Origin of the sequence: Pedobacter cryoconitis, assembly GCF_014200605.1 — a bacterium.
GTDB classification, from domain to species: Bacteria; Bacteroidota; Bacteroidia; order Sphingobacteriales; family Sphingobacteriaceae; genus Pedobacter; species Pedobacter cryoconitis_B.
In genome coordinates, this window is the sequence record NZ_JACHCE010000013.1 from 57672 (window position 1) to 115342 (window position 57671).

At 37.8% G+C, this 57671-nt stretch carries 53 protein-coding genes (2 of these 53 cut by a window edge); 27 read left to right on the forward strand and 26 right to left on the reverse strand.

Annotated elements, in window-relative coordinates:
* Together hscA and HDE68_RS25515 are read left to right on the forward strand one after the other, a co-directional pair.
* Positions 1-560, forward strand: partial view of a Fe-S protein assembly chaperone HscA gene (gene hscA, locus HDE68_RS25510; protein WP_183885408.1) — the end only. 1291 nt of this gene lie to the left of the window's left edge; the window shows 560 of its 1851 coding nt (coding positions 1292-1851); the start codon falls outside the window, past its left edge; the stop codon is at positions 558-560.
* A 53-nt stretch (positions 561-613) separates the two neighbouring features.
* Positions 614-1570, forward strand: coding sequence for a zinc dependent phospholipase C family protein (locus HDE68_RS25515; protein WP_183885410.1), 957 nt, complete (start codon positions 614-616; stop codon positions 1568-1570).
* Here HDE68_RS25515 and HDE68_RS25520 read toward each other — a convergent pair.
* The 4 genes from HDE68_RS25520 to gldF all read right to left on the reverse strand — a co-directional run bounded on the left by HDE68_RS25520 (position 1567) and on the right by gldF (position 5857).
* Entirely contained in the window at positions 1567-2226 is a 660-nt protein-coding gene (locus HDE68_RS25520; protein WP_183885412.1) for a VTT domain-containing protein, read from the reverse strand. The genes HDE68_RS25515 and HDE68_RS25520 overlap by 4 nt on opposite strands.
* 76 nt (positions 2227-2302) lie before the next feature.
* Positions 2303-3427: a DNA polymerase III subunit beta gene (gene dnaN, locus HDE68_RS25525; protein WP_183885414.1), complete on the reverse strand. Its 1125-nt coding sequence runs from the start codon at positions 3425-3427 to the stop codon at positions 2303-2305.
* A gap of 34 nt (positions 3428-3461) precedes the next feature.
* Positions 3462-5120, reverse strand: a complete 1659-nt coding sequence (gene gldG, locus HDE68_RS25530) for a gliding motility-associated ABC transporter substrate-binding protein GldG (RefSeq protein ID WP_260171868.1) — start codon at positions 5118-5120, stop codon at positions 3462-3464.
* 8 nt (positions 5121-5128) lie between these two features.
* Entirely contained in the window at positions 5129-5857 is a 729-nt protein-coding gene (gldF, locus tag HDE68_RS25535) for a gliding motility-associated ABC transporter permease subunit GldF (protein WP_183885418.1), read from the reverse strand.
* 121 nt (positions 5858-5978) lie between these two features.
* Here gldF and HDE68_RS25540 point away from each other — a divergent pair, with 121 nt between their 5' ends.
* Positions 5979-6587: a YdeI/OmpD-associated family protein gene (locus HDE68_RS25540; protein WP_183885420.1), complete on the forward strand. Its 609-nt coding sequence runs from the start codon at positions 5979-5981 to the stop codon at positions 6585-6587.
* A gap of 86 nt (positions 6588-6673) precedes the next feature.
* Here the strand turns inward: HDE68_RS25540 and HDE68_RS25545 are convergent, their stop codons facing one another.
* The 3 genes from HDE68_RS25545 to HDE68_RS25555 form a co-directional block, all read right to left on the reverse strand.
* A complete protein-coding gene (locus tag HDE68_RS25545; protein ID WP_183885422.1) occupies positions 6674-7228 on the reverse strand; it encodes an outer membrane beta-barrel protein in 555 nt (184 codons plus the stop codon).
* 236 nt (positions 7229-7464) lie between these two features.
* A complete protein-coding gene (locus HDE68_RS25550) occupies positions 7465-8019 on the reverse strand; it encodes an outer membrane beta-barrel protein (RefSeq protein WP_183885424.1) in 555 nt (184 codons plus the stop codon).
* An 89-nt stretch (positions 8020-8108) separates the two neighbouring features.
* Positions 8109-8816 carry an ATP-binding cassette domain-containing protein gene (locus tag HDE68_RS25555; RefSeq protein ID WP_183885426.1) on the reverse strand — a complete coding sequence of 236 codons (708 nt, stop codon included), beginning with the start codon at positions 8814-8816 and terminating at the stop codon, positions 8109-8111.
* Between the two features lie 108 nt (positions 8817-8924).
* Here HDE68_RS25555 and HDE68_RS25560 point away from each other — a divergent pair, with 108 nt between their 5' ends.
* The 6 genes from HDE68_RS25560 to HDE68_RS25585 all read left to right on the forward strand — a co-directional run bounded on the left by HDE68_RS25560 (position 8925) and on the right by HDE68_RS25585 (position 15002).
* Positions 8925-10412: a glycine--tRNA ligase gene (locus HDE68_RS25560; RefSeq protein WP_183885428.1), complete on the forward strand. Its 1488-nt coding sequence runs from the start codon at positions 8925-8927 to the stop codon at positions 10410-10412.
* Positions 10413-10550: 138 nt separating this feature from the next.
* Complete coding sequence (locus HDE68_RS25565) at positions 10551-11240, forward strand: CAP domain-containing protein (RefSeq protein WP_183885430.1); 690 nt, start codon at positions 10551-10553, stop codon at positions 11238-11240.
* A gap of 69 nt (positions 11241-11309) precedes the next feature.
* Positions 11310-11789 carry a GtrA family protein gene (locus HDE68_RS25570; RefSeq protein ID WP_183885432.1) on the forward strand — a complete coding sequence of 160 codons (480 nt, stop codon included), beginning with the start codon at positions 11310-11312 and terminating at the stop codon, positions 11787-11789.
* Between the two features lie 85 nt (positions 11790-11874).
* Positions 11875-13659, forward strand: coding sequence for an aromatic amino acid hydroxylase (locus HDE68_RS25575; RefSeq protein WP_183885435.1), 1785 nt, complete (start codon positions 11875-11877; stop codon positions 13657-13659).
* Position 13660: 1 nt separating this feature from the next.
* Positions 13661-14362 carry an SDR family oxidoreductase gene (locus tag HDE68_RS25580; protein WP_183885437.1) on the forward strand — a complete coding sequence of 234 codons (702 nt, stop codon included), beginning with the start codon at positions 13661-13663 and terminating at the stop codon, positions 14360-14362.
* A gap of 136 nt (positions 14363-14498) precedes the next feature.
* Complete coding sequence (locus HDE68_RS25585; RefSeq protein WP_183885439.1) at positions 14499-15002, forward strand: C40 family peptidase; 504 nt, start codon at positions 14499-14501, stop codon at positions 15000-15002.
* 17 nt (positions 15003-15019) lie between these two features.
* Here HDE68_RS25585 and HDE68_RS25590 read toward each other — a convergent pair whose 3' ends face one another.
* Positions 15020-15913, reverse strand: a complete 894-nt coding sequence (locus tag HDE68_RS25590; protein ID WP_183885441.1) for a flavin reductase family protein — start codon at positions 15911-15913, stop codon at positions 15020-15022.
* Complete coding sequence (locus tag HDE68_RS25595; protein WP_183885443.1) at positions 15913-16908, reverse strand: fumarylacetoacetate hydrolase family protein; 996 nt, start codon at positions 16906-16908, stop codon at positions 15913-15915. The genes HDE68_RS25590 and HDE68_RS25595 overlap by 1 nt, the downstream gene beginning before the upstream one ends.
* Before the next feature lie 346 nt (positions 16909-17254).
* Here HDE68_RS25595 and HDE68_RS25600 point away from each other — a divergent pair, with 346 nt between their 5' ends.
* From HDE68_RS25600 to HDE68_RS25610, 3 genes are all read left to right on the forward strand, one after another.
* A complete protein-coding gene (locus HDE68_RS25600; RefSeq protein WP_183885445.1) occupies positions 17255-18421 on the forward strand; it encodes a homogentisate 1,2-dioxygenase in 1167 nt (388 codons plus the stop codon).
* A gap of 46 nt (positions 18422-18467) precedes the next feature.
* Positions 18468-19595 (forward strand): 4-hydroxyphenylpyruvate dioxygenase, encoded by a 1128-nt coding sequence (hppD, locus tag HDE68_RS25605; protein ID WP_183885447.1) that lies wholly within the window; start codon positions 18468-18470, stop codon positions 19593-19595.
* 354 nt (positions 19596-19949) lie between these two features.
* The gene (locus HDE68_RS25610) at positions 19950-20870 is read left to right on the forward strand and encodes a YihY/virulence factor BrkB family protein (RefSeq protein ID WP_183885450.1); all 921 of its coding nucleotides are present in this window, start codon (positions 19950-19952) and stop codon (positions 20868-20870) included.
* On the opposite strand, the gene HDE68_RS25615 is transcribed toward HDE68_RS25610, so the two are convergent.
* Positions 20867-21145, reverse strand: a complete 279-nt coding sequence (locus HDE68_RS25615; RefSeq protein ID WP_183885452.1) for a hypothetical protein — start codon at positions 21143-21145, stop codon at positions 20867-20869. The two genes, HDE68_RS25610 and HDE68_RS25615, sit on opposite strands and share 4 nt — an antisense overlap.
* A 108-nt stretch (positions 21146-21253) precedes the next feature.
* Complete coding sequence (locus HDE68_RS25620) at positions 21254-21853, reverse strand: porin family protein (RefSeq protein WP_183885454.1); 600 nt, start codon at positions 21851-21853, stop codon at positions 21254-21256.
* 168 nt (positions 21854-22021) lie between these two features.
* Here HDE68_RS25620 and HDE68_RS25625 point away from each other — a divergent pair, with 168 nt between their 5' ends.
* Positions 22022-23788, forward strand: coding sequence for a histidine kinase N-terminal 7TM domain-containing protein (locus tag HDE68_RS25625; protein WP_183885456.1), 1767 nt, complete (start codon positions 22022-22024; stop codon positions 23786-23788).
* Positions 23789-23864: 76 nt separating this feature from the next.
* Here the strand turns inward: HDE68_RS25625 and HDE68_RS25630 are convergent, their stop codons facing one another.
* Entirely contained in the window at positions 23865-24161 is a 297-nt protein-coding gene (locus tag HDE68_RS25630) for a hypothetical protein (protein ID WP_183885458.1), read from the reverse strand.
* A gap of 260 nt (positions 24162-24421) precedes the next feature.
* Between HDE68_RS25630 and HDE68_RS25635 the strand changes: the two genes are divergently transcribed.
* Positions 24422-25480, forward strand: a complete 1059-nt coding sequence (locus HDE68_RS25635; RefSeq protein ID WP_183885460.1) for a tetratricopeptide repeat protein — start codon at positions 24422-24424, stop codon at positions 25478-25480.
* Here the strand turns inward: HDE68_RS25635 and HDE68_RS25640 are convergent, their stop codons facing one another.
* Entirely contained in the window at positions 25481-26065 is a 585-nt protein-coding gene (locus tag HDE68_RS25640) for a riboflavin synthase (protein ID WP_183885462.1), read from the reverse strand.
* Between the two features lie 114 nt (positions 26066-26179).
* Positions 26180-27220: a threonine aldolase family protein gene (locus HDE68_RS25645; RefSeq protein ID WP_183885464.1), complete on the reverse strand. Its 1041-nt coding sequence runs from the start codon at positions 27218-27220 to the stop codon at positions 26180-26182.
* Between the two features lie 516 nt (positions 27221-27736).
* Between HDE68_RS25645 and HDE68_RS25650 the strand changes: the two genes are divergently transcribed.
* Positions 27737-28600 carry an N-acetylglucosamine kinase gene (locus HDE68_RS25650; protein WP_183885466.1) on the forward strand — a complete coding sequence of 288 codons (864 nt, stop codon included), beginning with the start codon at positions 27737-27739 and terminating at the stop codon, positions 28598-28600.
* Between the two features lie 81 nt (positions 28601-28681).
* Here HDE68_RS25650 and HDE68_RS25655 read toward each other — a convergent pair whose 3' ends face one another.
* A complete protein-coding gene (locus tag HDE68_RS25655; RefSeq protein ID WP_183885468.1) occupies positions 28682-29371 on the reverse strand; it encodes an NUDIX hydrolase in 690 nt (229 codons plus the stop codon).
* 118 nt (positions 29372-29489) lie between these two features.
* On the opposite strand from HDE68_RS25655, the gene pfkA reads away from it, so the two are divergent.
* Genes pfkA through gap form a run of 3 tightly spaced genes read left to right on the forward strand, consistent with a single transcriptional unit; the run spans position 29490 to position 32327 of the window.
* Positions 29490-30476, forward strand: coding sequence for a 6-phosphofructokinase (gene pfkA, locus HDE68_RS25660; RefSeq protein ID WP_183885470.1), 987 nt, complete (start codon positions 29490-29492; stop codon positions 30474-30476).
* A gap of 1 nt (position 30477) precedes the next feature.
* Positions 30478-31320, forward strand: coding sequence for a hypothetical protein (locus HDE68_RS25665; RefSeq protein ID WP_183885472.1), 843 nt, complete (start codon positions 30478-30480; stop codon positions 31318-31320).
* A gap of 5 nt (positions 31321-31325) precedes the next feature.
* Entirely contained in the window at positions 31326-32327 is a 1002-nt protein-coding gene (gene gap, locus HDE68_RS25670; protein ID WP_183885474.1) for a type I glyceraldehyde-3-phosphate dehydrogenase, read from the forward strand.
* Between the two features lie 95 nt (positions 32328-32422).
* Here gap and HDE68_RS25675 read toward each other — a convergent pair whose 3' ends face one another.
* From HDE68_RS25675 to HDE68_RS25690, 4 genes are all read right to left on the reverse strand, one after another.
* Positions 32423-32662 carry a hypothetical protein gene (locus HDE68_RS25675; protein WP_183885476.1) on the reverse strand — a complete coding sequence of 80 codons (240 nt, stop codon included), beginning with the start codon at positions 32660-32662 and terminating at the stop codon, positions 32423-32425.
* 184 nt (positions 32663-32846) lie between these two features.
* Complete coding sequence (locus HDE68_RS25680; protein WP_183885478.1) at positions 32847-33608, reverse strand: LytR/AlgR family response regulator transcription factor; 762 nt, start codon at positions 33606-33608, stop codon at positions 32847-32849.
* Entirely contained in the window at positions 33583-34680 is a 1098-nt protein-coding gene (locus HDE68_RS25685; protein ID WP_183885480.1) for a sensor histidine kinase, read from the reverse strand. Before HDE68_RS25685 ends, HDE68_RS25680 begins: the two co-directional genes overlap by 26 nt.
* A complete protein-coding gene (locus HDE68_RS25690) occupies positions 34681-35673 on the reverse strand; it encodes a hypothetical protein (RefSeq protein WP_183885482.1) in 993 nt (330 codons plus the stop codon). It abuts the gene before it with no gap.
* Between the two features lie 268 nt (positions 35674-35941).
* Between HDE68_RS25690 and HDE68_RS25695 the strand changes: the two genes are divergently transcribed.
* The 3 genes from HDE68_RS25695 to HDE68_RS25705 all read left to right on the forward strand — a co-directional run bounded on the left by HDE68_RS25695 (position 35942) and on the right by HDE68_RS25705 (position 39994).
* Positions 35942-36241: a hypothetical protein gene (locus HDE68_RS25695; RefSeq protein ID WP_183885484.1), complete on the forward strand. Its 300-nt coding sequence runs from the start codon at positions 35942-35944 to the stop codon at positions 36239-36241.
* A 298-nt stretch (positions 36242-36539) separates the two neighbouring features.
* Positions 36540-38906, forward strand: coding sequence for a TonB-dependent receptor (locus HDE68_RS25700; protein ID WP_183885486.1), 2367 nt, complete (start codon positions 36540-36542; stop codon positions 38904-38906).
* On the forward strand, positions 38903-39994 hold the full coding sequence (locus HDE68_RS25705; protein ID WP_183885488.1) for a PepSY-associated TM helix domain-containing protein: 1092 nt from the start codon (positions 38903-38905) through the stop codon (positions 39992-39994). Before HDE68_RS25700 ends, HDE68_RS25705 begins: the two co-directional genes overlap by 4 nt.
* A gap of 69 nt (positions 39995-40063) precedes the next feature.
* Here the strand turns inward: HDE68_RS25705 and HDE68_RS25710 are convergent, their stop codons facing one another.
* The 3 genes from HDE68_RS25710 to HDE68_RS25720 are packed head-to-tail and all read right to left on the reverse strand — an operon-like array spanning position 40064 to position 45060.
* Positions 40064-40591: a GNAT family N-acetyltransferase gene (locus HDE68_RS25710; protein ID WP_183885490.1), complete on the reverse strand. Its 528-nt coding sequence runs from the start codon at positions 40589-40591 to the stop codon at positions 40064-40066.
* A gap of 2 nt (positions 40592-40593) precedes the next feature.
* Positions 40594-42558: a 1,4-alpha-glucan branching protein GlgB gene (glgB, locus tag HDE68_RS25715; RefSeq protein ID WP_183885492.1), complete on the reverse strand. Its 1965-nt coding sequence runs from the start codon at positions 42556-42558 to the stop codon at positions 40594-40596.
* A 30-nt stretch (positions 42559-42588) separates the two neighbouring features.
* Entirely contained in the window at positions 42589-45060 is a 2472-nt protein-coding gene (locus HDE68_RS25720; RefSeq protein ID WP_183885494.1) for a glycoside hydrolase family 31 protein, read from the reverse strand.
* Between the two features lie 292 nt (positions 45061-45352).
* On the opposite strand from HDE68_RS25720, the gene HDE68_RS25725 reads away from it, so the two are divergent.
* The 3 genes from HDE68_RS25725 to HDE68_RS25735 are packed head-to-tail and all read left to right on the forward strand — an operon-like array spanning position 45353 to position 49183.
* Positions 45353-47791, forward strand: a complete 2439-nt coding sequence (locus HDE68_RS25725; RefSeq protein WP_183885496.1) for a penicillin acylase family protein — start codon at positions 45353-45355, stop codon at positions 47789-47791.
* A gap of 3 nt (positions 47792-47794) precedes the next feature.
* Positions 47795-48145 carry a hypothetical protein gene (locus HDE68_RS25730; protein WP_183885498.1) on the forward strand — a complete coding sequence of 117 codons (351 nt, stop codon included), beginning with the start codon at positions 47795-47797 and terminating at the stop codon, positions 48143-48145.
* Positions 48146-48199: 54 nt separating this feature from the next.
* Entirely contained in the window at positions 48200-49183 is a 984-nt protein-coding gene (locus HDE68_RS25735) for an acyl transferase (RefSeq protein WP_183885500.1), read from the forward strand.
* 1 nt (position 49184) lies between these two features.
* Here the strand turns inward: HDE68_RS25735 and tyrS are convergent, their stop codons facing one another.
* Positions 49185-50471, reverse strand: a complete 1287-nt coding sequence (tyrS, locus tag HDE68_RS25740) for a tyrosine--tRNA ligase (RefSeq protein ID WP_183885502.1) — start codon at positions 50469-50471, stop codon at positions 49185-49187.
* Positions 50472-50627: 156 nt separating this feature from the next.
* Here tyrS and HDE68_RS25745 point away from each other — a divergent pair, with 156 nt between their 5' ends.
* Genes HDE68_RS25745 through dapA form a run of 3 tightly spaced genes read left to right on the forward strand, consistent with a single transcriptional unit; the run spans position 50628 to position 54282 of the window.
* Positions 50628-51317 carry a hypothetical protein gene (locus tag HDE68_RS25745; RefSeq protein WP_183885504.1) on the forward strand — a complete coding sequence of 230 codons (690 nt, stop codon included), beginning with the start codon at positions 50628-50630 and terminating at the stop codon, positions 51315-51317.
* A 57-nt stretch (positions 51318-51374) separates the two neighbouring features.
* On the forward strand, positions 51375-53393 hold the full coding sequence (gene ligA, locus HDE68_RS25750) for an NAD-dependent DNA ligase LigA (RefSeq protein ID WP_183885506.1): 2019 nt from the start codon (positions 51375-51377) through the stop codon (positions 53391-53393).
* Positions 53394-53397: 4 nt separating this feature from the next.
* On the forward strand, positions 53398-54282 hold the full coding sequence (gene dapA / locus HDE68_RS25755) for a 4-hydroxy-tetrahydrodipicolinate synthase (protein WP_183885508.1): 885 nt from the start codon (positions 53398-53400) through the stop codon (positions 54280-54282).
* A 73-nt stretch (positions 54283-54355) separates the two neighbouring features.
* Here the strand turns inward: dapA and HDE68_RS25760 are convergent, their stop codons facing one another.
* The 3 genes from HDE68_RS25760 to ftsZ form a co-directional block, all read right to left on the reverse strand.
* The gene (locus HDE68_RS25760; protein WP_183885510.1) at positions 54356-54535 is read right to left on the reverse strand and encodes a histone H1; all 180 of its coding nucleotides are present in this window, start codon (positions 54533-54535) and stop codon (positions 54356-54358) included.
* Positions 54536-54795: 260 nt separating this feature from the next.
* Positions 54796-56037: an aminotransferase class I/II-fold pyridoxal phosphate-dependent enzyme gene (locus HDE68_RS25765; RefSeq protein ID WP_183885512.1), complete on the reverse strand. Its 1242-nt coding sequence runs from the start codon at positions 56035-56037 to the stop codon at positions 54796-54798.
* 172 nt (positions 56038-56209) lie between these two features.
* Positions 56210-57671, reverse strand: partial view of a cell division protein FtsZ gene (gene ftsZ, locus HDE68_RS25770; RefSeq protein WP_183885514.1) — the 3' portion only. The gene runs 170 nt beyond the window's last position; 1462 of the gene's 1632 nt are visible here — the last part of the coding sequence; its start codon lies beyond the right edge, outside the window; its stop codon occupies positions 56210-56212.

Consider the following 57671-nt stretch of genomic DNA (forward strand, 5'->3'; position numbering starts at 1 on the left):
GTCAGGTGAATATGAAGATTTCTGTTTACCAGGGAGAACGCGATCTGGTTCAGGAGAACAGGAAACTGGCAGAGTTTGATTTAAAAGGTATTCCATCTATGCCAGCAGGTATGCCAAAAGTGGATATCAATTTCATCCTGAATGCAGATGGTATATTAACCGTTCAGGCCATTGAATTACGTTCGGGTGTGAAACAGGAAATAGATATTACACCTAGCTATGGTCTTACAGACGATACGGTAGAAAAAATGCTGATTGACAGCATTACGCATGCAGAAAGTGATGTAGCACAAAGAATGCTGATTGAAGCACGTGGCGAAGGAGAACAACTGGTATATACTGCAGAGCGGTTTATAGAGAAAAACAGCTTTATATTAACCTCAGAAGAGTTAGAAAACACGAAAATACATATCACTGCTTTGAGAGCTGCTTTATCAGAAGGAAATAAAGATATTATTCTTAAAAAAGCAGATGAACTGAATGAATTTACCCGTCCTTTCGCAGAACGGTTAATGGACATGGCGGTTTCTAAAGCCATGAAGGGGAAAGCAATAGACTAAACCAGAACAGATAAATTACCAGGGTATCGGGGATTAGAATTAATTTTACGAAAATGAAAAGACCTTTCATTTTCGTATTTTTTTTGTCGGTTACCTTACTAATCAGTTCCTGGGGATTTTTTGCCCATATCCGCATTAACCGGCTCGCTGTATTTATCCTTCCCTCAGGGATGAGCAGGTTTTATAAGTCCAATATATTATATCTGGCAGATCATGCTACAGATGCAGATAAAAGGCGTTATGCAGATACTTCAGAGGCGCCAAGACATTATCTGGATGTAGAAGTTTATGAAGTAGAAATTGACAGTATCCCCAGAAAATGGAATGATGCTGTAAAAAAATACGGGTCTCAGAAACTGGCCAAAAACGGCATATTACCCTGGCAGATTCAACGCACTTATTACCAATTGGTCAATGCTTTTAAAACAAAGGATTCTTTGAAAATCCTTATTCATTCTGCTTCCCTGGGCCATTATCTTGCAGACGCGCATGTTCCTTTGCATACCACTGAAAACCATAACGGTCAACTCAGTAATCAACATGGTATCCATGCCTTCTGGGAAAGCCGGTTGCCAGAATTATTTTCAGAAAAATATAGTTTTCTGGTAGGGAAGGCTGTTTATGTGGATGATCCGTTAAAAGCGGCCTGGAAGATTATCAGTTATACCCATCAGCTTGTTGATAGTGTTTTAATTATAGAATCCAATTTAAACCGAAACTTTCCGGCCTATCGAAAATACAGTTATTCAAAAAGAAATAAGCAGGTCATCAGACAGTACGCTTTAGCATACGCGCTTGCTTATCACAACAGGATGAATAAAATGGTAGAACAACAAATGTGTGCCTCTGTCCTGGCTACCGGGTCTTTCTGGTATTCAGCCTGGATTGATGCAGGACAACCAGAACTCGAAAAGATGATTAAAGTATTGCCGGATATGGCAGAAAAGAAAGAAATAACAGAGCTGAACAAGAAGTTCAGCTCCGGAAAGATTATTGGCAGAGAAAACTAGTTCTCTATGATTTCTTTAGATTTGAATCTCGATTTTACCGCTGCAAAAATAACCGGAGCAAAGGTTACTACCGCAATAAATATAATTACAATAGAGAAGTTATCTCTTACTACCGGGATCTGCCCAAGCAGGAATCCAGCAAATAGTAAACTTGCAATCCATCCTAATCCTCCTATGATATTGTAATAAGTAAATCTGCCAAATGGCATCTTAGCGACACCAGCAACAAAAGGAGCAATAGTTCTGAAAATTGGCAGGAAACGACTGAAAATAATCGCCTTACCACCATGTTTTTCAAAAAACATATGGGATTTATTATAATATTCAAGTTTTAAGATTTTGTTACCTTCTTTAAAAACCTTTACACCAAAGAAGCTTCCTAAACGATAATTTAAGCTATTACCTAATATAGCTGCAATTGATAAAAGCAAAAACATAATCCAGATATCCAGACCAGTATTTCCTTTAGCAATCAGTGCCCCTACTGCGAATAGCATAGAATCTCCTGGTAAAAAAGGAGTGACCACGAATCCGGTTTCAGCAAAAATAATGATGAATAAAATAAGATAGGTCCAGGTCTGGTAATTACTTACCAGCTTAACCAATTCTACATCTGTGTGCAGAATAAACTGTATCAGCTGATTGATGATGTCCATATTGTTACATAGCAAACGTCATTATAGCGTGTTTATTTTCGCGTATAATGACGTTCAGGTATATTTATATATAAAATTAATTATAGTTGTTCAGCATAACCGGCATAACCAGCATCAGGACATCTTCGTTTTCGTCATTGGTCTGAGGGATCAGTAAACCAGCACGGTTAGGTGTAGAAAGTTCTAAAGTCACTTCTTCACCAGAAAGGTTACTTAACATTTCAATCAGGAAACGTGCATTAAAACCAATCTCCAGGTCTTCACCTTCATATTGACAGCTTAAACGCTCATGCGCCTCATTTGCAAAGTCAAGATCTTCAGAAGAGATATTTAATTCACTTCCGTTGATTTTTAATCTTACCTGGTGCGTTGTTTTATTAGCAAAAATAACCACACGGCGCAAAGTGTTCAGGAATAAAGCCCTGTCAATAATTAATTTATTAGGATTATTAGCAGGAATTACTGCTTCATAATCAGGATAGCGCTCATCGATTAAACGGCATACCAGGTTAATGTTCTCAAATTTGAAGAATGCACTGGTTGCATTATAATCAACTGATACATTAATATCTGTTGAAGGTAACGCTGCTTTTAATAAAGTCAATGCTTTTTTTGGCAGGATGAATGAAGCTGTTTTATCTGCTTTGCTATCCATACGTCTGTATCTTACCAATTTGTGAGCATCAGTAGCTACAAATGTGATAAACTGATCAGATAACTGGCAAAAAACACCTGTCATTGCCGGACGAAGTTCGTCGCTGCTTACAGCAAAAATAGTTTTAGTAATTGCCTCTGTTAAAACTGAAGCCGGAAGGTTTACCGACGAAGCATTTTCTACTACCGGGATTTTAGGGAAGTCATCTCCGTTTTCGCCACTCAGTTTATACTTTCCATCACCAGCGCTAATTTCGATTGAAAATGTAGCATCATCAATATTGAAAGAAATAGGCTGATCAGGAAGTGTTTTCAAAGTATCTAATAGGATTCTTGAAGGTACAGCAACTTTTCCACCTTCTTTTGATTCAACAGGTAAAGAAGTAGTCATGCTTGTCTGCAAATCTGTAGCGGAAATCGTTAAACTTCCGTCTTTAATCTCGAAAAGGAAATTTTCCAGTATCGGCAAAACAGTACTGCTGCTTGAAGCACCATTAACCGTTTGTAAATGTTTTAATAGCGTTGATGTGGATACAATAAATCTCATAATATGATTATGTCAGTTCTCAAAAATATAAAAATTACCTTGCATACTTATACTTGCGGTAATAATGTTGAAAAATTGCGAACGATATTAACAGTAATAATGGCAATATAAGGTTAATAAACTGCCATTTAGTTTTTGATTGTCTTAAAAGCTGTTTATCCAGAAGCCTGACCTTAACCTCTTTATTCCTTAATTCAATCAAATTATCGTCGCTTGATAAATAATCTGCAACATTTAGCAGAAAAGCTTTATTTCCAAAATTTCTCTGGGTATATCTGTCAAAACCAAGCGGAAAAACAGAGCCATCACGACTGCTTACCTGGTTAAGAAAAATGTCGCCATCACCAATAACGATCATTTTAGTCTTTTTACTTTGTCCTGTAACACTATAGTTTTCAGTAATACCTGCCGGAACTGCACGGTTTGCAAATACTGAAGGGAATACCCCTTCAAGTAATACAGCAGCATTTTGCGGGGTATTTGAGTATAATTTCTGATCTGGCGCTTCGGCAACAATTCCTAAAGATAAAAGCTTTGGCGTATTGTAAACGAGATGATATGGAGAAGTACGAAGAATGGTAGTTTTGCGTACGCCTTTTACCCCAATAGTGTCTACAGTACTTAAGAACTCCGTTTTCACGCCATCAATATTCCTCACCATATTGTTTGAGGCATCCGGAATCAGCACAGGATAGTAAATCCATGGGGCCATTTGAATATCCCGCTGTGAACCACCATTCATCGCCACTGGAATTTCTGCACAATTTAAATCTGCCACCAGGTTATAATTTACCCTTGCACCATACATAAACAGCATATCGTCCAGATTCAGCTTGTTATTAAAAGCCAGCTGCTCCCCTTTACCCTGTAAACTATCAAGACTGGCACTCACCTGGTCAATACTCCAGACCACTCTGCCACCATTCATCACAAAATAGTTAATCTTATACTTTACAGCTTCCGAAAACTCATGCTGAGGTTTAGCAATGAAAAGAATTTTGAGCTTATCCAATCCTTGTTTGCTGATCTGGTTTAAATCTACACGCCCAACTTCATAACTATCGGACAATGATTTCATCGCGTCACTCAAAAACAAGTCCGAAGGTTCTCCATTACCCTCTGTAAAGCCTATACGTGGATTCTCTCCTGTACTTACCTTTTTAATTGCAGAAGTAAAGACGTATTCAAGATTCTGAATAGAATTATTAATGTTGTCTTCATAATTTCCCCCTGCATCCAGATTTTGAAGCAGCTTAACTGCAATCTGTCTCTCTCCGGCTTGTACAATAGCCATTGGGAAGATCGTTTTTTGCGTAAATCCTGCGTCGTTTTTAATATTCAGATTAGTTGGCTCGATACCTATTCTGTACAAATTATTTAAAACTGTATCCTGCTCCTGCTGTGCCAGTCCACTGATAGGATCAGTAAAGACAACTTTTATTTTCACCGAAGAGTTAGCTTTGTAGTCATTTAGTAAATCTGTCGCAGCCCTCTGTAAACGCTTGAAAGCCGCCGGAAGTTCACCTTCTAAAAACACTGTAATTGTAATCTGCTGATGGGCTTTAGCTAAAACTGCTTTAGATTTTGGATGGAGCGTGAATCTTTTATCTTTCGTAAAATCAAAACGGGTATAAAAATAACTGGCTGCGATATTCATGATAATCAGCAGTATAGCAAAAAGAAAGATCTTCATTTTCTGATTTACCATTTTCTCCCTCCTATCACTATACGGGTTATTCCCAGGAATAATAAAATAAAGGTGATAAAATAAATCAGATCACGTGTATCAAGTACTCCCCTGCTCATGGACTGAAAATGTTCATTGATGCTTAACCAGGCAAACACATCTTCAAATATGGTGGATGTGAAAATTTTCCCGAGTGAATCAAAACCGCTATAAACAATAAAGGAGAATAAGACGGCTACTGCAAAAGCAATGACTTGATTTTTTGTAATGGACGAAGCGAAAATACCGATAGCAGTAAAAGCTGCACCTAACAATAACAAACCAGCATAAGAGCCTGCAACCGCTCCCCCGTCAATATTACCCTTAGGCAGACCTAGCTGTATGATAGAATAATAATATAATAAGGTAGGGACCAGCGCAAAGAAAACCAGAGTAAGACAGGCAAAATATTTAGCAAGAATAATCTGCCAGTCAGTGAGTGGCCTGCTGGCCAGCAAAATATAAGTCCCTTCTCTGCGCTCTTCTGCGAACGAACGCATGGTAATAGCAGGAATTAAGAACATAAATAGAAATGGGGTAAGACTAAAAAAGCCATTCAGCTCAGCATAGCCATACTCAAGAATAGACGTATCCGGAAAGAACCAGAGAAGTAAACCGGAGACCAGCAGGAATACACCAATCGTGATGTATGCCATTAATGAATTTAATAAACTGAATAATTCGCGTTTAAATACTGCGTACATGAAAAAATATAATGATGCCGAAGTTAGTAAATATCAGGAGAACGGAAAAGTATAAGAGATTAAACAGGTTTTACTTAAATTAGTATGAATTACACAGCCAAATTTATTAAAGGATAATATTATGGGCAAATTAGATAACCGTATAGATCTTTATATTGATAACGCCGCTGTTTATGCACAGCCAATATTAAACCATCTCAGGATGCTGGTCCATGAAGCATGCCCCGAAATCATAGAAAAGATAAAATGGGGTTGTCCTCATTTCGATTATAAAGGCCCTGTATGTCATATGGCTGCTTTTAAAAACCATTGTGCTTTTGGTTTTTGGAAAGGGGCGCTGCTCCCTGATCTGCATCACCTGGTGGGAGAAGATAAGCAACATGCGATGGGTCATCTGGGTAAATTGGAATCTGTGGAAGATTTACCTGGTGACGATGTTTTGATCACTTATATACAAAATGCTGTAATCCTAAATAAAGAAGGGGTTAAATTACCCAAAAAGACAACGGCACCCCGAACAGACTTACAAGTTCCGGATGATTTTGTAGAAAGATTGGTTACGGTTCCTGCTGCCGGAATTAATTTTGAAAAGTTCAGCTATGCCAAAAAGAAAGATTACCTGGAATGGTTTAAGGACGCGAAAACCGAGGCTACCAGAAATAAAAGGATGGACACTGCAATAGAATGGATAATTGAAGGAAAATCCAGAAACTGGAAATATGAAAAATGACATTCTGATAAGTCCCAAAAAAGAAAATGCCTTAAAATATAATTTAAGGCATTTTCTTTTTAGATGCAGTTTATTACACCATGAGCTTATAATCCGAAATTATAGGCAACTCTCAAACCAAAAAATCCTATAGAGGAATCTTTTGACCATCCTTCATACTTTACACCTAAATCAATTGCATTTTTGTTGGCAAGTGGCAATTCAAAACCAATATTTGGTGAATATGCAAAAGCAGTTGCAGCTCCATCACCAGTTAAGAAAGCAGCACCTACTTCACCGCCTGCATAAAATTTATCAGCAATAAAATATCTCACACCAACTTTTACCGGAACTGCTCCTGCGTTAGGATTTTTCCCAGTTTGTATAACAATTCCATTTGAATTGAATGAAATATATTGCACATCATTTTTACCTACAAAATTTAAGTAACCAGCTGAAGCTGTAAAATTTAATTTTGGTGCAATTGGAGTCTGGAATAATAGAGATCCGCCAAAACCAAACTTGTAACCATCGCTTAAGCTACCCATTGGAATAGCAAAATCAGCTCCTACACCTAATTTTGGACCTTTAACATTTTGAGCAGATACATTTGAGAATGCAAAAACACCGGCGATAGCCGTTAAGAGTAATAATTTTTTCATAATTAACTTTTTAGATATTAAAATAATTGCAATGCTAAATAAAAAACACCTGAAAAGCAATTAAAAATAATATAAAATTAATTATAAATTATCTAAATTTAATCTGTTTTCCAAATACGTCATGATTATTCATAAAATATTAAATTCAACAGTCAATAGTTATTGCACAAAAAAGCGTCTTAAATTTTAATTTAAGACGCTTTTGAATGTTAATGTTACTAATTAAGGTATTAAATTTATATACCGAAGTTAAATGCAAGTCTCAAACCAATAAAACTTTTAACCGGCACAATTAGTGAATTATCTTTTCTATCACCTGACCATCCTTCATAACGTGCACCTAATTCGATAGTTGATTTATCAGCAACCGGGAATTCAACACCAAGTCCTGGAGAATATATAAATGAAGTTCTTGAGCCATCACTAGTTCCGATTGCAGCACCCAATTCACCGCCTACGTAAAAATTCTCTGCAAGGAAATACCTTAATCCTGCTTTCAAGGGAATAGCGTTATATTTAGGATATTTAAGGTTTCCAACAAGCTCTTTACCTGTGAAATTCAAATATCCCGCACTACCCGTAAAATTCAGACTCTGGGCAATTGGAGTTTGAAACTGCAATGAACCACCAAATCCTAATTTATACAGATCATTTGTACCACCTGTAGGCAAAGCAAAATCAACACCTATACCTAATTTCTGTCCTGACATAGCAGGGTCTTTTTTCTGAGCTGAAACGTTTGAGAATGCAAAAATTCCTGCTATGGCTGTTAGTAAAAATAATCTTTTCATGATTTCTAATTTAAGTTAATGGATATAATCCACTATAGCTTAATCAAAAAGTCTGCCAAACCCAAATAAGTTACACAAAGATCTAATTATCAATTAGTTAACATCCTGAACAAATCTTCTAAAGAGTCAGTTTTATGTTGTTTTTTAAGATCAATCAATGATGAATCTGCTACAATTTTTCCTTTATTGATAATTATAACCTGATCACAAAGTGCTTCGACCTCCTGCATAATATGTGTGGAAAGGACTACAGTTTTATTACTGCCCAGATTTTTAATCAGTTCACGGATATCTGACAATTGATTGGGGTCTAAACCTGTAGTTGGCTCGTCGAGTATTAAAATCTGCGGATCATGGATAATAGCCTGTGCTAATCCTACACGTTGTTTATATCCTTTACTTAACATAGCAATCTTTTTATGCTGCTCCTCACCCAGCCCTACTCTTTCAATAACCTCCCTCACTTTAATTTCCGGCTGAGATAACTGATAAGTACTGGCAACGAAAGCCAGAAATTCACGGACATACATATCTGTATATAATGGCGTATTTTCTGGTAAATACCCCAAAATACGTCGCATTTCAAGACTTTGAAGATGCGTATCATATCCCCCTAAACTTGATTTTCCGGAAGTTGGACGTAAATAACCCGTCAGCATGCGCATGGTGGTAGATTTACCAGCACCATTTGGTCCCAGGAAACCAAGGATTTTACCCGGCATGGCCTCGAAACTGATACTGTCTACTGCTTTTTGATGACCATATATTTTTGACAGTCCTTCTACCTTTATACTCAATGGGCTAATTTTAAATGTTATTGATAGCTGATAACTATCAATTCAAAAGTAATAATTCGTATTTAATATACGCTAAAATTACCCTCCAAATTCTATATTTGCAGTATTATGGCCAAAACAAATAACGACGAACAATTTAAAAATGTGATCTCCCACGCCAAGGAATATGGTTTCGTATTTCAAAGCAGCGAAATTTATGATGGCTTAAGTGCCGTTTATGATTATGGTCAGTTAGGTGCTGAACTAAAGAATAACATCAAAACTTACTGGTGGAAATCTATGGTTCAGATGCATGAAAACATTGTAGGCATCGATTCTGCAATTTTTATGCATCCGAAAGTATGGAAAGCCAGTGGTCACGTTGACGGGTTTAGTGATCCGATGATCGATAACAAAGATTCGAACAAACGTTACCGTGCTGACCAGTTATTAGAAGATAAAATTGCCCGTTATGAAAAAGACGGCAAAACAGATAAAGCAGCGAAGTTACAGGCTGATATGGATGATGCGCTTAAAGCTGAAAACCTGCCACAACTAAAAGTACTTATTGAAGAACATGAAATTGCCTGCCCCGTAAGCGGAACAAAAAACTGGACTGATGTACGTCAGTTTAATCTGATGTTCAGTACACAGTTTGGTGCAATGGCCGAAGGTGCTGAAGAAGTTTATTTACGCCCCGAAACTGCACAGGGTATTTTTGTAAACTTTCTGAATGTTCAGAAATCAGGAAGAATGAAAATTCCTTTTGGTATTGCACAAATCGGTAAAGCTTTCAGAAATGAGGTAATTGCCCGTCAGTTTATCATGCGTATGCGTGAATTTGAACAAATGGAAATGCAATTCTTTGTACGTCCGGGTGAAGAAATGAAGTGGTTTGAATACTGGAAAGAAGCGCGTCTTAAATGGCACACTGCTTTAGGTACAGATCCTGCAAAATATAAATATCATGACCATGCTAAACTTGCACACTATGCAAATGCAGCTACTGATATTGAATTTGAATTCCCATTCGGTTTCAAAGAAGTTGAAGGTATTCATAGCCGTACAGATTTCGATTTAACACAGCACCAGGAATTCTCTGGTAAGAAAATGCAATATTTCGACAATGATCTGAATGAAGAAGGTAAACCATATGGTAACTATATCCCCTATGTAATTGAAACTTCTATTGGTTTAGATCGTATGTTCTTATTGACCATGATTGGTGCTTTTGAAGAACAGGACCTGAGCGAAGGGGAAAAAACTGATAGCCGTATTGTGCTTCATTTACACCCTTGCCTTGCTCCAATCAAAGCAGCTATTTTACCATTAACTAAAAAAGATGGTTTACCTGAGAAAGCAAAAACGATCATGGATAATCTGAAACTGGATTATAATGTCGTTTATGAAGAAAAAGATTCAATAGGAAAACGTTACCGCAGACAAGATGCGATTGGTACTCCTTTCTGTATCACTATTGATCACCAGACTTTAGAAGATGATACTGTAACCATCCGTCACCGTGACAGCATGGAACAACAAAGAATTGATATCAAAGACCTGGAAGAACTAATTGCAAATAAAGTAAGCTGGAAAAATCTGTTGAGACAATCTTAACAGAATAATAATTACAGAATTAAAAACAGGCTGCATCATGATATATGATGCAGCCTGTTTTTTTTAACTTATAAAATGATGGTCTCATTATTGTTAACAGCAGATGTATTAAATCTGCTCCATTTACGTTAACAAAACATGAAATTCATCCCTATAGCATTCTTTCTCTTCTTTTTCAGTATCAACACTACAAAAGCACAGTCGTCTGCTCAAAACTGGACATCCGAAGAACTCGAAAATGCAAATACCGCTAAAAACACGAGCTACCTGAATGAAGAGGAAAAGAAAATTGTATTCTATATGAATCTGGCACGTACGGATGGAAAGAAATTCTTCAACACCTATTTTCAGGATTTCGTAAATGCCTATAACATAGACATGCAACAGTACAGTAATTATAATGAACTGAAGGTAAATCGCAAAGACAAATATTACAGAGGTCTTGAACAAGATCTTAAAGGCATAAAAGGCCTGACTTTATTCAGCCCGGACGAAACATTGACCTGGATCTCTCAGCAACATGCTAAAGACATGAAAAAACATAACCTTGCCGGCCATAATTCAAGTGACGGAAGGTCTGTATCAGACCGGGTATGGAAATACTATCCTGGAAGAGCTGTATCAGAAAACCTGGCTTTTGGCTTCTCTAAAGGACTGGCCAATGTATGCATGCTGTTACTGGACAAAAATGTGCCTGATCTCGGACACCGGAAAACAATTTTGGGTACCAGTTATAATTTAAGCCTTGTTGGAGTAAATATCAGCACGCATCCCGGATATAAATATTGTGCAGTCATAGATTTTATCTCTGCTCCTGCTACCCGTTAAATTGAGCAGTTATTTTCGATATCGGATATCAATTCCTAACTTGCCCCCTTTATTGATTTCTAATACCCCATGCGTAAAGCCGTACTCAGATTTATAGACTTTTTTTACCCCCCTTTTTCACGTTGGGTGTCTCCCCATACTTTCAGATATATTATTTCTGGTGGTACAACGGCCGCAACAGGGATTATAGTCTATTATATCGTCTATAACTATATTCTTCATCAGCAACATGTTGACCTGCCCTTTCCTCCGGGAATGATCACAGCTCCCGTTGCTGCGCTGATTATTGAGTCTGTTATTACATTTATCATTGGCTTTGCCCTGAATAAATACCTCGTATTTACACAATCACAATTAAAAGGAAGGGTTCAGTTATTCCGTTATGGTACTGTTGTAGCTACTAATATTCTGCTCAATTTTGCCATGCTGAAATTATTAGTAGAAACCTTTCATCTGTATCCAACCATAGCTAAAATTATCTGTACAGCTATTCTTGCGATCTTCAGCTATTTTAGCCAGAAGCATTTTTCTTTCAAGGTAAAAAAATAAATCATTTAGAAGTAAAAGCATTACGGTTTTCTTGATAAATCGTAGCCCCACCCTTATCTTTAGACAAACACAAATATCAAAGGCAATGAGCGATTTTAATGACTTTAACAACCCCAGGGTAGCTCAGCTCCCTAAGCATCTCAGGCAGTTTATTGTAGATCAGAACTACGCTAAATATACACCAGTTGATCAGGCGGTTTGGCGTTATGTAATGCGTCAGAATTACAGTTATCTAAAAGATGTTGCTTATTATCCTTATATCAAAGGTTTACAGCGTGCGGGTTTAAGTATTGAATATATCCCGGATTTACAAACCATGAATGACAATCTGGGTAAACTGGGCTGGGGTGCGGTTACCGTAGATGGATTTATCCCTCCTGCAGCATTCATGGAATACCAGGCCTATCATGTACTGGTAATTGCTGCCGATATACGCCAGATTAATCATATTGAATATACACCAGCTCCGGATATTATCCATGAGTCGGCTGGCCATGCGCCTATTATTGCAGATGCCGATTACAATAGTTACCTGAGTTATATCGGATCTATTGGTGCTAAAGCCATGTTTTCGGCCAAAGATTTTGAATTATATGAAGCCATACGTGCTTTATCTATTTTAAAGGAAGCAGTTGATATTCCTGAATTTGAAATCACTAAAGCTGAAGAACAGTTAAAGGAAATTTCAGCAAATATGGGTGAACCTTCCGAAATGGCCTTACTCAGCAGATTACACTGGTGGACCGTAGAATACGGTTTAATCGGCAGCCTTGATGATCCTAAAATCTATGGTGCAGGGCTCCTTTCTTCTATTGGAGAAAGCTCAAGCTGCATGAGTAAAAATGTAAAAAAGATCCCTTACACGATAGATACAATTAACTATTCGTACGATATTACTAAAACACAACCACAGCTTTTTGTAACTGAGACCTTTCAAAATCTGATTGATGTATTGGAACAGTTTGCAGATACCATGTCGTTTAGAAAAGGTGGAACAGAAAGTATCCGCAAAGCTATGGACTCTAAAAATCCGGCAACCGCAGTGTATAGTTCTGGTTTACAGGTAACAGGTGTGTTCAGTGATATGGGCCAGAATGATTCTGGTGAACTTACCTTTATCAAAACTACAGGGCCTTCCGCACTTTCTTTTGCTGACAGGCAATTGGACGGACATGGTAAACTTTATCATAAGGACGGCTTTTCATCACCGGTAGGTAAACTAAAAAATACCAGTACTGCATTGGAAAATTTTAGCAGTGAGGAACTTTATACCTTTGGTATCATAGAAGGTAATACTACCGAACTGATTTTTGAAAGTGGGATTCAGGTAAGCGGTACTGTAAAGGCAGTTTACAAACATGGGGATCATGTGATCCTGATTGCTTTTGAAGATTGTACAGTTAAAGAAAGTAATGGAAATATTCTTTTTCAACCAGAATGGGGTACTTATGACATGGCCGTAGGCAGCAGTATTGTCTCTGTATTTAATGGCGCTGCAGATAAAGAAGCTTATGAGGAAATTACTTATATCAGCGATAAGCAAACTGAAAAGATTGTTTATGATGAGTCTACAACCCAGCTTCATCATATTTACAGCACCGTAAGAAAAATCAGAGCGGAAGGAAGTGACGAAAACGAATTACCTGCTTTATTTAAAACTTTGAAAACGTCCTATTCACACGACTGGCTTTGTGCGCTTGAAATATTGGAAATAGTGCGTTATAAGGGAACTAACCCCGGGCTTGAGCAGGAAATCAGGGCTTATCTGGAAGCAAAAGCTTTAGTTGAACCTCAGCACAAGAAACTGATCCATGACGGAATGCATGTGATTGAGAACCCTGTCACACAATTAATTACAGAAGAAGATTAACATGAATATTGTATTAACAGGTGCCAGCAGCGGAATAGGCTTTGAGGCTGCTTTAGAATTTACTTTACAGACTGAAAATAAGGTAGTATGTATCGCCAGGTCTGCCGATAAGCTTAGAAAATTATTAGAAATTGCGAGAGGAATCAACCCGGAATGTACTTTGCTACCAGTTGAATTTGATATCGTGAATGATGATTATGCTGCATTGGTGCCTTTCTTAAAAGAAAGACTGGGCACTGTCGATATTTTGATCAATAATGCAGGTTCCTTAATCAATAAACCATTTTTAGAGACTTCTGCGAACGATTTGAATGAAATGTTTCAGAGTAATGTGACGGGACATTTCAATATGATTCAGAACTTGTTACCGCTGATGCATAGCGGAAGCCATATTGTAAATATTGGCAGTATGGGCGGTTTCCAGGGAAGCGTTAAATTTCCCGGACTTGCGGCTTATTCTTCCAGTAAAGGAGCATTACATACACTTACCGAATGTCTGGCTTTTGAATTAGCTGATAGCGGGATTAAAGTAAATTGCCTTGCGTTGGGTTCGGCACAAACAGAAATGCTTGAGCAGGCATTTCCAGGATATCAATCTCCGGTAATGGCTTTTGAAATGGGGAAATATGTGGCGGACTTTGCAAAGACCGGTCATAAGTTTTTCAATGGCAAGATAATTCCTGTAGCGGTCACTACTCCCTAGAAATTTTTAAGAGTATAAAAAAACAGCCTGCTATATTTCTGGCGCATGTTCGCGCTGTGAGGGTCCCAATGCCAGAAATGTAGCAGGCCTTTTTTTATTGCTTTGTAAAATATTTTAATAACTTAGCAGACGATATATGAAGAAAAGCTTATTATTATTCTGCTTCGTAGTTCTTTTTGCCGCTTCCGGCAAGTCGCAGACCGTCCCTGTTAAATATCAGGAACTTCTTAAAAAGATAGTTACTAATAAAACATCTGATCAATTGATAGGTTTTGCTAAAACACTTATTGGTATCCCTTACAGATATGCTTCAAGTAATCCTGCAATAGGTTTCGACTGTTCTGGTTTTGTAAGTTATGTATTCCATAACTTTGGAGTTAATGTACCGCGCTCTTCTACAGAATTTAATCAGGCGGGTACGCCTGTTAAACTGGAAAATGCAAAGGTTGGTGATGTGCTTATTTTCACAGGGACCAACCCCCGCAGACGTGTCGTTGGCCATGTAGGCATTATTGCAGATATTGAAGGGGATACAATTAAATTTATCCACTCCACTTCCGGAAAAGCACATGGGGTAACAGTTACTACACTTAATCCTTATTACAAAAGCCGGTTAATGCGGGCTGTAAGTATTCTTTAATATCCAGATTTTATTATCTAAGTTTCCAGCAATACAACTTTTAATGCATCAAGCACTTCACCCCTGCCCAGCATTTCTTTCGCCAGCTCATGTAATTCACGCTGACGATTTACGCCATCGCCAATCGTAGCATCCAAAACTTCTTTTACAGCAGCATGACTTCTGATTAAGTCAATTTCCTCTTCAGCAGGGACCTGCTCTACATTTCCAAGCATTCCAAGATCATTACCGCTTAAAACATATGAATTTCTAACACCATGCGGCAGCGCATCAATGCCTATTCCAAGAGTAGTTAATGGTTTTGCCACCTTAAATAAATTATCAGCCGTTACCCGGCAATACCAGTCACCACCTAAACGGGCAACAAGATCTATTTTTGCCTGATCAATTTTCCCCTCTTCATCCAGAATTTCTTCTTTGATATGGATCAGTTTTATCTCTGCAAGAATCAGGTTTCCAGCGCCGGGGTTATCTCCAAGGTGGATTACTTCGGTCACTATACATTCCATCTGAACTGGTGCCTCTGCCACCCGTGGTGGTTTTACCAATTGTGAAGGAAGCATCGTAAAACCAGCTTTTTCAAACTCATTTATTCCTTTAGCATATTCAGTACTGGCCAGACTTGTCTGCTGCACCATTGGATAGTTCACAATATTAATTACACATTCTTTGACCTCCAGAATATTCTCCAGGGTGTGTTTAGTTGTATTATCACGTACTCTTCTGGCCGGAGAGAAAATGCAAAGAGGCGGATTGGTACTGAACATATTGAAAAAACTGAAAGGGCTTAAATTGATGTTGCCTTCTTTATCAATAGTTGTTGCAAAACATATAGGTCTTGGCGCAACTGCATATTGCAAATAGTTTTGCAGTTGCGCCGGACTCAAATCTGAAGTTTTAACTGTCAGCATTATTTTTTAAGGGCTAAAATAGAGAAATCAGTATCAACTTTACGGATTGTATTGCTTAAACGGCCAAGCCCCGTAATTTCCATTTCCACAACATCACCATCCTGTAACCATTGTGGCTTAAAATCAGGATCATTCAATAAACCAGTACCATTAAGTTCCAGGAAACATCCTGTTCCTACTGTACCTGAACCGATTACATCTCCTGGCAAAATATCCACACCATAAGCACAACGTTCAATAATTTCTGCAAATGTCCAGTCCATATCTGCTGTATTGCCTGCAGAAACCTGTTTCCCATTTACAGTACAGGTCATTTCCAGGTTATAGCTATTTCCAATATGACCAGCTTTAGGAGCTGTTTTGTATTCTTCCAGTTCATCAGGGGTCACTAACCATGGTCCAATAACTGTAGAAAAATCTTTTCCTTTTGCAGGGCCCAGGTTTAACAGCATTTCTTCCATTTGCAATGTTCTGGCACTCATATCATTCATAATCATATAACCTGCGATATAAGCATCAGCCTCTTCAGCTTTGATATTTCTTCCTTTTTTACCAATTACCACTGCTACTTCCAGTTCAAAATCCAGTTTCTGGAAATGGTCAGGCATACACTCGATTTCTCCAGGGCCCTGGATAGCATTATGGTTAGTAAAATAGAAAATAGGATACTGATCAAATTCAGGGATCATGTCTGCCTTACGGTTTCTGCGTGCTGCAGCAACGTGCTGACGAAAAGCATAACCGTCTCTGCATGAACTTGGGTGCGGTACCGGGGCTACAACTTCATAAAACGCTTCTTCTTTAGGCTCAATCTCTCCAGACTTAATTTTAGCATCGATTGCCAATGCCCGCTCCATCAGTACTTCTGAATCTTTTAAAAACCCGTTCATATCATTTGGTATCTGCTTATCGCATGAATTCAAATTATAGATATGTCCACTGATGAAAACACCAAGGTGTTCTCTGTCTTCTGTTTTGTAGGATACTAATTTCATATAGTTTTATGTTTGGTAGCACAATGTATCATATAGCTGGTCAAAGCTAGAGAATTTAGGGCACAATGAATAAAAGCCAGCAAAATAAATGACAATAGAATATATGGCAGAAATTTGATACCTAACAATATAATTCTTAATTTAGCCTTCGCAACAATGACAAAGCGCAAATTAAAATATCAGGATCGTATTGCCAGCCAAGTACTGGCCGGGTTCAGGTATGCTATGCTCTCTAAGATCATTTTTGCACAATATTCCATTTAAGCTTTTTTCTAAAGCCCTCGTATATTAAACGTTCTCACGTTTTCTATCCATCCTACATTTTAACCATTTAGAACCTATAGATATGCCTATTTATCATACCTTAGGAACCATTCCACCTAAAAGACACACTGTTTTTAGAAAACCAGACGGTGAACTTTATGCAGAGGAACTGGTATCCACTGAAGGATTTTCAAGCTTGTATTCGCTTGTCTATCACTGTCATCCTCCAACTATTGTTAAATCGCTTGGAGAACCTTACTCTGTAGAGCCAAAAATTGCCAGGGAGAAACATCTGAAACATACTTCCCTGATTGGTTTCAATATCGCTCCTGAGGATGATTATCTAAAAAGCAGAAAACCTGTACTGGTTAACAGCGACTTACATATATCTCTCGCCGCCCCCAGGAAATCTATGACTGACTATTTCTATAAAAACAGTCAGGCCGATGAAGTTATTTTCATCCACCAGGGTTCGGGTACTTTAAAAACAGGTTTTGGAAAGATTCGTTTCGCTTATGGTGATTATCTGGTAGTGCCCCGCGGTACGATTTATCAACTGGAATTTGATGATGAGAAAAACCGTTTATTTATTGTTGAAAGCTTTAGCCCTATCCGGTCGCCAAAACGTTACAGAAATGAATATGGCCAGCTGATGGAACATTCCCCTTATTGTGAACGCGATATCAGAAGACCTGCCGACCTGGAAACTATCGATGAATTTGGTGATTTCAAGGTACTGATCAAAAAACAAGGATTAATGTACCCATATACCTATGGTACACACCCTTTTGATTTTGTAGGCTGGGACGGATTTCATTATCCATGGGCATTCTCTATCCATGATTTCGAACCAATTACCGGTCGTCTTCATCAACCGCCACCCGTACATCAAACCTTTGAGGGGCACAATTTCGTAATCTGTTCTTTTGTACCCCGCAAATTTGATTACCACCCATTATCTATTCCTGCACCCTATAACCATAGCAATGTAGACAGCGATGAAGTTCTGTATTATGTGGACGGTGATTTTATGAGCAGAAAAAGTGTTGTTAAAGGCCAGATTACACTACATCCCGGAGGAATTCCTCATGGGCCACACCCTGGTACGGTAGAAAAATCAATTGGTAAAGAAAGCACAGAAGAACTGGCTGTAATGATCGATCCTTTCCGCCCTTTAATGCTTACGGAAGATGCATTGGCTATTGAAGATGAAAATTATCATAAAAGCTGGCAGATCAACATTGAATAACAAAAAATACACCTAAATAATTTTTAATTAAATAAAAAATAAGAACATGCAAACACTAGTTGTAGAAAAAGACACAGAAGTGCGTGATTTCCTGCCGCTTAATGGCACAGACCATCTTGAGTTATATGTAGGCAACGCCAAACAATCTGCACACTTTTACAAAACGGCCTTTGGCTTTGAAACTGTGGCGTATGCAGGACCTGAAACAGGATTGAGAGACAGAGCTTCCTATGTATTGCAACAAGGGAAAATCAGGTTAGTATTAACGACTCCAATGAATTCTGAAGGTGTAATTACAGAGCATATCAGAAAACATGGTGACGGTGTCAAAATCCTTGCTTTATGGGTTGATGATGCTTATAAATCATATGAAGAAACAATTAAACGTGGTGCAATTTCCTATCAGGAGCCTAAAACCCTAACAGATGAGTTTGGAGAAGTTCGCACAGCCGGTATCTATACTTATGGTGAAACTGTTCATTTATTTGTAGAACGCAAAAACTATAAAGGTGCATTTATGCCTGGTTATGTCGCGGTAGAAGGTGGTTATAAACCAGGAAGCACAGGTCTTTTATATATTGACCACTGCGTTGGAAACGTTGGCTGGAACAGAATGAATGAAGCTGTGAAGTGGTATGAAGATGTTATGGGCTTTAAAAATATCCTTTCTTTTGATGATAAACAGATCAACACTGAATACTCTGCTTTAATGAGTAAAGTGATGAGCAACAAAAATGGTTACGTCAAATTTCCAATCAATGAGCCTGCTGAAGGTAAAAAGAAATCACAGATTGAAGAATATTTAGAGTTTTATGATGGCGAGGGTGTTCAGCATATTGCTGTAGCTACACACGATATTATCAAAACGGTAAGAGAAATGAAAGCACGTGGTGTAGAATTTTTAAGTGCACCTCCTAAAGCTTATTATGAAACTTTATTAGAACGTGTCGGAAAAATCGACGAAGATATTGCTCCATTACAAGAATTAGGTATTTTAGTAGATTATGATGAAGAAGGTTATTTACTTCAGATTTTCACTAAACCCGTTCAGGATCGTCCAACTTTATTTTTTGAGATTATCCAGCGAAAAGGTGCACAGTCTTTTGGCGCAGGAAATTTCAAAGCATTGTTTGAATCTTTAGAACGTGAACAGGAACTAAGAGGAAATCTATAAGAAATTAAAAAAGAAATGTGCTGCTGTGTTTTGGCAGTATCGTCTTGTCTGAGGGGGTAAGAAATACTATGCCATCACATAAGCACATTTCTTTTTTTCAAAAACTTTATTAGCGCGTAGGGGTTTATTCAATTCCAGTCGTCTTATATAAGTTACTTATATAGTGTAATCACTATATGGTGTGTTGTTTAGTTAATTATGTGGTGTGTTTAGCTAAATTGTTTACAAAAACCAGGTATTACTCGTGGAATGGCCTTTGGGTCTTCCACGGTATTTCCCTGGTAAAAATCACTTCTCTACCCCTTCATTCAGAAAAATTAAGTACTTTCGGGCTTCACCGGCAATTAGAGAGGCATGTTTAATTATACTATCCAGAGAGTTCATATTTTTACTATACATTTCCGGAAAGCGTTTAAACTATTCCAAAAGAATGACCCGCTAAGACTGGCTGGAGCAACTGCCTTTTTCGCCAATTTTGCTTTACCACCAATATTATTGATTCTAATCAGATTATTTGGTTTCTTTATAGACAGGAAAACTTTAGTAAACAGAATCTTTGAGCGCCTTGGTACACTTCTGGATGACAGCAGCACACAACAAATCAGGCAGACCTTAAGAAATATCAGGGGAATGGACCATCAATGGTATGCGACCTTACTTAGCTTCATATTCTTCCTCTTTGTAGCAACTACACTTTTTGCCGTGATTAAGAATTCTATGGATCAGATCTGGTCTATCGGAATGAAAGATCACACCAGTTTTCTATTTAAATTAAAAATAAGAGCCCGGTCTATGGTCATTATTTTATTAGCAGGTTTACTATTTTTTGTAGGACTGCTTACTGATAGTTTTCAGGCTTTTATAAATGTTTATTTGAGTACAGCTGCTCCTACGTTTGGACGTGTATTTTTAATTATCCTGAATCAGCTTTTATTTATTGCAATTGTAACTACCTGGTTCAGTGTTTTATTCAGATTTCTGACCAGCGGAAGACCAACATGGAAATCTTCTATCAGGGGTGGTCTGCTAACGGGAATACTCTTTACACTGGGGAAATACATTCTACGTATTGCACTACCTATGAGCAACATAGGCAACATCTATGGCGCATCCGGATCAATCGTATTGATTATGCTTTTTGTATTTTATTCTTCTTTTATATTTTATTTCGGAGCTTGTTTTGTAAAAGTATTGAGTGATGCCAAAGAAACTCCTATACGCCCTATTAAAGGCGCGTTTAATTACGAAATAAAAGAGATTCTGAAACCCTCTTAAGTTAGCTCCTGCATAGCAATACGCTCAAAACCCTGCATTTCAAATACAGCTAATTTGTTCAGTAGGTTATAATGAAGGGTACCAAAAAAATTAATTATCCCATCTTTATTTTTGCCTTCAATACAAATACTTTCTTTACTGACTTCGGGGTGTTGCAAAAACTGTACAGCTAATACCTCTTCGTCCTTTATTTTAATATCGGCGATATCGATAGCATACTCTTTCATTAGCAATAAAAAGCTTGTTCCGTTCATTAATAACTCTTTGATACTCATGGCTACAGGGTTTAAGGTTTGGGAAGTTTAGCAGAGCAAATTTAAAGCCAAAAATAAAGGGGTAAACCCATATGGATCACCCCTTTAAATTATTTTTAATTAAGAATTTTAGAATAGTCTAAGCGCAAGTCCTAAAGTGAATAAATTCAATCTCTGACCATCATAGTTATCTTTTCCTAATTTTGTAATACCAGCTTCATATCTTAAGTCTACACCTAATTTACCTAAATCTAAACCTGCACCAAACTGCCATGCAACTGCTTGATTTTTGAAATTACCTTTAAACGCACTGCTGGCTGCATCGCCAAAAGATTGTTTATCATCCAGGATAAATGAAATTACAGGTCCTGTATTTAAACGTACTCCAACACCAGCAGCGCCGATTTTAGTACCAATTAATAAAGGTACATCAAGACTTGTAAATTTAACTTTATTTTCCTGACCAACACTACCAGCTTCGTTACTTGTCATTGTCGTATTTTTTCCCGACAAATAAAGCTCTGGTTGAAAATGTATACCTGCTGCTCCGATTCTTGCCCAAAGACCTGCATAATAACCAGCTGAGTTATCGCTGCTAAATGTACCATGACTGCTTAATTTAGAAAGATTGGCTCCTCCTTTAACACCAAACTGAAAAGATGGCAATACCTGGCCGAAGGCAACTGCACTAAAGCAGACAAATAATGAGAATAGGATTAATTTTTTCATAAGTTTTTATTGGTTTATTTATTGATAATAACGAACAATACTGTTTTTATATGCAGTAAAATTAGTATTATTTTTTTTGCAAACTAAATTACCTCAATTTAAATTAATCGGGCCTTATTTCATAGATTTGTTCATGCCTTCAAACCCAATGCAACAGTCAGTATTCTAATGGATTTTGATTTTAACTTCTATGCATTAAGCCTGATAATTTCTGGCATTATTACACTCCTGCTTTCAGGCTATATTATAAGTAATGAGAAGGGAACAGTGCGCTGGGTAGGATATTTAATGTTATCCAACTCCATCTGGTCACTCGCCTATGGTTTTGAACTGGCAAGCAAAACTATGGAGCAAATGAAATTCCTGATTAACATCGAGTATTTAGGGATTGTAGCAGTTCCATTTTATTGGTTTTTGTTTTGCATTGATCTGGCCGGCAAAGAAAAATGGTTAAATAAAATTGGTAATCAGCTTTTGATTACAGCAGTACCTGTTTTTTCACTGGTTTTAGTGTGGACTAATCATTTACATCATCTGCATTATAAAATGCTTAGTGTAGATTATAGCGGAAGTTTTCCAATGCTCAAAATCGTTCCCGGGATAGCTTTTTATTTTTTTGTTGGGTATTTCTATAGCTTGCTGCTGATAGGAAACTACTTCCTGATCAAAAAGTTCAGGAACTCTGATCGGGTATATAAAAAACAGAACCAGGTTATTCTGGCTGCAGCACTAATTCCCTGGCTGGCAAATCTATCTTACCTGGTGGGGTTAAGACCAATTCCCAACCTTGATGTCACCCCATTTGCCTTTCAATTTTCTACCTTCCTGATCTTTATTGCTATTTACAGATTTAAATTTCTGAATGTTCTGCCTGTTGCAAGAGAAAAAGTTCTGGAATTAATGGGGGACGGATTTATTGTATTGGATCACCGAAACCGTGTCATAGACTATAATTCCGCCTTTAAAAAATACATCAGTGTTTATCATTCCAATAAAATCATTGGCAAAGATATCAATGAATTATTGCAGTATCAGCCCGAATTACTCGATCTGCTCAATCAGCAGGAGTCAGGAAAAGTTGAATTGCTTGTACATACTGCAAATGGAGTATTCGACCTGGAAGCTGACATTTGTTTTTTAAATGAAAACAAGCTAAACCGTAATGCAACAATCATTAAACTGCAGGATTTAACAAATGTCAGACAGGAGGCACTAAAATCCCAGCGTCAGGCAGAAGAGCTTCAAAAATTAAATCAGTTAAAGGACCGGATATTTTCTATTATGGCCCATGATCTGAGAGGCCCGCTGCTAAACCTTGCCGAAGTATTGAAAATGACATCTGATGATACCATAAGTGCTGAAGAATTCAAATACCTTTCCCCTACCCTGACCAAAGATATTTCATATACAACTGATCTGTTAGAGAATATATTGCATTGGTCCAGAAGTCAGCTTAAAGGTTATGGGATCAATAAGGAGCTTTTTGATTTGAAAACTTTAATTAATTCGGAAGTAAACTATCATCTAAAAGCCGCATCAGTAAAAAACATCTCTATTATTCAGCATTTAGCCAGTGACCTGGTTGTTTATGCCGATTTACTGATGATGCAGATTGTAATCAGAAACCTTATTATTAATGCAATTAAATTCTGTCACGAAAACTGCATAATCACGATTTCGGCATCTCCTTTTAATATAGATTATATAGATTTAAGTATTCAGGATAATGGTGTTGGTATCGCATCAGAGAATATTCAAAAGATTTTTAACGGGGAGAATTTTTCCAGCAGAGGCACACAAAATGAAAAAGGTACAGGAATAGGTTTAATGGTATGCTGGGATTTCATGGCCAGAAATGAAGGCAGTATAAATATTGAAAGTGAACTGGGCAAAGGGACTACTTTTAAATTACAGATCCCCAGAAGGACCTTATAAAATTTCAGATTTATCTGTTATATATAAAAGGGGCTGCTCTTTTCAGAACAGCCCCTTTTATAATATTACTTATCCCTTATTTGGTCGCATCATTGATAATTTGCTTTTCCTTAAGTGCATCAACGTTATTCTTATTTCCGAAATTTTGAGTCTTATCTGCAAAGTAAGCCAGTATCTCTACAATAGTATCTAAATTATCAGCTACGCGCTGATGCATATCTGGTAAATCTTTATCTAGTTTTTTATCACTCAGCTCAATATTATCTACTTCAATTTTTCCTATCTTTTGAATAATTGCCTGTTGTGAATGTTGTAAGTCTTCTAATTCTCTTACAATTTTCTCCATTAATTCAAACTTCTTTAAAGTATCCATATGATTGTATTTTTATATTCTTCTGTAAATATTTACAATCACTATCAACCAATTACCTTGCCATAGATTTTAGCTCCTGTCTGAATGGAATATATTTTTCAAAATAAAACTGGTAGAAATTAGGATAAGAGTTATATAACTAATAAATTAGTTATATAACTCTTATCCTAATGAATCAACTAATTTTTTCAATAATTATATGCTGTTTTACATTTACTGCATCAGCCCAGTCCGAGCTTATTCCAGATAAAGAAAAATTATTGGATTTATATCAAAATCAGCGATTCAGCGAAGCTGCTGCATATTTACAATCTATTTATAGTGAAAACACAAATGATCCTAAAGCGCTTGCACAACTTGCTTATACAAATATGATGTCCGGAAATTTACCTGCAGCCGAAAAAGGTTATCTTAAGCTTTATAGCATACAACCTGCGAGCCTTCCACTACTATTTAATCTGGCGAGTCTTCAACGCCGCAGAGGTAATGATAATAAGGCAAAATTCTATTACAAGGAGATCATTAAGATAGACAGTTTGAATTTTAATGTGTACAAACAGCTGGCTGCTCTTGTGCAAGATCCAATCAGTCCTGAGAAACAGTGTTATCTAAAGAAGGCAAATCTTCTGCACCCGACGGATGCCGATATTGCATTTGATCTTGCCAATAGCTATAGTCTCCAAAAAAAAAATGACTCAGCCTATATAGTATTGCAACCTGCTTTGGCGGTTGACACTGCTAATCTGATGCTTTTAAAAGCAAAACTTCCTGTCTCTATTACTTTAAAAAAAATGGATGAGGCAATACTCACAGGTGAAATGCTGATCGCCAATGGCGATAGTTCAGGTTATGTTCTGAACAATATGGGCAAAGCTTATTTTATCCAGAAACAATATGCTCAATCATTAAAATTCTTTAAAACTATAGAAAATATGCAACAGCAAAATGAATCTACTTTATATTATACTGCACTATGTTACCGTGAACTTAAAAACTATGACCTTGCAGCCGAATACCTAAATAAATCTATCAGAGAAAGCCTCTCCCCTTATATGTCCAGCTATTATAAAATTCTTGGAGAAATTTATGAAAAAACTAAACAACTAAAAATGGCAAATCAGAGCTATCAGAAAAGCCTTAATTATGAGAATAAAGGAGAAGTATATTATAATCTTGCTTTACTGAATGACTTTAAACTGAAAAATAAAAAAGCTGCTGTCAAATACTATCAAAAGTTTTTAAACAGCAAGCCTGATACCAAAAAGTACAAAGAAGTATTGGATTACACTAAACAAAGAATGATAACCATTACTAAATAATTATTTATTTAGTAAGCGGGCCACATATTTACCGATAATATCAAATTCAAGATTCACGATATTCCCTACATTGACTTCCTGCAAATTTGTATGTTCAAAAGTATATGGAATAATAAATACTGAAAACTCATCCTCAGCAGAATTAACAACCGTAAGGCTGATTCCATTGATACAAACCGAACCTTTCTCGACAGTTACATTCCCTTTACTGCTGTCATATTTAAAACGATACTCCCAGCTCCCGTCCAATTCCTCTCTTAAGATACATAAGCCCGTCTGATCTACATGTCCCTGGACAATGTGTCCGTCAAGACGGCCATTCATCTGCATACAACGCTCCAGGTTAACTTTCATTCCCTTAGTTAAATGCTGCATGTTACTTTTCTCCAAAGTCTCCTGAATAGCTGTAACCGTATGTGTGGTATCATCCAATGCAACAACAGTTAAACATACGCCATTGTGAGATACACTCTGATCAATTTTCAACTCATTACTAAGCGCAGATTCAATTGTAAAATGAAGGTTTGTTCCTTCTTCTCTGATTTCTTTAACTGTACCCAGTGTTTCAATAATGCCTGTAAACATAAATTCTAATATTTTGTCTGGCTTTAAAGCCTTTTCTTTCCTCACAAACTTACCAAAGTTCAAAATAGTTTGAATGCCAGTAATGTCATATTCTGAAATTGCCGTACCTGGTGTTTAAAGAGTCTTTAAAGGTTTTAGTTGTTCAATAATTTGAATAGCCTGCGCAATCTGATCAGCATCTGTATTCAGATGTGTCACAAATCTCAAGGTATCAGCACCCATAGTCACACATAAAATCCCATTTTCTTTTAAACTGTTCAATATACTTGAAGTAGTATATCCCGATGCAACTTTAAAAAGAACAATATTCGTTTCTACAGGCATTACAGAAGCGACAAAGCTGGCCTTTTCCAAAGCATCAGCAAGAAGTTTTGCATGCTGATGGTCATCAGCAAGCCTGTTTACATGGTTATCCAAAGCATAAATACCAGCAGCGGCCAGAAAACCCGACTGACGCATCCCTCCGCCAAAAGCCTTACGGATCTTCTGTGCCCGATGAATAGTTTCCTTAGATCCCAATAATACAGAACCTACAGGTGCTCCCAGTCCTTTGGAAAGACAAATTGAAATACCGTCAAAATATTGCCCGTAATCTGCTGCCCGATCTCCTGTTTCCACCAGTGCATTAAAAATTCTGGCTCCATCCAGATGGAGTTTCAAACCTTTGCTTTTACATAATGCAGCTATAGGTGCAATCTGTTCCAGCGTATAACAAGCTCCTCCCCCCTTGTTCACTGTATTTTCTAATACAACTAAACTGGAATTTGGGTAATGAATATTGTCTTCATTAATTTCAGGCCTGATCATTTCGGGGGTTATAATTCCCCTTGGTCCGTTCAAAAGTCTGACAGAAGCCGATGAATGAAAAGCAATTCCGCCACCTTCATAACGGTAAACATGTGCAGTCTGATCACAAATCACCTCATCCATAGGCTGAGTAAAACATTTAATCGCAATCTGATTGGTCATGGTTCCGGAAGGACAGAATAATCCAGCTTCCATATTAAAGAGTTCTGATAATTTTCTCTCCAGAGCAGCAACCGTTTCATCTTCTCCGTATACATCATCACCAACTTTTGCTGTCATCATAGCAGCCATCATACCCGCTGTGGGCATAGTCACAGTATCACTTCTAAAATCTATTTTTTTTTGCATGGAATAATCAGGGAACCAATTAGGCTTCTAATGGTGAAATTATCACAAATACAGCTTACATCAAAGTATTTTTATTCGTGCACTCATGAAATACCACATAAAATTCTTTAATTGCTCTTTATGAGTGTTTTAAAATTGAATGATTGGGTATTTTAAAAGAATATTGTGACATTTATAAACTGTGATAAAATATTAAAATTTGGAATTTAAAATAACTAGTGTAATTTTATCTTAGTGTTAATTTAACAATATCTTATTCACAAAGGCTTATTGCCTGAATATTTGAGACTTACAAAGAATCGCAAGAAGAAGATGTTTAAATTGAGCAAGATAAAAGCAGGTAAATACAGGGAATAATAAGAAAACTAAAAAATAAATACAAGGATAAACGCCTATATCAGCTAAATAAAAACTGAACGGGCAAAACACCATAAACAGACCATTAAAAAAGACCGAAAATGGAAAAAAACAAGTTGTCAGGAATATTTACTTTTACCCCAAAAAAAACAAATTAAGATGATAGTTATTGCAGATGGTGGTTCAACCAAAACCAATTGGTGTTTAATTAATGAAGCCGGTAGAAAAATTCATTTTAATACTGAAGGTTACAATCCGTATTTTTCCCGTACAGATTATATTGTTGAATCTTTAAAAAAATCTTTACCAGATCATTTAGAGGCAGATAAGCTAACAGAAGTATATTATTATGGCGCAGGCTGTTCAACTGACGCGAATAAAAAAATTGTAGCAGATGCTATGGGACAGGTTTTCCCAAATGCAATTATCTTTATTGGACATGATTTATTAGCTTCTTGCAGAGCATTATTGGGTGACGAACCTGGTTTTGCAGCAATTTTAGGTACCGGAACTAATTCATGTCTTTATGATGGAAGTGATATTTCTTTAAACATTGACTCTTTAGGTTATTTCCTTGGAGATGAAGGTAGCGGATGTTATATCGGTAAACGTATTCTTGGCGATTACATGAAAGGTTATATGCCAAAAGGTTTGAGAGAAAGTTTTTATGATAATTTCGCATTGACGAACGAAGATATTTTCGATCATATTTACAACAAACCACTTCCAAACCGTTTCTGTGCAGGATTCAGTAAATTCCTGTACGATTTCAAAGATAACTATGAGGATTATGCATTCTCGACAGTTGAATATGCTTTCACTGCATTTTTTGAGAACCTGGTTATTCACTACCCGAACTATAAAGAATATAGTTTAAACTGTGTAGGTTCTGTAGGTTATAGCTTCAGAGATATTTTAAGTATTGTTGCAGACAGATACGAAATGGGTGTAGGCAAAATTATCCGTTCTCCTATAGACGATCTTGTGGATTACCACATGCAGCCAGCAAGAAGTTTAAGATAAAAATAAATGAAATAAAAAAATCCCGGTTACACATTAACCGGGATTTTTTTATTTCAACACGATTTGATTTATCTCTGCTATTTAAAAAGAGATTTCTTTTCCAAATAACTTTCCATATTTTCTTTTATCAAAACGATACAGTGTAGCTGCCCGGAAAGAGACGCCTTTCTGTTTTTCATTCAGATCTTTTAAAACGTTAAAGCTTAACATCTTTTTTCTGAAATTTCGCTTATCCAATTTTTTACCCAAAATAACTTCATATACATTTTGCAATTGCGTTAATGTGAATTTTTCGGGCAGTAATTCAAAAGCTATAGGCTGATGTTTGATTCTTCTTTTTATTTTTTCCAGTCCCTGATCAAAAATTTTCTGATGGTCAAATGCCAGAGGAGGTAACTCCTTTACATTAATCCAGTGTGCCTGCTTGGCATAATTGCTGATTGGTTTCAGGGCTTTATCTCCTCCCAAACGCAACATTGCATAATAAGCTACAGAAATGATCCGCCCCTGAGGGTGACGGCCTATATCACCAAAAGTATAGAACTGCTCCATGTAAACGTTCTCTATACCAGTAAGTTCGTGTAAAATACGCGCTGCTGACTGGTCCAGACTTTCGTTCTCATTAACAAGATATCCAGGAAGGGCCCACCAATCTTTAAAAGGTTCTTCATTCCTTTCAATCAGTAGAACTTTTAATTCTCCTTCATCAAATCCGAACAAAACACAATCTATTGAGAAGGTGGAATTAAGTTGTGGTAAGACTTCTTTCAAAACATTAAATTTTTAAAAACTAAAGCAAATTAATATACTTGTTTGCGATTTACATAAAATAAATCAAAATAAATTACTTAGTGTAATATCTACACGGTATATTCGTATATATAAACACATGAAACCAAATATCAAAAATATCGCTGTATTGACATCTGGGGGTGACGCTCCCGGGATGAACGCATGCATTAGAGCAGTTGTACGTACCGGCATTTACAATGGTATAAATATGTTTGGAGTTTTGCAAGGTTATCAGGGATTAATAACTAATAATATTATTCCTATGGATGCCCGCTCAGTAAGCAATATTATCCATTTAGGCGGAACAGTACTAAAAACTGCACGTTGTTTAGAGTTTAAAACAGACGAAGGTATGGACCTCGCGTACGAAAACCTCAAGTTGCATCAGATAGATGCGCTGGTTGTTATCGGCGGAGATGGTACCTTTACCGGAGCCCGTCGTTTTGCGCAAAGACACCAGATTAATGTGATTGCCATTCCTGGCACCATTGACAATGATTTATACGGTTCTGATTTTACATTAGGTTACGATACTGCGATTAACACAGTTATTGAAGCCATTGATAAGATCAGGGATACTGCAGATTCGCATGACCGCTTATTTTTTGTTGAAGTAATGGGTCGTGATTCCGGATGTATTGCCTTAAGAAGTGCAATTGCCTGCGGAGCAGAAGCTGTATTGTTGCCAGAAAAAGCAACAAGTATGGATGAACTGATTAAACAACTGGAAACAGGCGCAGCCACAAAAAAATCTTCCAGCATCGTAATTGTGTCCGAAGGACATAAACAAGGTGGTGCGTATGACATTGCTAAACATGTTAAAGAAAAGTTCGATCATTATGACACAAAGGTCACTATATTAGGGCACTTGCAACGTGGTGGAAGTCCGAGCAGTTTTGACAGGATCTTAGGAAGCCGTCTGGGTTATGCAGCCGTGAATGAACTGTTGAAAGGCAGCACTCAGCAAATGGTTGGATTAAGAGGTAACGAGATCAGGTTAACCAGTTTGGATGAAGCACTCACGGAACATAGTTTTAAACTAGAAAGTGATCTTTTAGAAATGACCAAAGTTTTATCCATTTAACATGATAGCGGTAGTATATAGCGGTTCAAAAACGGCACTGTGGAAAATAGCTAAAGACGGCAAAACGATTGCCGAATGTAGTATGCCCGGTATAAATCCGTTTTTTGTAGATCAGAAATCATTATTACAGCAACTGAATAAAAAATCTATTCTGATTAACAATGCAGAACAGATTAAAAAGATCCATGTTTTTGCTGCCGGAGCAACTTCTACAGAACGCAGAAATGAATTGGTCGCTTCTTTAGGAATGTTCTTTAAACACAGTAAAATTACTGTTCAGGATGATTTGTATGGTGCTGCTATAGCTGCATGTTTCAATAAAACTGGTATCGTAGGCATCCTTGGCAGTGGTGCAAACTGTGCTTATTTTGATGGATGTAAACCTGAACCGAATAACTTTGGTCTGGGCTTTATCCTGAGTGATGAAGGATCAGCTACCTATCTGGGTAAAATGGTCCTGAAATATTACCTTCAGGAAAAGATGCCAGCAGACCTGATGAAAAAATTCAGTAAAAAGTATGATCTGAACAGATCAGAAATACTGGATAAAGTCTACAAAAAAACTATGGCTCAGCAGTTTCTGAGTTCTTTTCTGGATTTCTTTATAGAAAACAGAGAACATGAATATATACAACAGTTAATAGATAATGCTTTTCAGCGTTATATAGAGACTTACCTGTTGCCTACCATTAAACTTCATCCTGGTGAGGAAGTCCATTTTGTAGGAATAGTAGCAGGGAACTTTCAGGATCGTTTGCGGGCAATAGCAAAGAAAAACGGTTTTGAAATCACAACGATTACCAAAGAACCAATATATAATTTACTTAATTACTATTCAAATTAATAATAATGACAAAGATTGGAATAAACGGTTTTGGCCGTATCGGCAGACTGGTTTTTAGAGCTGCTTTAAAGAGAGGTTTAAATGTAGTTGCAATAAATGATCTTGTAGAGCCAGATTACATGGCTTATATGTTGAAATACGATTCTACACATGGTCGTTTTGACGGAACTATTGAAGTAGTTGACGGACATTTAGTGGTTAACGGAAAAACTATCCGTATTACTGCTGAGAGAGATCCTGCTAACTTAAAATGGAATGAAGTAGGTGTTGAAACTGTTATTGAGTCTACAGGGTTATTCTTAACTCAGGCTGATGCAGAAAAGCACATTACTGCAGGTGCAAAAAGAGTTGTTCTTTCTGCTCCGGCTAAAGATGATTCAATCCCTACTTACGTAATGGGTGTTAACCATCACCAGTTAACAGCAGATCAAACTGTTGTTTCTAATGCTTCATGTACTACTAACTGCCTTGCACCAATTGCAAAGGTATTAAATGACAACTGGGGTATTGCTGAAGGCTTAATGAGTACTGTACACGCTGTTACAGCAACACAGAAAACTGTTGATGGTCCTTCTGCGAAAGACTGGAGAGGTGGACGTGGTGGTTTCTCTAACATCATCCCTTCTGCTACAGGTGCTGCTAAAGCAGTAACTAAAGTTATTCCTGAACTTAAAGGTAAATTAACTGGTATGGCTTTCCGTGTACCGGTTGCTGATGTATCAGTAGTAGATTTAACAGTACGTTTAGAAAGACCTGCTACTTACCAACAGATTAAAGATGCGATGAAAGCAGCTTCTGAAGGTGAATTAAAAGGTGTTTTAGGTTATACTGAAGATGAAGTTGTTTCTTCTGACTTTATCGGTGATGACCACGCTTCTATCTTTGATGCGAACGCAGGTATCGCATTGAATGACAACTTCGTAAAAGTAGTTTCATGGTATGATAACGAATGGGGCTACTCTTCTGCATTAGCTAAATTCGTAGAATACTACGGAAACTTAAAATAAAACCCGTTCATACAGGTTTATATTTGGTTAGAATAGGGATGATCCGAATGGTTCATCCCTTTCTTGTTTCTATATATTTCAGGTCAAATAAGCTTTTAAACTTTAAATTCATCTAATGAATATGGCATTTCTATACATAAAAATCCATGTTCAAGCAGTAGCTGTTCCACTGCAATAGTACATACAACCGGACTCACTACTCTGAGGATCTTATCTATATCTTCTAAATCAAAAGTCCAGTTCTTTTCTCCCAGGAAAGCATTTAATTCTGGCCTTAAACAATCCAGATCATTCTTGTCCTGGACTGATGTTTTAAAAATAATTACGTTCATCATTTATAATAGTTCAAGATTTATAAAAATATCAGCGTACAAACAACAGACTTCCCATTGCGGCATAGAAATTTCTAATATAAAGATGACATATAAGGTTAATCATTTAAAGAGATTTCAAGCCGAACCGCACAAAATAGACGGTGAACAGTCAGAAAAGACCGGTAAACCTGAATCACAAGTCAGGTTATTTTCTGGCCAGCCATTCCAGGAACTGAGGGGTCTTTTCTTTACTGATAGTTATAGGTTCTTTGAATGAAACAGAAAGATTGATTACCAGCTTACGGGAGAAAAAATGAGCAGCATCTTTTACGGCTTTCCGGTTAACAAGATATTGACGGTTTACCCTGAAAAAATCATCTCCCGATAGTTTTTCCAGTTCTTCCAGGTTCTTATTCAAAACATAAGTTTTATGATCAAAAGTCAACAGGCTGGTCTCTTCATTTGCAATATAGAACAAAGCAATATGATCTGTTTTAACTGGTATGATTTTGTCCTTATAAGTCACCAGGATAGAAGATGTTTTTTGTGGTATTTTACTAACAAAAAGATCAAAAATTGCATCATATGAGATCTTTTCAGGAGAAAAACCTCTGCATAGCGAATGGTATTTATTCAGGGCCTGTACAATAGATGCTTCCGTAAATGGTTTCAGGATATAGTCAATACCATTTGTCTTGAAAGCATTCATTGCATATTCATCATAAGCTGTACAGAAAATGATAGGTGCAGCGACATTGATAGTTTTAAAAATATCAAAGCTCACCCCATCCCCTAACTGAATATCACTAAAGATTAAATCAGGTGCAGCTGTAGTCTCAAAATATGCGACAGCTTCTTTTACAGACCTTAGAAAAGCAACCAATTGTGCATCAGGCTGCAATTTCAAAATCACATCCGCAAGATCCTCGGCCGTTAACTTTTCATCTTCTATAATTACGATCTTCATTTTCCAAAATTTTTAAACTCACTGAAAAGGTTTGTCCATTATCTCTGATTTCAATCTCATCACCCGATAACAGCTTATATCTTTCGGCAAGGTTAGCTAATCCACTTCCTGTTGAATATTCTGCTACAGATCTGAGCTTAATATTATTAATTACACTGATCCAGTTTCCTATCTGTTTGATTTCTATAATAAGCGGATCTGCGTCCGTAAGCTCATTATGTTTAATCGCATTTTCAAGCAGGGGCTGCAAAGAGAAAACAGGTAAAAATCCTTCCGATTTTTCTGTATCAAAAGAAAACTGCAATGCTTCACCAAATCTAACCTTTTGCATCTCCAGATAGTCTATTCCTAATTTTACTTCATCCTTGAGCGTTGCAAGCCCCCTTTTATTTTCGGATACTGAAACCCTTAAAAAATCCGATAACCGCAGCAGATAATCTTCTGCGCTCACAGGACTCTTTTTGATTAATGATTTAAGGATATTAAGTGCATTAAACAGAAAATGAGGATGAATCTGTTGCTGTAATAATTGATAAGCGGCCTCAGAACTCGCCGCATTTAACCGTGAATTTTCTAATTGTGCCTTATTATTTGCATCCTGAACAATAATAAAGTTTTGCAGCAGTAACAATACACTATTCACAAATAGCCCCTGCACTGCAGTATAAAGATAAATAATATCTCCCTTAACTTTGATACCCAGTGTCCTTGCTGAGATCCCCTGCTGAATCAGATAACTCTGAAAAGCGTACATAATCCACATGACCAGTGTACTCATAATAAAACTGGAAATATAAAAGCCCACTGTACAATCACGTACTCCGATCCGATTTGTTTCCTTCAAAATAACAAGTAAACAGGTATTCCCTATGCTGATAAACATCATCAGAAAGAAGAACATAACTGATCTGCATATTGCCCCCTCAATAGTCTCACCTTCCATAAAAGCAGAACTGAATAAAAACACGCTGATTGCCAGAGAAAAACAACAGCTTACTTTTAATAAACTTTGCGTAGGAAGTTTGGTTTTCATCGTCGCAAATATGGTCAGTATCGAAAATGGATCTTTCATTTATCTTTTCTTAGGTTTTGCCAGTTTACTATTCGGTATCACATACGATACATTCATATTAAAAAATGTGGAACCTATTTTAGTCTTTGATTTATAATCATCAAAGTTATCATTTACTTTGATCAGACGGGTAGTGAGTGTGTTCCTGTACCCTCCTTTAATACCCAGCAGAAAACTTTTACCCACCATATGCTCATAGCCAATATAACTGTTTATTTCATTAGAAATCCATTCATAATTACCCGCCCTGTTCTGTCCGTCGGCATCCTGTTTTAAAAAAAAAGAATTATTAGTCAGCTCCACCCCCGTGCTCAGCCAGCCTCCTAATACATCCGACCTTCTTGCAATTAATCTTTGTGGAAGCACAAGATCTACCTCCCAGAAGCTATCAGAAAATTTATGCCAGTAAGAGTACATCGGGAAAAAAGGTAAAATAACAGACCTGTCCAGATTCACATAAAGCCCGATAACAGAAAGTGTGGATGCATTCTGTTTCAAAATCAAAGAAGAAGAAAGACTTCCGCTTAACTTTTTAATATTAAAAAAATTAGTACTTCCCATCATCACAGTAGCATTGTAAAAAACAGGTTTATTAAATAATTTACTTTGATAACCTGCAGAAAATAAAGCATCAAAATCATTTTTGACTGTTTCACCTTTATTGTAAAGCGCATCCGGGGTCTCTTTACTATAATAAGAAAATGATGTTCTGGTATAAGTTGCACCGGCGGACAATACAATTTTGTTTTTCGTATACACAGGGAATGCAGCAGAAATCTTCAATCGTTCACCAGAAAATTCCCCCTCCCCTTTATGCTCATCCCCTTTAGATAATATCTTATAATCTGAATCACCATAATATTCCTTTTGGATAGTGACTAATTTAAGAACCGGATAACTTTCCTGAACTGGTTTGCTTTTTAGAAGAGAATCCTGAGCAGAAGCAGCAATAGTAAACTGCATCAGGGAGAATAACAATAGCGGGACTTTCATTTACCGTTTTTTTGCACGAAAATGCAGAGTTATTCAACCGCTGTAAAGTGTTTTAGACCTGAAACGGACAACATTACACCCGAAAAGCACAATAGCTTAAATCTATTTAAAAGAGCTATTTTCCAGCCTGTATCTTCTGTGTGACAAAAAAAACTTACATTTGCGCCTCATTCAACGCAATAATTTGAGAAGATCGGTCTGCATTTTATTACTCTTAATCATTGTTTCACAATCCTTTAATAAATTGTGGGTAACGGTTTCTTTTAAAATGAATGAACGTTATATTTCATCTGTACTCTGTGAGAACAAAAACAGACCGGAAATGCATTGCAACGGCAGATGTATTTTAGTTAAAAAACTAAAACAAGCTGAAGAAAACGAACAAAGACAAAGAAATCAAAATCAGGAAAATACGAACGTATTATTTTTCTGTAAACTGAACAAACTTAAAGTTACAGGTTCTCTTTTAGCTGCTCAAAAAGATAGTTTCAACCGATTCTATCTCCATTTCAAACCTTCTTCTTTTCATAACGATATTTTTAAACCGCCACAGCAGGTTTTCGCTTAATTTCTTATTGACTACCCTTTTTGTTTCCATCCGGCCCGCCGGACTGATCTGCTATTGTTTTGATTTTTATTGATAGCAAAATAATTTATGGGCGTCTATGCGTTACCTGAAATGCAGCGCAAATAATCGGCTTCCGGCCGGTTATATATCCGAATTATATACGTATGATCCGGCATCAGTATAAACTGATGTCAAAGAGAAATTTATAAAAACATGAAACCATCATGATTTTTCAAACCACAAAGTGGGATGAAAAAATCTGATAGCTTCATCACAAGTAAAAACAAATCACAAACAAATGAAAATCAAGGTTTTCCTTATTATATTTCTATTTATCTCTATATTCAGGCTCTCTGCCCAGACTTCTTCTGGTTCTTTACATGGTAATATTGTTTCTTTTGATAACGAACCCATTCCAAATGCCAATATCGTCCTTCAAAATACAGCACTTAAAACCACTACTGATCTCAATGGAAATTTCAACTTTAAAAATGTCCCTGCGGGAACATATGTATTGATAGTTTCCAATGTCGGTTATACTGCTAAAAGACAAAACCTGGTTATTGAAACAGGAAAAAAGCTAAAGCTCAGTTTTCAACTTTCAAAAAGCAGACAGGAACTCAACGAAATTGCGATAAGCGGTACTAAAAACCATTATAAGGTAAAACGATCCGGTACTTCGACAAGAATGGATATTCCATTATTAACCACCCCACAATCTGTACAGGTAGTTTCTAATCAGGTCATCAAAGACCGTCAGGCATTTACATTAAATGAAATTTCAAATTCATTTACCGGGATGAAAGCCAATAACGGAAGTGGTTCTTTCAGCATCCGTGGTTTTACTGCTTATTCACCTACAGATGCAAGTTTTCTCTTATATAATGGAATTCGCGGCAATTTATACCTGTGGAGCCAGCAACCATTACTCTACAACATTGAAAATGTAGAATTACTGCGTGGTCCCTCAGGTGCATTGTTTAGTGAAGGTTCACCGGGAGGAGTTATCAATTTTGTAACTAAAAAGCCACTGGAAAAAGAAAGATATGAATTTGATGCTGCTATCGGCAGCTGGAATTTCAAACGTTTCTCAGCCGATCTAACCGGGCCTTTGTCTAAAAACAAAAAATTGCTTTACCGTGCGGTCATTGGTTATGATAAATCAAAAAGCTTCAGAGATTATCAGGATAAAGAGAACATTTTTATCGCACCTTCCCTAACTTATCTTTTTTCGCATAAAACTGATTTGAATTTAGAAATCAATTACGCGCATCAAAAAACCAATCAGCAATATGATAACGGTACTTATATCCGTACCAACCCTGATGGAACATTTGATTTCAACTATTATCCAAATAACCTGACTGTACAAAGCCCGGCCGATTATGGAAAAACAGACAATGCATCTGCAACCCTTACTTTTAATCATCAATTTAATGATCGGCTGAAACTCACAGCTGTACACCGTGCAGTCCATAGTAAACTGGATTATACAGATCACATCCCCGTAGGTAAAATAAGAAATGACTCTATCAGCCGTGGTTATCAGGATTGGGAAACCAGCCGTTTCAGCTTACAGACCACAGCTTATTTAGCTTATCAGACCCATACTGGCTCCTTAAAACATCATATCATTACCGGTGTTGATTATAACCGTTATGGATGGACTAAAAATGATTATCAGTATAAGCCTGCCACACGCATTTCGATCTTTAATCCAGATTATAGTAACGATCCGCCCGCAGCCTCTGTTAAAGCACAGGAATCTGATGATAATAAAAGAATTACTAATCTTATTGGTGTATATGTCCAGGATCAGATTAGCCTGGGTGAAAAAATTAAAACTTTACTATCCCTTCGTTATGATTCGTACAATGCTAAAGAAACGCCACTTTCTGCCAGAGACAATAAACAGGGCGATGAACTGCAGGCTTCCGGGTTTATTCCCCGTGCCGGACTGGTTTATTTACCTGCTGATCATATTTCTCTCTACGCCAGCTTTTTAAAATCTTTTAATCCGCAAACCTCCAACAATGTTTTATCAGGAGGTCCTTTTCCTACCCGCAGAGCCACACAATATGAAATTGGTTATAAAGGAGATTTCTTTAACAATACCCTTTCTACCAGTGTTTCTCTTTACCAGATCAGGTATGCGAATATTCTGGCTTCAGCACCAACAGAAGAAAATTCTCATCGCCAGGAAGCGCTTAAAGGAACAAGAAGCAATGGTATCGAATTTTCAGCTACCGGTACGATACAAAATTTTAATATCATAGCCGGTTACGCTTATAACGATCACGTGATTCTCAGTACCAGTACCTTTGGTAAAAAAGGTGACCGCTTTAGTAATGCCCCAAAACATATCGCCAATTTATGGTTGAAATATAATGTTACAAAATGGATAGTAAAGGGAGCTGGTCTGGCTGCAGGAGTCAGATACGTAAGTGATCAGGTAGGTCAGATTACAAATCAGAGTTTTGTATTCCCGTCTTATACCGTTCTTGATGCCGCAATTAACTACCGCAGGGGAAAATACAATATACAGCTCAATGCCTATAACTTAACAGACAAACGTTATTTCACCGGCAGCCGTTCCAGCACGGTAACAGGTGGTTTGGGTGATCCGCTGAATTACAGATTAGGCATAAGTTACCTGATTCAATGAAGAAGATAAATTTAACACGTGTGCTGGTTTTTTCAATACATAGCTGGCTGGGCTTAATAACAGGTATATTTCTACTCTTACTGGGTATAAGCGGATCTGGTCTGGTCTTTTTAAAAGAAATAGATGAAAGCGTGCATGCAGAACTGCTAACGGTAAAACCTACAGGTAAACCTTTACCATTGGATAGTTTCTATCTTAAAATCGCCCGCAGCCATCCAAAAATCAAAGGGATAGCCTGGCTCAATCCTGCCGCAGCTCCAGACCGGGCCTATGAATTCAGACTGTATCAGAATGACGGTAAAATCAGCACCTACGATCTGGGCATGGTCAGTATGAACCCTTATACCGGAAAGGTATTAAGAGAAGGAAATCTGAAAGATTTCAATACTGGTTTTATGCATTGGCTAATCCAGTTTCACTGGAGTTTTCAATTAGGGCTCCCCGGGCTTTTGATGGCAACCGTATTTGCCATTACCATGTTAATTTCGATCATAACCGGTCTGATCATTTACCGGAAATATATCTGGAAAGTATTGACCTTCAGGGTTGGGATTAAATGGAAAAACCAGAGTACCATTGCCTCTGGCTTACATCGTGTGGTTGGCGTATGGGCCCTGGCTTTTAACCTGGTTATATTTTTCACAGGCTTCTGGATGAACATGTTTGCTTTTGATCCGGCTTACTGGCAAAAGCAAACATCTCCCTGCCCGGCAAATGTTTTAGCGAAACAGCCATTGGAAGGACTTTTACAGAAAGCCTTTGAAAAGATGCCGGACTTAATTCCATTAAGCGTTTATATGCCCACACAGCCAGGCAGCGATTTCAAGGTAAGCGGAACATTAAAGGATCAGCATCCATTATTTCAGGGTGGAAATTCCGTTTCTTTCGACGCCGGAAACGGACAGCTGACAGCTACCAAAAAGTTTAGCGAAAAAAGTCTGTGGGCAAAAACAGAAACAAGTTTCTTTCCTTTACATACCGGTAATTTCGGTGGTATTCCTGTGAAGATATTATATGTTCTGATAGGTTTATTACCCGGTTTATTATCAATTACCGGTTTTATGCTTTGGTGGAGAAAGATAAAATAAGAGCTGAACAAAAAATGGATGCTTCCAAAAAGGAGCATCCATTTTTAAATCATTCCATGATCTTTAATTTCAGGTATTTCTCTCGTAAACAAAAGTATCCCTCATTCTTCCCTTCATCTCAAAGTGCTTTTTAATTAACCTGATTCTGAAAAAACCACAGCGTTTTAAAACTGCCTGAGAAGCCAGATTTAAAACATCGCAGGTAGCCTCAATAGTTTTCACGGCTAATTCTTCCGCAGCATACCTGATTAAAGCATTTGTAGCTTCTGCAGCATATCCATTTCTCCAGTATAACGGGTTAATAATATAACCCAGATTTCCTTTATGCGCTTGTTTGGTATCAAATCTAAAACCACAGCCCCCAATCAGCAGGGCTTCTTCTTTTAATACAATAGCTAATTCAAAACTGGTCCTTGGGCTGGCTTGATTAAGTTCCAGTACATTAGCAATAAATTCTTTAGTATCAGTTTCACTATTCGGTCCCCAATTCTCATAAATCAGGATTCCTTCCTGCTGCGCATACCCGTGAATCATTTTCCAGTCTGAGGCTATATATTCTCTGAGTATTAACCTTTCCGTCTCTATCCAGATGTCCATCTCTATTCTACTGTTTTAAGTACCATTGCACCAAGAGGTGCAATATTGATCAGAATAGAATAGTCCCTGCCATTTGCTTTGACAGTTTCAGGCTCAAAAACACTTGTATTCAGTTTACCACTTCCAAAAAACTCCGTTTCATCACTATTAAATATTTCTTTCCACGAAGCTTTAAATGGCAGGCCTATTCTATAATCCTGTCTGTAAACAGGTGTCATGTTCAAGATCACAATCAGCGTATCTTTTGCTTTATGCCCTTTACGGGTGTATACATAAATAGAATGATTACTGTCATCTGCACTGATCCATTCAAAACCCTCCGCAGAGAAATTAAAATCATATAAACCAGGTTCTGTACGGTACAGCTTATTTAGTGCCTTCACATAGGTCTGCATTCCTGAATGAGATTTATAACGCAGTAAGTCCCAATCCAGAGATCTGGTAAAGTTCCATTCTCCGTTCTGCGCAAATTCGTTCCCCATAAAAAGAAGCTTAGTTCCTGGCTGAGTAAACATGTAAGCATATAAAAGACGCAGGTTAGCATGTTTTCGCCATTCATCACCTGGCATTTTATAAATCATAGATGATTTACCATGCACCACCTCATCGTGTGAAAAAGGAAGCATAAACTTTTCAGAAAAAGCATAAGTAATACTGAAGGTAAGCTGATGATGGTTATATTTTCTGTCAATAGGGTCAGTCTTAAAATACTTAAGTGTATCATTCATCCAGCCCATCATCCATTTCATACCAAAACCTAAACCTCCTTCACTTACCGGATGGGTCACCCCCGGGTAAGTACTGCTTTCTTCCGCTATAGTTTGTACCCCTTTAAAATTAGTGTATATAGAGTCATTCAGATCTTTAAGAAACTGGATGGCCCCCAGATTTTCCGAGCCGCCAAATTCATTCGTCGCTGCATCTCCCGACTTTCTTGAAAAATCAAAATACAGCATAGAAGCCACCGCATCTACACGTAAACCATCCGCATGGAACTGATCCAGCCAGTACATTGCGTTGCTGATCAGAAAAGACCTCACTTCATTCCGGTCATAATTGAAGATATATGATTTCCAGTCGGGATGAAACCCTTTACGCATATCCGCATGTTCATACAAGTGCGTCCCGTCAAAATGGAACAACCCATGTGCATCACCAGGAAAATGTGAAGGGACCCAGTCCAGAATTACCGCAATATCATTTTTATGAAACTCTTCAATCAGGTACATCAGTTCCTGTGGTGTACCATGTCTGGAACTAGCCGCAAAATATCCGGTAATCTGATAACCCCAGGATGGATAATAAGGATATTCCATAATCGGCATCAGCTCGACATGGGTAAAGCCCATTTCCACTACATAAGGCACCAGGCTATTGGCTATTTCCTTATAAGTTAATATACGTTCCGGTTCTGAAGGGTCACGCTGCCACGAACCTAAATGGACTTCATAAACAGACATTGGCTGATCCAGTGCATTTAATACAGGACGCTTTTTCAACCATGCTTTATCTTTCCATTTATAAGCAGTATCCCAAACTACAGAAGCTGTTTGCGGCGGATGCTCCCATCTTGTGGCAAAAGGGTCACCTTTTTCATAATTCTTGCCATCAAACCCTTTGATAAAATATTTATAAACTGTCCCCTTGCCCAATTCCGGGATAAAACCTTCCCAGATTCCCGAAGCATCAAGTCTTTTATATAATCTGTGCGAATTTGTATGCCATCCATTGAAATCTCCCGTTACATAGACATCCTGCGCATTTGGAGCCCATACAGAGAAATAAGTACCCTCAGTATCGTTCATTTTCAAAAGATGTGCGCCCATCTTCTCATATAAACGAAAATGTTTGCCCGAAATAAACAAGGCGATATCAAAATCTGTCAGTAAACTAAAAATCCAGACAGGTGCATCAGCAGATACGGTAATAATTTCTTTCACAGGATTTCCCTGATTCGCTTTAGCCATTAGTATAAAGGATTATATGTTTTTAAAATCTCACTCTCCTTGAATTTGTATTACAGCGAAGTTTTTATGGGTCTTAAAACGTAAGCAGTTTCTCTCATCCGTATGGAAACCTTTAATTTCCACTCCATCTACAATCACTTTGACCACGCCAAAAGGTATCCCGATTAAGTTATAATTATAGGTTTCGTAATTCGGCGTATACAAACCTTCCAGTTTTTGCTGGATCAGCAGACGGCGATCATTCCCTTTAACAGTAAACTTCTTCTCCGAATAAATATCCTGCTCATAAGCAAAAGTATCTCCATGATCTTCAAAGAAAAACGAATTCACTTCATAATCAGCATAATAAATATTCAATAATACTTCATCAACATTTTTCTCTCCAACGTACTGCATCACCGGATACTCCGGAATAACAGCTCCCGCTTTGATGAAGATAGGCATATCTTCTAATGGTGCGTCTATTAAATGTTCATTTTCACCGGCAAGCAAACTATGTGTCCAGAAATTATACCATTGTCCCTTTGGTAAATAAACTGTTCTTGAAACAGCACCTTGCTCTAAGATCGGGCAAACCAGGATTTTATCGCCGAAGGCAAATTCATCCTGTCTGAAATGGTTGCTCACATTTTCCTGCTCCAGCATAACCAGAGGTCTTAAAATAGGAAAACCATAACGGTGATGTTCCCAGAAAACGGAATACAGATAAGGCATTAAGCGGTATCTCAGTTCAATAAACTTACGGTTGATTGCAGTATAAGGCTCTCCGAAACTCCAGGGCTCTCTTTCGGCAGTATCCCCCGCAGAGTGTGCACGCATAAAAGGAGAAAATGTACCTAACTGAATCCATCTGGTAAATAACTCCCCATCAGGTTCCCCGCTAAAGCCACCGATATCAGTCCCGCAAAAAGGAACTCCTGATACAGACATCCGCTGACATTGTATATTTCCAATTTTCAAATGCTCCCAGCTCGCCACATTATCCCCCGTCCATACACAACCATAACGCTGCATTCCGGCATATCCGGCACGTGTAATGGTAAAAGGACGTTTATTGCGCATCAATTTTTTCAGTCCGTCATAAGTTGAACGCACCATTTGCATTCCATAAACATTATGTGCTTTACGGTGCGATCCTCTGTGTCCGTCATAATTATGGCGGACATCATTTGGAAATGTTCCTGCCCCGAAAACCGCCGGTTCATTCATATCATTCCAAACTCCGGCAACCCCCATATCTACCAGTTCTTTATACAAACCACCCCACCATTCTCTTACTGTTGGGTTCGTGAAATCAGGGAACTGACATCTGCCGGGCCATACGTGACCTTCCATAAAGTAATCATCACTCCTTCTGCAGAAATAATTATTTTCTTTTCCTTCCTTAAACACCCAGTAATTGTCATCGACTTTAATTCCCGGATCGATCATCACCACCGTCTTGAAACCGTCATCTGCCAGCTCCTTGATCATCTTTCTCGGATCAGGAAAATGCTTTTTGTTCCAGGTGAAACAGCGATAGCCATCCATATAATCGATATCAAAATAGATCGCATCACAAGGGATATCCCTTGAACGGAACCCTTCTGCTACTGCTTTTACCTTAGTCTCCGGATAATAGCTCCAGCGGCATTGATGATAACCCAAAGCCCATTTTGGTGGCATAGGATGGGTTCCGGTCAAACTTTGATAACGTTTAACCACGTCCATCATATGAGGGCCGTGAATATAATAATATTGCAATTCACCACCATCAGACCAGAAACTGGTCTTATCGTTATCTTCTTTTCCAAAATCAAAATAAGAGCGGAAGGTATTGTCAAAGAAAATACCGTAAGCAGCTTTCTGGTGCACACCTGTATAAAAAGGGATAGTTCTGTATAGCGGGTCCTGATCCCAGCCAAAAGAATAAGCATCAGTATTCCAGTTCTGAAAATGACGGCCGCGCAGGTTCATATTTCCGGATTTATCCCCAAGACCGAAAAAGTTCTCTTCAGGAAAACATTTCTTGGTTGCAAAAACATAGTAGCCACCAAAATCTGCATTTTCTTCCCAGTGCATTGGAGAAGCATCCTCGCTCATCACCATTTGTGTAAGATTCTCTATAAAAGAAATATGAAAATCTGCCTTTCTGATCTTACAAGTAATTGTATTGGTAGAAATTGCATAATAATCTTCTTCTTCATCCATACTGAAAGTACTCACTTTCTGATCCACTACCGGAACAGCATAAGAAAACTCTTCCAGAAAAACACTGTGCGGGGCCAGTCTGACGCGGATAATCTCATTACTGACTACCCTGACTTCCACGCAGGCTTCACCATCCGAGAAGAAAAACTTGTTCCCTTCTTTACGCACTTCCTGAACATGAGTCAGATATTTCTTAACTATCGGTTTTAAGGCAAGTACCGGATTGTTCAAATGCTGAATAGTTGTTTCAACAATTTCCTTAATATTGTCGTTATCCTTTATTTCGTTTCCTTGTTCTTCGAATTCTTCCATAAAAAGGTTTCCGTAATCTGTTTGTCTATGTAAATTGTCTTGTTACTATAGCTAAAGTGTTAATTATTATGCCAAAACACAAAGTTTTTCATATATAATTCGAACAACCTTTTAAAGGTTCCCGACTTAACATACGCTTTGCTGAATCTATTTAGCTTTTTCTTTAACAAACCAAATTACATCTACATATGAAACACATAAATTTTTCGAACATTAGCAATCAATCCAGTTTTATATTAAATTGCCATAGAATACCATTATATAAAATTCTTTAATCGGCAATTCAATTCATATGAGGAACAAATTCAAAGCATTCATTTGCGTCATTATACCAGTACTGTTAGCTTTTGTCTTAAATACCAAATTTGGCAGTCTTCCGCCTCTTTTGAAATTCCTTAATCCTTTTACCGGTTTTTGGCAAAATGCCGAGAAAATGAGTATCTCAAAACAAAGCACATTGCAACTAAAAAGGACTAAAGAATCTGTAGATGTAGTTTTCGATGACCGAATGATCCCTCATATTTTCGCAAAAAATGATCATGATGTTTATTATACACAAGGTTATATCACAGCAATGAACCGTTTATGGCAAATGGATTTTCAAACCCGTTATGCAGCCGGCAGATTATCGGAAGTGGTAGGCTCAAAAGCAATCGAACTGGACAGATATCAGCGTCGTATGGGTATGGTCTACGGAGCAGAGAATTCATTAAAAGGAATGATGGAAAACCCCAAATCAAAAGCAATGATTGAGGCTTATACAGCTGGTATTAATGATTATATACATTCTCTTTCCAGTGCACAGCTTCCTCTGGAATATAAAATACTGGATTTTACCCCAGAAGACTGGACACCTGTTAAATGTGCTTTAATGCTTAAACAAATGGCAGCCGTACTAGCCATTCGTTCTGATGAGTTTTACATGAGTAATATTATGAAGAAATACGGTACAGCGGTAACTTCCGATTTATTTCCAGATTACCCTTTCCGTGAAGATCCGATTATCCCTGTAGGAACAAAATGGGATTTTAAGCCATTATCTATTCCTAAAGCACCTGTCAACCCAGCTGAAACGGCTACAACTCAAATAAAAACCAAACCGGTAGAAGAAGGTATAGGCAGTAATAACTGGGCTTTATCCGGTGCAAAAACAGCTTCAGGTTATCCGATTCTGGCCAATGATCCGCATTTGAATTTAACCTTGCCTTCTATCTGGTACCAGGTTCAGTTACACGCACCAGGATTAAATACTTATGGCGTATCCCTTCCCGGCGCTCCGGGCATCATTATTGGCTACAACAAAGACATTGCATGGGGAGTAACCAATGTTGCAGCAGATGTACTTGATTTTTTTCAGATCACCTTTAAAGATGATTCCCACAGACAATACAAATACAACAATCAGTGGAAAAACACCACCATGAGATTGGAAACCATCAAAATCAGGAATGCAAAAAGCGAGATAGATACCGTTTTCTACACTCATCACGGCCCGGTAGTTTATACAAAGAAGCCCGATAAATTCAAAATGGCCGACTATGTTCCTACAGGAAATGCAATGCGCTGGATAGCTCATGATAAATCAAATGAAATTATGACTTTCTATGAGTTGAACCGGGGTAAAAACTATAACGATTATAGAAAAGCATTAAGATACTTTGACTCCCCTGCTCAGAACTTCATCTTTGCTTCATCGGCTAATGATATTGCCATTACCGCTAATGGAAAATTCCCATTGAAATGGAAAGACCAGGGTAAATTTATTCTCGACGGATCTGATCCTGCAAACGACTGGCAGGGATGGATACCCAATGCGCAAAATCCTACAGTTAAAAATCCTCCCAGAAATTTTGTCAGTTCTGCAAACCAATCCTCTACTGATCCCTCCTATCCATACTATATCAATTGGGAATTTAGCCCATACGAAAGAGGCAAGCGAATTAATGACATGCTAAAAGTTATGAATAAGGCTACTGTCGACAGTATCAGGATTATGCAGAGCGATAGTTACAGTATTCTTGCTCAAAACCTGCTCCCTGCTTTATTATCAAAAATAGACGCCTCAAAATTAAATGCAACGCAAAAAGAAGCATTAAGCATAACTGCAAAATGGAATAAATTCTACACTGCTAAAGCTGTGGCCGGAAGTATCTTTGATTTATGGACAACCCGCTTGTTTGATGATATCTGGGCAGATGATTTTACCTTCGCCTCTGTACCTATGCGTTACCCCTCAAAAGACCGTACAACAGAACTCATTTTAAAAGATCCTAACTCAAAATGGTTCGATAATGTGAATACACCACAAAAAGAAACCCTGAATGATCTGGTTAACGAAGCTTTTAAATATGCTTGTGATAGTCTGGAGCGGAAATACGGACCTATTGGCAAGAACTGGCAGTGGGCAAACGTCAAAAAAACCAATATCCCGCATCTTGCAAAAATACCTGGCATGGGCTCTGAAGTCTTAATGATCGGTGGAGCGAAAAGTACGATCAATGCTTTGAGTGAAAGCAATGGACCTTCCTGGAGAATGGTCGTTGAATTAGGCAAAACACCTAAAGGCCACGGTGTATATCCTGGCGGACAATCTGGTAATCCAGGAAGCTTCTTCTATGACGACATGCTGACCACCTGGGCAGACGGCAAATTATATGACCTTTACCTCATGAATTCTGTGGATGACAAACAAGGAAAAGTTCTTTCTCATTTAAAAATTTCTAAAAAATAGCACATGGTCTTTCTCGTTATACTTATCGCTTCTTTTCTATTACAAATGATTTTGCCCTGGTGGATCATTGTCATCATTTCATTCGTTACCTGCGGATTAATTGGTAAAACTGCAAAACTATCCTTATGGCAACCATTTTTTGCTATTCTCTTATTATGGACAGGTGTGGCCCTGTACAAGAGCCTCCCTAACCACAATCTGCTGAGTTCCCGTGTTGCCGAAATGTTCGGTCTGCATGCCTGGTGGTTGATCCTGGTAGTTTCTGTACTCTTAGGTGGATTTGTAGCAGCAGTAAGCGGTTATTGTGGTTATCAGTTCAGAAAAGCTGTATTGATAAAAAAAACAAACCCATAAAATTAAGGAGCCGTTAAAAATTCATCTAATGATCTGTTTGTGTATTTTTGCAACGTGAAAACTTTAATTCCTCAAATATTTTCTATCCGCGATGATGAACAATTTAATGAAGCCGCACTGGCTATCTTTAAATATCAGGCAGAATTTTGTGTTCCTTATCACCAGTTTATAACCAACCTGAATATTAAGGCAGATCAGATAACCCGCGTTGCTGATATACCTTACCTGCCAATCAGCTTTTTCAAAAGCCACACTGTGGTTAGCAATACTGAAAAGGAAGAGATCATTTTCAGTAGCTCAGGTACCACAGGCCAAATTCAAAGCAAACATTTTGTCACTGACCTCAAGGTTTACGAAGACAGCTTCAATAAAGCCTTTGAACAGTTTTATGGTAAGATAGAAGATACTTGTCTGCTTGCTTTACTGCCCTCCTATCTTGAAAGAGACGGTTCTTCGCTGATTTATATGATTGATGCCTTACTTAATCAGAGTAAACATCCTGACAGCGGCTATTTTCTGCATAACCATGAAGAGCTTTTCAATAAATTAAATACTTTAAAAGCGGCTGGTCAGAAAACCATTTTAATCGGTGTAACCTATGCTTTACTTGATTTTCTGGAACTTTACCAGGTAAACTTTCCTGAATTAACCGTAATGGAAACAGGCGGTATGAAAGGAAAAAGAAAAGAAATGGTCCGCGAAGAATTACATGAAATACTAACCAGCGGATTTGGTGTGGATGCTATTCATAGTGAATACGGAATGACCGAGTTGCTATCCCAGGCTTACTCTTCAGGAAATGGTGTTTTTGATTGCCCTAACTGGATGAAGATTGTGTTAAGGGATACAAATGATCCCCTAACACTTCTCAATTCTAATCAGACAGGAGGAATAAATATCATTGATCTGGCAAATATCAACTCCTGTTCGTTTATCGCTACTCAGGATCTGGGCCGTTTACTGCCTGGCGGTTCCTTTGAAGTACTGGGCCGTTTTGACAATGCAGACATCAGAGGCTGTAACCTATTGGTTCAGTAAACTACGCTGCGATTAGCAGGAAGTAGTTCTTTTTACCTTTCTGAACGATTATATATTGATCATTAATCAGGTTGCTGGCAGTATAACTGGCAGTAACCTCTGCAACTTTTTCTTTATTAATACTCAGTCCGCCACCTTGTATTGTTTTCTTCACTTCACCTTTTGAAGGGAACACATTAGTTTTTTCGGCTAATAAAGTCGCTACATCAATTCCAGCGTTCAATTCTTCACGGTTGATTGTAAACTGAGGCACACCTTCAAATATCTCCAGGATATGAGCCGGGCTCAAACTCTCCAGGAATGATAAAGAACCATTACCAAATAAGAATTCCGAAGTCTTCAATGCAGTTTCCAGCGCAGCCTCAGAGTGTGTTCTTACGGTAATATCAGTAGCAAGAGCTTTCTGTAGAATCCTTAAATGTGGTGCTGCATCATGTTCTGCTTCCAGTTTCTCTAATTCCGGTTGCGTAAGTAAAGTAAAAATGCGTATCCATGCTCTGGCATCCGAATCCGTAGCATTCAGCCAGAACTGGTAATATTTATAAGGAGAAGTTTTTTCAGGATCTAACCAGATTGCACCGCTTTCAGTTTTTCCGAATTTAGTACCGTCTGTTTTTTTAATCAGCTGCGTAGTTAACCCATAGGCAGTGCCTCTGTCTTTTCTTCTGATAAATTCTGTTCCGGTTACAATATTTCCCCATTGATCAGAACCACCCATTTGAATGGTACAGTTCATATTTTTCCATAAATAATAAAAATCATATCCCTGGATCAATTGGTAACTGAACTCCGTAAAAGACATCCCGGTATCACCTTCCAGACGTTTTTTAACGCTGTCTTTGGCCATCATATAGTTCACAGTGATATGTTTTCCTACATCTCTGATAAAGTTCAGGAAACTGAAGCCTTTAAACCAATCTGCATTATTTACCATTACAGCACCATTACCTTCCGCACTGAAATCTAAAAATTGATTCAACTGTTTTTTGATACCATCCAGGTTATGAGCCAGTGCTTCTTCAGTCAGTAAATTTCTTTCCTCAGATTTTCCGGACGGATCACCAACCATACCAGTAGCACCACCAACAAGTGCATAAGGCTTGTGCCCGGCACGCTGAAAGTGAATTAACGTCATTATCTGTGTCAGGTGACCAACATGTAAAGAGTCTGCTGTAGGATCAAAACCTATATACCCTGAGCACATGCCTTCATTTAATTTATCTTCTGCATTGGGCATGATATCGTGTAACATGCCTCTCCATCTTAATTCATCAACAAAATTGGTCATCGCTTTATAATTTCGCCAAAGATAAGAAACCGTTTGTTTAAATTTAGATTTGAATAAAAGATCATCTTGGACAGATTCTTGTCAGGTTTTAATTATTATAGGCTATTTTGGCCATTTATCAGAATGCCCCGTTAAAAAAACTCTATTTTTAAAGCAATGAACTTTCTTTCGCATTTTTATTTCGAACGGCAAAACCCCAATGATTACATGGTGATGGGAGTTGTTTTGCCAGACCTGATTAAAAATGCAGATAAAGACTGGAACCTCAACCCGCAAAAAGATGAATACCTTTTTAGGGATGTACCCGATTATGCAGCGCTTTTAAGCGGATGGAAAAGACATCTTGAAGTAGACCGGATATTTCATTCCTCAGCATTCTTTAAAGAACAAACCGCCCTGCTTAAACAATTAATTTTGCCTGCTTTACAAACCGGGCCGGTAAAACCTTTCTTTTTAGCTCATATCGGGCTGGAGCTGCTATTAGATCATTTACTCTTAACTCAAAATAAGGTAGATACAGCTCATTTTTACAAACAGCTAAAAAGTGCCCATACTGAATCCCTGACTGGATTTTTAAAATATGCAGGTTTACCTGATCAGGGAAGATTTGATGATTTCCTGAGTAAATTCATCGCTAACGAATACTTGTTCAGCTATGAGAAAATTGAAAATATTACTTATGCCTTAAACCGTATATGTATGCGTTTATGGCTTAATCCATTTACAAATTCACAATTAGATAAGCTCACACTGCAGCTCGGAGAATTCAAACAGCAGCTGAATAAGCAGGGTTACCTGAGCATATTTAAGCAGATAGAAGAAGAATTGGATAAACAGTCCTTTTAGCGAAAAAAAAACATCAAAATCAAACCAGCAAATCAGCCTATTTAGTACCTTCGCCTTATGTCGCAATCCACTATAAAAGACACTATGGACGCCTTGGTTAATGAACTTAACCAACACAGTTATAATTATTATGTACTGGCAATGCCTACCATTGCCGATTATGAGTTTGACAAGAAACTGGAAGAACTTGGACAACTGGAAAAAGAACATCCGGAATTTGCCGATCCTGATTCGCCTACCTTAAAAGTTGGCGGTGATATCACTAAAAACTTCGTTACTGTAAAGCACAGATGGCCTATGCTATCCCTGGGCAACACCTATAACGAACAGGATCTGCGCGACTTTGATGAACGGATCAAAAAATCAATTGGTGATAATTTCGAATATGTTTGCGAATTAAAGTTCGACGGACTTTCTATTAGCCTGACTTACCAGGATAACCAGTTGCTTAGGGCCGTTACCCGTGGTGACGGGACTAAAGGCGATGACGTCACTGCCAATGTAAAAACAATCAGTAATATTCCCCATCATTTAAAAAAGGCAGATACACCTGCATTATTTGAAATCAGGGGAGAAATATTAATGCATAGTGCTGCTTTTGAAAGACTGAACAAAGAAAGAGAAGAACTCGGAGAAGTACCTTATGCAAATCCACGAAACTTTGCTTCCGGTACTATAAAAATGCAGGACCCTAAAGAAGTAGCAAAAAGGCCACTGGATGCTTTCTTTTATTCGCTTCACACCGAAAAAGAGCATTTCAAAACTCACTATGAAAGTCTGCAGGCCCTTAATAAATGGGGTTTCCATGTTTCTGAACATACCAGGCTAAGCAGTAATATTGACCAGGTTCTGGAATTTATCCATTACTGGGAAAATGAACGGTTTAAACTCAGCTACGATATCGACGGGATCGTAATTAAAGTAAACAGTTTCACGCAGCAGCAGGAATTGGGCTTTACTGCCAAGTCTCCACGCTGGGCAATTTCCTATAAATACAAAGCACAGGAAGTAGAAACCATTCTCGAAAGTGTAAGTTACCAGGTTGGACGTACTGGCGCAGTTACTCCCGTGGCCAATTTAAAACCTGTATTGCTTGCCGGGACTACAGTTAAGCGTGCTACCCTGCATAATGCCAATGAGATTGAAAGACTGGACCTCCATGTTGGAGACAGTGTTTTTGTAGAAAAAGGCGGTGAAATCATCCCTAAGATTATTGAAGTAAATCTGGAGAAAAGAAAAGAAGGTGCACAAAGGGTGATTTATCCTTCCAACTGTCCTGAATGTGGTACTGAATTAGTCCGTAAAGAAGGCGAAGTGGCATTTTATTGTCTGAATGATGAAGGCTGCCGGCCTCAGATCGTTGGTAAAATACAGCATTTTATCTCCAGAAAAGCAATGAATATTGATGGACTGGGTGATGAAACCATAGAATCTTTTTATCAGAAAGGCTTATTAGGCCATATCAGTGATTTATATACTTTAAAAGACAGGGCAGACCAGCTTAAGAACATAGAAAGGTTTGGAGAGCGTTCTATAGAGAATATGCTAAAGGGTATCGAACTATCGAAACAAATGCCTTTTGAAAAAGTACTTTTTGGTTTGGGAATCAGATATGTAGGAGAAACTGTAGCCAGAAAGCTGGCTGTTGGGACCGGTCATATTGACCGTTTAATTGCTGCTACACACGAAGAACTAACGGCAATAGATGAAATTGGAGGACGTATTGCAGAAAGTATTATCGAATATTTCAGCAAAGAAGCACATATTGAGCAAATTAACTTACTGAAATCCTATGGTTTACAATTTGAAGCTATCCATACAGTGATTACACTGGATAGTGACAGATTAACTGGAAAAACATTCGTAATTTCGGGAGTTTTTGAACAATACAGCAGAGAAGAGCTGAAAGATATGATTGAAAGTAATGGCGGGAAGATATTAAGCAGTATTTCCGCTAAATTGAATTATCTGCTTGCAGGTGATAATATGGGCCCATCAAAATTAGAGAAAGCCCAAAAACTGAACGTTCCCCTGATTTCGGAGAACGACTTATTAGAGATGTTGAATAAAGATTAAAAAAATGAACAAATTTCATGGAACAGGTGTAGCCCTTGTTACGCCATTTAATGCAGACGGATCAGTAGATTTCGACGGTTTAAAAAAACTGATCAACTACCAGATCGATGGAAAGGTAGAATACCTGGTATCATTAGGTACTACAGGTGAAACAGCAACACTCAATAAGGACGAAAAGAAGAAGATCTGGGCATTTACAGCAGAAATAAATAATGGCAGATTGCCACTTATCGCTGGTATAGGTGGTAACAATACAGCCGAAGTTGTTCAGGAAATCAAAGATTTTGACGGCAGCTTAGGTTATGACGCCATACTTTCAGCAAGCCCATATTACAATAAACCTACACAAGAAGGAATCTATCAGCACTATAAAGCCATCAGTGAAGCAACAGACTTAGCTGTATTGCTTTATAACGTTCCGGGCCGTACAGCAAGTAATGTGAGCGCAGAAACAACCTGCCGTTTAGCAACAGACTGCAAAAACATTATCGGAACAAAAGAAGCTTCAGGTAATTTTGATCAGTTCAACCAGATTATGAGAGACAAACCAGCTGACTTCATGCTGATCTCTGGTGATGATCCTGTTGCATTGCCAATGATTGCCTTAGGCGCTGTTGGTGTAATTTCTGTAGTTGGAAATGCAATTCCCCTATCGTTCTCAGAAATGATCAGATTATGTCTTAAAGGTGATTTTAAAGCTGCTCAGGCAATGCATTTGAAAATGGTTGAATTCACCCGCTTAGTCTTTGAAGAAGGCAATCCGGCAGGAATTAAAGCTGCATTGAAATATTTCAATGTTTGTGGTGACCAGGTTCGTTTACCATTAGTACCAGCATCAGGACGCCTTGCACAACTGATCAGTACGCAAATCAAACAGATCAGTATCTAAATAGCATTTAAAGCTATACAAAAAACGCCCCGGTATTACCGGGGCGCTATAAAATTCAAAACAAGAAATTGGTTTAAGCCTCTTTGTTTTTGGTTTCCTGAATCTCTAAACGGATAGCCTGAGCTATGTTTTTAAGATCCTGCATTCCTTTACGGACACGAGTTCCGGCTGCACTGTTGGCTTTGTTGTAAAACTTGTCTGCATCAGCTTCTAATGTGGTAACAAGCTTTTTTAACTCCTCAAATTTTTTCATTTTCTAATTACCTTTTGGTTTATTATTAGGTTTGATTAATACTCAATTACTAATGTAGGTGGTTTATTCTAATAAATGAAAAATTACCATTACAATTAAAAACACTAAAACCGTGTTTTTATCCACAAAAAGCATGGTTATTCACAAATTTGTCAATAAAATTAAGATATATCACTGAAAAACAGATAAATACAAAATAAGCCAAATAAAAAACGCCCTTTACATAAAGCAAAGGGCGTTTTTTATTTATGGAGATCAGTCTATTCAGGACTGAATTTATTGTCATTATAATAGCCGCTTTTCAGTTTGTCCGACACTTCGCTGAAAGCTTCCAGTGTACGCTCTACATCTTCTAAGGTATGCATAGCTGTTGGTATCAGTCTCAATGAAATTAAGCCTTTAGGAATAACAGGATAGACTACAATCGAACAGAAGATACCATAGTTCTCACGCAGGTCCATAGTCAGTGCCGTAGCCTGTAATAATTCACCCTTTAAGAAAACCGGGGTAACCATCGTATCAGTAATACCCAAATCAAATCCACGTGCTCTTAATCCTTTTTGCAGTGTAGTCGCGATATCCCAAAGTCTTTCTCTTAATTCAGGATTGTTTTTCAACAAATCAAGCCGTTTAAGCAAGCCCATTACCATTGGCATTGGCAATGCTTTAGCAAAAGTCTGAGAACGCATATTATAGCGCAGGAAATTAGTGATCTCTTCTGTAGAAGCCACAAAAGCACCAATTCCAGCCATTGATTTTGCGAATGTTCCGAAATAAATATCTACCCCTTCAATACAATCCTGCTCTTCATGTGTTCCGGCACCGGTTTTACCCATCGTACCAAACCCATGTGCATCGTCAATTAACAAACGGAAATTGAAATCTGCTTTCAGGTCAATGATTTCCTTTAATTTACCCTGTGCACCTGACATTCCAAAAACACCTTCTGTAATCACAAGTATACCACCGCCAGAACCTTCCACCAATTTAGTAGCACGTTCCAGTTGTTTACGGGCACTTTCTATATCGTTATGCTTATAAACAAAACGTTTCCCTAAATGAAGACGCAAACCATCAATAATACAAGCATGGCACTCTCCATCGTAAACGATCACATCATTTCTATCTACAAGACAATCAATGATAGATAACATTCCCTGGTAACCATAGTTAAGCAGGAATGCATCGGGCTTACCTACAAATTCTGCCAGTTCCTGTTCTAATTGCTCATGGTATTTAGAATTTCCAGACATCATTCTGGCCCCCATAGGGTAAGCCATTCCAAAATCTGCAGCTCCTTTTGAATCAGCTTCTCTTACTTCCGGGTGATTCGCTAATCCAAGATAATTATTTAAACTCCAAACCAAATGTTCTTTACCCCGAAAATTCATATGTGGTGCAATGGGTCCTTCTAGTTTTGGGAAGGAAAAATATCCATGTGACCATTTCTGGTGCTGCCCAAGCGGGCCCATATGTTTTGCTATCTTTTCAAAAATATCCAATGTATCTGTATTTAAGTTGTCTTATTATTTTATGCAAATTTAAGCTTTCTACGGCTCAAATACAAGATTGGACTAAAACGGTCCATCTTGCTGAATGGCATACGATTATTATGCCAAAAAAGCCCTAACAAGAGATTGTTAAGGCTTTTTTGTTAATTTTTATATTTGAAGATTAATCAACGTTATCGTGAAGGAATGAATTGTTAGGTCTGATTTCAGTACTTCCCTCTTCATCATTGCTCAATGTGAACCTTGATACCTGCGATTCTGATGAATGCTGCACCTGTTGTAACTGCGTTTGTTTACGTTTATAAGCCGGTTCATTTTCAAGTTCCTGCAGTCCATTGGTTGTACGCAATTTCATGCTCAGATCTTTAAGCCTCATAATGCGCTCCTTAGATTTTTTAAGCTGATCTTCAATAGATTCGTCGCTCTTATCATCATCCAGACCCGGAACAGCAATTTCTTCCTGTCTTTGTGCAGCCGGCTCGTTATAATTTGACTTAGGTGTTTCAAAAACGAAATCAGTTTCTGATGTTTTCAATTCAAAGTCTATCCCTGCTTCCTGTTTATTTTCGGCAGGTGCAGATTCTTCTTCTACCAGTGTATGTCTGATGATACCATTGTCAGAATCATCTCTTCTGTTTTTATTACCACTGTACATGTCGCCGAAAAGATCAGATTGTTTCAGATCATCTTTCAGTTTCATCACCGGCTCATTCATATAAGCACCAGCCTTTGGCTCAATAAAAGAGTTAACAGGTTCTAATGGTTTTACTAAAGGGGCCTCTTCAGGAGTTAATAAAGAAATTTTCTTTACGTTCTTTTTATCGTGGGCACGTTGTTCTGTAGTCTGGAATCCTGTAGCAATGATCGTTACAGAAAGTTTCTCTCCAAGGTTCTCATCAATACAGTTACCCCAGATCAGATCTGCGGTTAAACCAGCTTTATCCTGAATATAATCCGTGATAATAGCTACCTCATCCATTGTAACCTCTTTTAAACCAGAACTGATGTTCAGCAGGATATATCTTGCACCTTCAATCTCGTTGTCTTTCAACAGCGGAGAAGCTAATGCACCTTCAACAGCAAGTAAAGCACGGTTTTCCCCCTCACAGGCAAAACTACCCATGATAGAAACACCGCTGTCTTTCATTACTGTACGCACATCTTTAAAATCCACGTTGATATAACCAGGAACCGTTATGATTTCGGCAATACCTTTTGCCGCAGTTGTCAAAATATCATCTGCCTGTGCGAAAGCGGAACCTAAAGTCAGGTTACCAAATATTTCACGTAAACGATCATTTGAAATCACAAGATAAGAATCTACGTATTTCTTCAGTTCGTCCAGACCATCTTCTGCCTGCATTTTACGTCTTTTACCTTCGAAAGAGAAAGGCGTGGTAATAATAGCCACAGTTAAAATGTCAAGTTCTTTCGCTGCCTGAGCAATGATTGGACTAGCACCTGTTCCTGTACCACCTCCCATACCTGCAGTAATAAACAGCATTTTTGTAGTACTGCCTAACATGCTTTTGATATCGTCTATATTTTCAATAGCCGAATTTTTCCCCACTTCCGGAATCGAGCCTGCACCCATTCCCTCGGTTAAACTTGCACCAAGTTGTACT

What these genes read in the sequence shown, in the direction of transcription:
- HDE68_RS25545 (WP_183885422.1), bottom strand. Translation starts at nt 7,228, where the DNA reads ATGAAAAAATTATTACTCTTAACGGCTATCGCCGGTGTTTTTGCATTC.
- HDE68_RS25760 (WP_183885510.1), bottom strand. Translation starts at nt 54,535, where the DNA reads ATGAAAAAATTTGAGGAGTTAAAAAAGCTTGTTACCACATTAGAAGCT.
- HDE68_RS25585 (WP_183885439.1), top strand. Translation starts at nt 14,499, where the DNA reads ATGAAGAAAAGCTTATTATTATTCTGCTTCGTAGTTCTTTTTGCCGCT.
- HDE68_RS25645 (WP_183885464.1), bottom strand. Translation starts at nt 27,220, where the DNA reads ATGCAAAAAAAAATAGATTTTAGAAGTGATACTGTGACTATGCCCACA.
- HDE68_RS25610 (WP_183885450.1), top strand. Translation starts at nt 19,950, where the DNA reads ATGTTTAATTATACTATCCAGAGAGTTCATATTTTTACTATACATTTC.
- HDE68_RS25595 (WP_183885443.1), bottom strand. Translation starts at nt 16,908, where the DNA reads ATGAAATTAGTATCCTACAAAACAGAAGACAGAGAACACCTTGGTGTT.
- HDE68_RS25675 (WP_183885476.1), bottom strand. Translation starts at nt 32,662, where the DNA reads ATGATGAACGTAATTATTTTTAAAACATCAGTCCAGGACAAGAATGAT.
- HDE68_RS25630 (WP_183885458.1), bottom strand. Translation starts at nt 24,161, where the DNA reads ATGGATACTTTAAAGAAGTTTGAATTAATGGAGAAAATTGTAAGAGAA.
- HDE68_RS25725 (WP_183885496.1), top strand. Translation starts at nt 45,353, where the DNA reads ATGAGGAACAAATTCAAAGCATTCATTTGCGTCATTATACCAGTACTG.
- HDE68_RS25710 (WP_183885490.1), bottom strand. Translation starts at nt 40,591, where the DNA reads ATGGACATCTGGATAGAGACGGAAAGGTTAATACTCAGAGAATATATA.
- HDE68_RS25560 (WP_183885428.1), top strand. Translation starts at nt 8,925, where the DNA reads ATGGCCAAAACAAATAACGACGAACAATTTAAAAATGTGATCTCCCAC.
- tyrS (WP_183885502.1), bottom strand. Translation starts at nt 50,471, where the DNA reads ATGACCAATTTTGTTGATGAATTAAGATGGAGAGGCATGTTACACGAT.
- HDE68_RS25600 (WP_183885445.1), top strand. Translation starts at nt 17,255, where the DNA reads ATGCCTATTTATCATACCTTAGGAACCATTCCACCTAAAAGACACACT.
- HDE68_RS25680 (WP_183885478.1), bottom strand. Translation starts at nt 33,608, where the DNA reads ATGAAGATCGTAATTATAGAAGATGAAAAGTTAACGGCCGAGGATCTT.
- HDE68_RS25575 (WP_183885435.1), top strand. Translation starts at nt 11,875, where the DNA reads ATGAGCGATTTTAATGACTTTAACAACCCCAGGGTAGCTCAGCTCCCT.
- gldF (WP_183885418.1), bottom strand. Translation starts at nt 5,857, where the DNA reads ATGTACGCAGTATTTAAACGCGAATTATTCAGTTTATTAAATTCATTA.
- HDE68_RS25620 (WP_183885454.1), bottom strand. Translation starts at nt 21,853, where the DNA reads ATGAAAAAATTAATCCTATTCTCATTATTTGTCTGCTTTAGTGCAGTT.
- HDE68_RS25690 (WP_183885482.1), bottom strand. Translation starts at nt 35,673, where the DNA reads ATGAAAGTCCCGCTATTGTTATTCTCCCTGATGCAGTTTACTATTGCT.
- HDE68_RS25590 (WP_183885441.1), bottom strand. Translation starts at nt 15,913, where the DNA reads ATGCTGACAGTTAAAACTTCAGATTTGAGTCCGGCGCAACTGCAAAAC.
- glgB (WP_183885492.1), bottom strand. Translation starts at nt 42,558, where the DNA reads ATGGCTAAAGCGAATCAGGGAAATCCTGTGAAAGAAATTATTACCGTA.
- HDE68_RS25520 (WP_183885412.1), bottom strand. Translation starts at nt 2,226, where the DNA reads ATGGACATCATCAATCAGCTGATACAGTTTATTCTGCACACAGATGTA.
- HDE68_RS25540 (WP_183885420.1), top strand. Translation starts at nt 5,979, where the DNA reads ATGGGCAAATTAGATAACCGTATAGATCTTTATATTGATAACGCCGCT.
- HDE68_RS25745 (WP_183885504.1), top strand. Translation starts at nt 50,628, where the DNA reads ATGAACTTTCTTTCGCATTTTTATTTCGAACGGCAAAACCCCAATGAT.
- HDE68_RS25700 (WP_183885486.1), top strand. Translation starts at nt 36,540, where the DNA reads ATGAAAATCAAGGTTTTCCTTATTATATTTCTATTTATCTCTATATTC.
- HDE68_RS25615 (WP_183885452.1), bottom strand. Translation starts at nt 21,145, where the DNA reads ATGAGTATCAAAGAGTTATTAATGAACGGAACAAGCTTTTTATTGCTA.
- HDE68_RS25730 (WP_183885498.1), top strand. Translation starts at nt 47,795, where the DNA reads ATGGTCTTTCTCGTTATACTTATCGCTTCTTTTCTATTACAAATGATT.
- gldG (WP_260171868.1), bottom strand. Translation starts at nt 5,120, where the DNA reads ATGAAGATCTTTCTTTTTGCTATACTGCTGATTATCATGAATATCGCA.
- gap (WP_183885474.1), top strand. Translation starts at nt 31,326, where the DNA reads ATGACAAAGATTGGAATAAACGGTTTTGGCCGTATCGGCAGACTGGTT.
- HDE68_RS25570 (WP_183885432.1), top strand. Translation starts at nt 11,310, where the DNA reads ATGCGTAAAGCCGTACTCAGATTTATAGACTTTTTTTACCCCCCTTTT.
- HDE68_RS25720 (WP_183885494.1), bottom strand. Translation starts at nt 45,060, where the DNA reads ATGGAAGAATTCGAAGAACAAGGAAACGAAATAAAGGATAACGACAAT.
- HDE68_RS25625 (WP_183885456.1), top strand. Translation starts at nt 22,022, where the DNA reads ATGGATTTTGATTTTAACTTCTATGCATTAAGCCTGATAATTTCTGGC.
- HDE68_RS25705 (WP_183885488.1), top strand. Translation starts at nt 38,903, where the DNA reads ATGAAGAAGATAAATTTAACACGTGTGCTGGTTTTTTCAATACATAGC.
- pfkA (WP_183885470.1), top strand. Translation starts at nt 29,490, where the DNA reads ATGAAACCAAATATCAAAAATATCGCTGTATTGACATCTGGGGGTGAC.
- dnaN (WP_183885414.1), bottom strand. Translation starts at nt 3,427, where the DNA reads ATGAGATTTATTGTATCCACATCAACGCTATTAAAACATTTACAAACG.
- HDE68_RS25665 (WP_183885472.1), top strand. Translation starts at nt 30,478, where the DNA reads ATGATAGCGGTAGTATATAGCGGTTCAAAAACGGCACTGTGGAAAATA.
- HDE68_RS25685 (WP_183885480.1), bottom strand. Translation starts at nt 34,680, where the DNA reads ATGAAAGATCCATTTTCGATACTGACCATATTTGCGACGATGAAAACC.
- HDE68_RS25695 (WP_183885484.1), top strand. Translation starts at nt 35,942, where the DNA reads ATGAATGAACGTTATATTTCATCTGTACTCTGTGAGAACAAAAACAGA.
- HDE68_RS25565 (WP_183885430.1), top strand. Translation starts at nt 10,551, where the DNA reads ATGAAATTCATCCCTATAGCATTCTTTCTCTTCTTTTTCAGTATCAAC.
- dapA (WP_183885508.1), top strand. Translation starts at nt 53,398, where the DNA reads ATGAACAAATTTCATGGAACAGGTGTAGCCCTTGTTACGCCATTTAAT.
- HDE68_RS25550 (WP_183885424.1), bottom strand. Translation starts at nt 8,019, where the DNA reads ATGAAAAGATTATTTTTACTAACAGCCATAGCAGGAATTTTTGCATTC.
- ligA (WP_183885506.1), top strand. Translation starts at nt 51,375, where the DNA reads ATGTCGCAATCCACTATAAAAGACACTATGGACGCCTTGGTTAATGAA.
- HDE68_RS25580 (WP_183885437.1), top strand. Translation starts at nt 13,661, where the DNA reads ATGAATATTGTATTAACAGGTGCCAGCAGCGGAATAGGCTTTGAGGCT.
- hppD (WP_183885447.1), top strand. Translation starts at nt 18,468, where the DNA reads ATGCAAACACTAGTTGTAGAAAAAGACACAGAAGTGCGTGATTTCCTG.
- HDE68_RS25650 (WP_183885466.1), top strand. Translation starts at nt 27,737, where the DNA reads ATGATAGTTATTGCAGATGGTGGTTCAACCAAAACCAATTGGTGTTTA.
- HDE68_RS25640 (WP_183885462.1), bottom strand. Translation starts at nt 26,065, where the DNA reads ATGTTTACAGGCATTATTGAAACACTGGGTACAGTTAAAGAAATCAGA.
- HDE68_RS25515 (WP_183885410.1), top strand. Translation starts at nt 614, where the DNA reads ATGAAAAGACCTTTCATTTTCGTATTTTTTTTGTCGGTTACCTTACTA.